We start from the raw sequence: 57,671 nt of genomic DNA, 5'->3' as shown, positions 1-57,671 counted from the left end.
CGCTTCAAGTGGGTCGTTCAAGCATTAGAGAAGCACTTAGAGCTTTAGAGCTTCTAGGTGTTATACATACAAGAAGAGGTGAAGGTACATTCTTAAGTGATATGTATCAACACCAACTTTTTGATTTAATTGGAAGTTTTCTAATACGAAATGATTCACAGTTAGATGAAATTAATGAAGTGAAATGGATGATTGAACATTATTGTGAAGAAAATAGTGATATAGAAACGAATTCTAAAGAAAGTCTAGTAACTTCAAACAATAATCAAATCATGTATATTATTTGGAAGATATTATCTCAGTATAGTGATAGATTTGAAAAAGGAACTTCTAAAGAAGGTTAAGGGGGTAGTGACATGTTTAAAGATTTATTTAATCGAAATCAAAAAAAGAAAAAATATGTAACTGTTCAAAATAGTAAAGATAACGATGTGCCTGAAGGTATTATGACTAAATGTCCTAAATGTAAGAAAATCATGTATACAAAGGAACTCGTTCAAAATTTAAATGTGTGTTTTAATTGTGATCACCATATTCCTTTAACTGCTCACGACAGAATTAGAGCAATTAGTGATGAAGGATCATTTAAAGAATTTGATGCTGGAATGACGGCATCGAACTCATTAAATTTTCCTGGCTATGAGGACAAGTTAGAAAAAGATAGAAAGAAAACTGGGTTAAATGATGCAGTTGTAACAGGAATTTCTAAAATTGAAGGTATTCCTTACGGAGTTTGTGTAATGGATTCTAGATTTAGAATGGGAAGTATGGGTGCAGTAGTAGGTGAAAAAATATGCCGTATTGTAGATTATTGTACTGAACATCATTTACCATTTGTGCTTTTTACGGCAAGTGGTGGTGCACGTATGCAAGAGGGTATTATTTCATTAATGCAAATGGCAAAAACGAGCGTATCTATTAAACGTCATAGTGATAAAGGATTACTGTTTATATCATACATGACACATCCAACAACAGGCGGTGTTTCTGCGAGTTTTGCTTCTGTTGGAGATTTGAATTTCGCTGAACCTAAAGCGTTAATTGGCTTTGCTGGTAGAAGAATAATAGAACAAACTATAAGCGAAAAGCTTCCAGACGATTTCCAAACTGCCGAATTTTTATTAGAGCATGGACAGTTAGATAAAGTAGTGCACAGAAAAGACATGTATCAAACACTGAGTACAGTCTTGAAAATGCATTATAATGAGGTGAAAAATAATGCTTGAATTTGAAAAACCTTTAGAAGAAATTAAAGAAAAAATAAAATCATTGAAAACATATCAAGAAAAACATGATGTAGATTTAACTGATGATATTGAAATGTTAGAAGCAACATTAGTTAAAGAAACTGAAAGAATATATGACAAATTAGAGCCTTGGGATAGAGTACAAGTTGCTAGATTACAAGAAAGGCCAACTACATTGGATTATATTCCATATATTTTCAATGACTTTATTGAGCTGCATGGTGATAGAAACTTTAGAGATGATCCTGCATTGATTGGTGGATTAGCTTATTTTGATGGACAACCTGTTACAGTAATCGGTCATCAAAGAGGAAAAGATACGAAAGATAATATATATCGTAACTTTGGCATGGCACATCCTGAAGGTTATAGAAAAGCGTTGAGACTTATGAAGCAAGCGGAGAAGTTCAATAGACCGATTGTAACATTTATTGATACTAAAGGCGCTTATCCAGGAAAAGCAGCTGAAGAACGTGGACAAAGTGAATCTATCGCTAAAAACTTAGTCGAAATGGCATCATTATCCGTTCCGGTTATATCAATTGTTATTGGTGAAGGTGGAAGTGGTGGTGCACTAGGATTAGGTGTTACCAATCGCTTGTTAATGTTGGAAAATAGTACATATTCAGTAATCTCTCCTGAAGGTGCTGCAGCATTATTATGGAAAGATTCAAGTTTAGCAAAAATGGCAGCCGAAACGATGAAAATAACAGCCCCTGATTTATTTGAGCTAGGCGTTGTAGATGAAGTTATTAAAGAACCGTTTGGTGGCGCACATAAAGATGTAGAAAATCAAGCTACTCTTATTAAGCAATCTTTAGAAAACCATATGAAGAGCTTAAAACAACTGACTGCTGAGGGATTAGTAGAAGATAGATTCAATAAATATAGAAATATCGGTAGTTATATAGATTAATAAATAAAAAGAAAAGTCTGAATTAAGGCTTTTCTTTTTGTTTATTATGAGTATATATGCATAATTAAATATAAGTTGATTCGATTTGTTAACTTAATTATGACAAATAGTCGAGACTTTGAAAAAGAAGACGTTTACATCTGTAAATCACGTTAGTTTTAATGGAATCACGCTATTATTTGTGTTATTTTTAAATTAACAATCATATAACAAGAGAGGTCTGTATATTTATGAAAAAAATTGCAGTGTTAACAAGTGGTGGAGATTCTCCAGGCATGAATGCAGCGATTCGTGCCGTTGTTCGTAAAGCTATATATCATGATATTGAAGTTTATGGTGTATATCAAGGCTATATGGGATTGATAAACGACAACATCAAAAAACTTGAACTAGGTTCAGTTGGTGACATCATTCAAAGAGGTGGAACATTTTTATATTCTGCAAGATGTCCAGAATTTAAAGAAAAAGAAGTTAGAGAAAAAGCAATCGAAAATCTTGAAAAACGAGGAATCGAAGGCTTAGTTGTAATAGGCGGTGACGGTAGTTACCGAGGTGCACAACGATTAAGTGAAGAAGCTAAAAATTTAAAAACAATTGGTGTCCCAGGTACAATAGATAACGATATAAATGGTACAGATTTCACAATTGGATTTGATACAGCACTCAATACGATACTAGATGCAGTAGATAAAATTAGAGATACAGCATCTAGCCATGAACGTACTTTTATTATAGAAGTAATGGGAAGAGATGCTGGAGACCTAGCTTTATGGTCGGGTCTAGCAGCAGGTGCTGAAACAATACTTGTTCCAGAAGGGACTTCAGACATTAAAGAAATTGCTGAGAAGATTCAACAAGGTATGGATCGCGGGAAAAAACATTCCATTATAGTGTGTGCAGAAGGCGTTATGACAGGACACCAATGTGGAGAAGAATTGAAGAAATATATTAACATTGATACTCGTGTTTCTTGCTTGGGTCACATCCAAAGAGGTGGTACACCAACAGGAATGGATAGAGTGTTAGCTTCACGATTAGGTGGGTATGCAGTTGAATTATTAATGCAAAATGAAAGTGCAAAAGCTGTTGGTATTAAACAAAATCAACTGACTTGCACACCATTTGACGATATATTCTCAGCTAAGCATAACTTTGATTTCAAAATGTATGAACTTGCAAATCAATTATCAATTTAAATAGAAATCTATGGAGGTTATTTTAATATGAGAAAGACAAAAATAGTATGTACAATAGGTCCAGCTTCTGAATCTGAAGAAATGTTAGAAAAGTTAATGATTGCTGGTATGAACGTTGCGAGATTAAACTTTTCTCATGGTGATCATGCGGAACATAAAGCACGTATCGATACAATTAGAAAAGTAAGTAATAAATTAAATAAAAATATTGGTATTTTATTAGATACAAAAGGTCCTGAAATTAGAACACATAACATGAAAAACGGTGTAATCGAACTTACTAAGGGAAGTAAGATTACAGTGAAAACGACTGAAATCGAAGGTACACCTGAAGCATTTTCAGTGACTTATGAAAAGTTAGCTGAAGATGTTACAGCTGGGTCAACTATTTTACTTGATGATGGTTTAATTGAGCTTACTGTAGAATCAGTAGATATAGCAAAAGGTGAAGTTTATTGTAGAGTTGATAACGCTGGAGAACTTAAAAATAAAAAAGGCGTTAACTTACCAGGTGTGAAAGTTAACCTTCCAGGTATTACAGATAAAGATGCAAGTGACATTCGTTTCGGTATTTCAGAAGGCGTAGATTTTATTGCTGCAAGTTTTGTCAGAAGACCTTCAGATGTATTAGATATTAGATCTATTTTAGAAGAAAACGATGTAACAACAATCAAAATTATCCCTAAAATTGAAAACGAAGAAGGTATCGACAACATTGATGAAATTCTTCAAGTTTCAGATGGTTTAATGGTTGCTCGTGGTGACATGGGTGTTGAAATTCCACCAGAATCCGTTCCAATGGTACAAAAACAACTTATTCAAAAATGTAATAAGTTAGGTAAACCAGTCATTACTGCAACACAAATGTTAGATTCTATGCAAAGAAACCCACGTTGTACGAGAGCAGAAGCAAGTGACGTAGCAAACGCAATTTATGATGGGTCAGATGCTGTAATGCTTTCTGGTGAAACTGCAGCAGGTTTATATCCTGAAGAAGCAGTTCGTACCATGCAAAATATTGCTGTAGCTGCTGAAGATGCTCAAGACTACAAAAAGTTACTATCAAATCGTTCAAAAATGATAGATACTAATTTAGTCAATGCTATCGGTGTTTCAGTTGCACACACTGCATTGAACTTAAATGTACAATCAATTGTGGCAGCTACTGAAAGTGGTTCAACAGCTCAAACAATTTCTAAATATAGACCACATTCACATATCATTGCTGTAACACCTTATGAAACGACTGCACGTCATATGTCATTAGTTTGGGGTGTATTACCAGTAGTTAAAAAAGGTAAACAAACAACAGATGAATTATTAAATAATGCAGTTTCAACTGCTGTTAATACTGGATTAGTAGATAATGGAGATTTAATCATCATTACTGCCGGTGTTCCAACTGGTGAAACGGGCACAACTAACTTAATGAAAATCCATTTAGTTGGTGATGAGTTAGCTAAAGGACAAGGTATTGGTCATAACTCAGCAGTAGGTAAAGCTGTTGTTGCAAACAACGCTGAAGATCTTAAAGGTAAAGACTTAAGTGAATCAATTGTTATCACACAATCAACAGATGCAGATATGGTTCCATATTTACAAAATGCAAAAGGAATCGTTACAGAAGAAGGTGGATTGACTTCACATGCTGCTGTAGTAGGACTGAATCTTGGTGTTGCGACTTTAGTAGGTGTAGAAAATGCTCGCCAAAAAATAGTTGACGGTACATTAATCACATTAGATCCGAAACAACATAAAGTATATGAAGGATATGCAAACGTATTATAAATAGCATAATAATATATATGTAAACAAAATAAGCTAGAAATGGGATTCGTTTCTGGCATGATCAAAACGAGAAAATCACGATAAAAAGTGATTTTCTCGTTTTTTTATGAGTGTAAATCTTAATGTATGAATTATGGTCCAACTTTTGGGAGATACAATAAGGTTATGGAATAACTCAGCAGTTAATCCACGAAATGGGCAAAGTCATGGAATAAGTCAGAAGTTAATCCAAGAAATGGGCGAAGTCATGGAATAACTCAGCAGTTAATCCAAGAAATGGGCAAAGTCATGGAATAAGTCGGAAGTTAATCCAAGAAATGGTGAAAGTTATGGAATAACTCAGCAGTTAATCCACGAAATGGGCAAAGTCATGGAATAAGTCAGAAGTTAATCCAAGAAATGGGCGAAGTCATGGAATAAGTCGGAAATTAATCCAAGAAATGGTGAAAGTTATGGAATAACTCAGCAGTTAATCCAAGAGATGACAATAAAAACTAAAAGCAGAAGAATTTCAGAATTGAATCTGATTTTCTTCTGCTTTTTAAGTTTGTGAGACTTTGTCTCAGAAATTATTTATTTAAATATTTTTCTCTTTTGGTTGAAATACATAACCGTTAAAAGTATAAACCAAATTGGTGTTATTAAAATCGCAATTAATGTTACTTTTTCTGTCATTAATAGTATGAATACAAAGATGAAGAATATTAATGTTATCCATGCCATTACGACACCACCTGGTAATTTAAATTTAGATGATTTATTAAGCTCAGGTGATATTTTACGGTATCTTATATAAGCTATCGTAATTAAGGACCATACAACTAAGAATAATACAGTTGAAACGGAAGTAACATATTTGAATACTTCTCCTGAATCTTTAATAACGTAATTCAAAATAACTGAAATCATAAGCAATGAACAACTAAACAATGTCGCCTTGTAAGGAACACCCCTTTTATTTGTTTGTCCAAAACCTTTATTTGCTTGATCATTTTGTGAAAGGCCATATAACATACGACTATTTGAGAATATACCACTGTTACAAGATGATGCCGCAGCAGTTAGTACAACAAAGTTAATTAAAGCTGCGGCAATTGGTATTCCAATCAGTCCAAATAATGTAACGAATGGACTTTCAGATGGATCAATTTTATTCCATGGTGTAATTGACATGATGATGATTAAAGAACCTACATAAAACAGCATTATACGAATAGGAACACTATTGATAGCTTTAGGTATTGTTGTATGTGGATCTTTAGTTTCACCAGCTGTTACACCTATAAGTTCAATTCCAACGAAAGCAAATGTTGCCATTTGGAATGATAGGAAGAACCCATTAATTCCATTCGGGAAAAATCCACCATGTGACCAAATATGTGTTATAGATGCTGTACCGTATGGTGTTTTATAAGCCATAACTAACATGATAATACCGACAACGATTAACGCAATAATTGTTGTAATCTTAATGATAGAAAACCAAAACTCTAGCTCCCCAAATAATTTAGCGGTCATTAAGTTCATTGTCATTAATACAAGAATTGTGAATAATGCAGTAATCCAAGTTGGTATATCAGGAAACCAAAAGTTTACGTATTTGGCAACGGCAGTAACTTCTGCCATTCCTGTAACAATCCAGCAGAACCAGTAAGTCCATCCTGTTATGTATCCAGCGTAGGGTCCAATATATGTATGTGTTACATCAGCAAACGAGTGAAAGTCTGTATTGGATAATAGAATTTCACCTAAAGCACGCATAAACATAAACAGTATGAAACCGATTATGATATACGTTAATAAAATGGAAGGACCGGCTGCATGAATCGTTTCACCAGCACCTAAGAATAAACCTGTTCCAATTGCACCCCCAATAGCAATCAGTTGAACATGCCTATTGCTTAACTCCCTTTGTAAATTGTTAGACATAAAAAATAAATCCCTCTTTCTTATTCAAAGTTTATGATTTTATTATGAGCTAACAGAAATAAAATAGCAATTAAAAATCAAATGAAATAATTGAAAAATATGGTAAAAGATAATGATTTATAATTTTTATCATATATAATAAATAAAATGAATGAATCATGATATGGGAGCAGATTTTTGTCTTGGTTATTTATGCGTAAAACCCTTATAAACACTATTGTAATCATGTTTATAAGGACGTGATAAAATATAAGCGCGTATATTATTTCACTATAATATTACACTTGTTTATTTTCATTCATGTATATTATTAAGCATTTTAAAAGTTTCAGAGGCCTTCGCATTCACAAATGATAGTAAATTATATATAATGGTATATGAAAGCCATTACATATATGGGCAATTATTAAGTAAGGGGGACAATAGTATGGCACAAGTAGCAAAAGGTTTAGAAGGAATCATCGCTTCTGAAACAGAAATAAGTACAATTATAGATAATCAATTAACTTATGCAGGTTATGAAATAGATGATCTAACTGAAAACGCATTATTCGAAGAGGTAATGTTCTTATTATGGAATTTAAGATTACCAAACGAAAAAGAACTTGAAGATTTAAATGAAAAATTATTTAGCTATATGACATTAAATCCTCGTATGTATAGTCACTTTGAAGATTATGCAACTGACAAAGTACATCCAATGACTGGTTTACGTACTTCTTTATCATACTTAGCGCATTTTGATCCTGATGCAGAAGTATTTGATGAAGAAACAAATTATGAGAGAGCAATTAGAATTCAAGCGAAAGTTTCTTCGCTCGTTGCAGCATTCTCTCGTGTTCGAAATGGTAAAGAGGTTATAAAACCTAAGAAAGATTTAAGTTATGCAGCTAACTTCTTATATATGTTAAGAGGTGAAGTACCTAGCAAAGTAGAAGAAGAAGGTTTTAATAAAGCTTTAATTCTACATGCAGATCATGAATTTAATGCATCTACATTTACAGCTAGAGTTGCAGTATCAACTTTATCTGATATGTATTCAGGTGTAACAGCAGCAGCTGGAGCATTAAAAGGTCCATTACATGGTGGCGCAAATGAACAAGTTATGAAAATGTTAACTGAAATTGGTACTGTTGATAATACAGATGCATTCATTAAACAAAAACTTGAAGAAAAAGCTAAAATTATGGGATTTGGTCATAGAGTATATAAAAACGGGGATCCAAGAGCTAAATATTTAAAAGAAATGAGTCGCCGTATTACTGATGAAACCGGACAAAAAGAACTTTTCGAAATTTCTTGTCGTATAGCAGAAATCATGAAAGAAGAAAAAGGCTTACTACCTAATGTGGATTTCTATAGTGCAACTGTTTATCATAGCATGGGTATAGAACATGATTTATTTACACCAATTTTTGCGATAAGTCGTATGTCTGGTTGGACAGCACATATACTTGAGCAATATAGAACAAACAGAATTATGAGACCAAGAGCTGAATATACTGGTGAACGTGATCGTAAATACGAACCAATTGAAAAACGATAGTATCAACATATAATTTAAATTAAGAATTTTAGATGGAGGAATTTAATCATGGCAGCAGAAAAAATTACAACAAATCAAGGTATATTAAATGTACCAAACAATCCAATCGTACCATTTATTATAGGTGATGGTATCGGACCTGATATTTGGAATGCGTCTAGTAGAGTAATAGATGCAGCAGTAGAAAAAGCATATAATGGTGAGAAAAAAATCGAATGGAAAGAAGTTTTAGCTGGGCAAAAAGCATTCGATGAAACGGGTGAATGGTTACCTAAAGAAACTTTAGAAACGATAAGAGAATACTTAATAGCTATTAAAGGACCATTAACTACACCAATCGGTGGCGGAATTCGTTCATTAAACGTTGCATTACGTCAAGAATTAGATTTATTTACTTGTTTACGTCCTGTACGTTGGTTTAAAGGTGTTCCATCTCCAGTTAAACGCCCTGAAGATACAGATATGGTTATCTTCCGTGAAAATACTGAAGATATTTATGCTGGTATTGAATTCCAAGAAGGAACTGATGAAGCGAAAAAAGTAATCGACTTCTTACAAAATGAAATGGGAGCAAAAAATATTAGATTCCCAGAAACTTCAGGTATTGGTATTAAACCAGTTTCTAAAGAAGGAACTGAAAGATTAGTAAGGGCTGCTATTAATTATGCGTTCGATAATAATCGTCGTAATGTAACATTAGTTCATAAGGGTAATATTATGAAATTTACTGAAGGCGCATTTAAAAAATGGGGTTATGATTTAGCTGAACGTGAATTCGGAGATCGTGTTTTCACTTGGCAACAATATGATAAAATTGTTGAAGCAGATGGTAAAGATGCAGCGAATAAAGCGCAATCTGACGCTGAAGCAGAAGGTAAATTAATCATTAAAGATTCAATTGCTGATATCTTCTTACAACAAATTTTAACACGCCCTGCAGAATTTGATGTTGTAGCAACTATGAACTTAAATGGTGACTATATTTCAGATGCATTAGCAGCACAAGTAGGTGGCATCGGTATTGCACCTGGAGCGAATATTAACTATGAAACTGGTCACGCAATATTTGAAGCAACTCATGGTACTGCTCCAAAATATGCTGGATTAGATAAAGTGAATCCATCATCAGTATTATTAAGTGGTGTATTATTATTAGAACATTTAGGTTGGCAAGAAGCTGCAGATAAGATTACGAAATCTGTAGAAGTAACAATTGCATCTAAAGTAGTAACATATGACTTTGCTCGTTTAATGGATGGCGCGACTGAAGTTAAATCTTCAGAGTTTGCCGATGAATTAATTAAAAATTTACCATAATAAGAGATTAAGTGAGGAAGGTTATTTATTAACCTTCCTTTTTATTATAAGGAGATGAATTTGATGACTAGGAAAAAAATATCAATCATAGGTGCTGGATTCACAGGAGCGACGGCTGCTTTCATAGCTGCTCAAAAAGAGTTAGGAGATATCGTGCTAGTCGATATTCCACAATCTGAAAATCCGACAAAAGGAAAAGCATTAGATATGGCTGAAAGCGCGCCAATATTAGGTTTTGATTCAAAAGTAATTGGTACTTCTCAATACGAAGATACTAAAAACTCTGATATTGTAATCATTACTGCAGGTATAGCCCGAAAACCAGGTATGTCCAGAGATGATTTAGTACAAACAAATCAAAAAGTAATGAAGTCAGTTACTGAAGAAATCGTAAAGTATTCTCCAAATACTGTTATTCTTGTCTTAACTAATCCTGTTGATGCTATGACTTACACAGTATATAAAGCATCAGGATTACCTAAAGAAAAAGTAATTGGACAATCTGGTGTGCTAGATACAGCAAGGTTTAGAACGTTTGTTGCAGAAGCATTAAACTTATCTGTGAAAGATGTGACAGGGTTTGTACTAGGTGGACATGGCGATACAATGGTTCCATTAATTAGATATTCTGCTGCTGGTGGCGTACCTTTAGATACATTACTAACGCATGAGCAAATTCAAGAAATTGTAGATAGAACAAGAACTGGTGGCGCAGAAATTGTTAATTTATTAGGAAATGGATCTGCATATTATGCGCCAGGTGCTGCGTTAATAGAAATGGCAGAGGCAATTTTGAAAGACCAAAAACGTGTGTTGCCTTCAATAGCATATTTAGAAGGTGAATATGGTTATGAAGGTATTTATTTAGGGGTTCCAACCGTATTAGGTGCGAATGGTATAGAAAAAATCATTGAACTAGAATTAACAAATGAAGAGAAAAAATTACTAGATGAATCTGCTGATTCAGTTAAAGCTGTGAAAGATATTTTGAATTAATAACGCACAAATAAATTGGTATTTTTGTTGAAGGGACAAACTATAGAATCACAAGATTTTATAAAGTTTGTCCCTTTTTCGAAAATGAATTGTTATTATATGGGATTTTCCTTAAATTTAGTAAAAAATATAGTTCTCAAAGTATAATATTGTTTAGCTAATATTAACTTTTTGTAAAGTTCTCTAATTATGCATTATTTTTTTTAAAATTTACGATATAATGATGTTAAATAGTTCAAGGAGGTTCTTACATGTCTCAAAAAGTTTTAGTAGTAGACGATGAGCAGTCTATCGTAACTTTACTCAAATATAATATAGAACAAGCAGGCTACCAAGTTATAGTAGCTTATGACGGTGTTCAAGCGTTAGAGAAAGTGAATGAAGAAAAACCTGATTTAGTTGTTTTAGATGTTATGTTACCTGAGATGGATGGTATTGAAGTTTGTAAGACAATACGTTCAAATAAAAATCAAGTACCCATCTTAATGCTTACTGCAAAAGATGATGAATTCGATAGAGTATTAGGTTTAGAATTAGGTGCTGATGATTACATGACAAAACCATTCTCACCTAGAGAAGTAGTTGCGCGTGTGAAAGCAATTTTAAGACGTGTAGGTTTAGTAGAAAGCAATCAATTAGACGATGAAGATATTGTGTTAGGTTCAATTAGAATTAGACCGGACTTTTTTGAGGTGTATAGAGACGATGAATTATTAGAGTTAACGCCGAAAGAATTTGAATTATTGCTTTATTTAATAGAAAGACAAGGTCGTGTTATAACACGTGAACATATGTTGAATTCTGTTTGGAATTATGAATTTGCAGGAGATTCAAGAATAGTAGATGTACATATTAGTCATTTAAGAGATAAACTTGAAGAAAATCCTAAACAACCACAATTTATAAAAACTGTAAGAGGGTTAGGATACAAATTAGAAAGACCGAAGAAAAATGATTAAATTTTATAACAAGTTATTATTGATACTTACAACGGTCACTGTTGTAAGTTTTCTTATATTAGGATTTTTTCTTCATAATTCCAGTTATGACTTAATCTCTAAACAACAAAAAAGCCTCTTAGAAAATAATACTCAGAAAATATACGAACTCGCAAAGAAGAACCCTCAAAATTTAAATGAATTTATGAAGGTATTCAATGAAGATATTTTGTTGAAAAAAAATAGTAAAATCGTATATCGAACATCTAATGCAGAAACAAAAATATTCAACAAAGAAAATGATAAAGTATTAACAGAAGCAAAAGCATATAATGAATCTTTTATAATAAGTAGAGATAAGAAAGAAATCATTTATGCTAAAAATTTTGGTGCTTATCAAGTTGCAATCGCTTCTAAATCTGATGCGATATCTATTATTCAACAAGACATTTGGAAATATTTGCTAATCGTGTTGTTCTTTACGTTACCACTTATTTATTTTGTGGTGAGATATATAAACACTTCTTATATTCATCCAATAAATGAAGTTACATATGCAACGAAACTACTAGCATCGGGTAAATATAGAGTAAGAGTTCCAGAAAGTAATGTCAAAGAAACGAAAGAATTATTTATAAATACGAATAATCTAGCCCGTACTTTAGACGATTTAAATAATGAACAAAAGTTACAAAGAAATAGATTGGAAACAACATTAGAAAATATTCCAAGTGCAACATTGATGATTGATAGAAATGGTGTGATTGTAATAGCGAATAAATCCTATCATGAAATTTTTGGTAGTGCTGGAAATGTTGAAGGAAATAAATTCCAAGATTTTATGCCTAATACAGAAATTAGCAATATGATGAATGAAGCGTTAAAGTTGGAAAAACCTTTATATGAACAAGTTGAATTATATATTAATAATGTTCATAATAAATTTTTTGAGGTTTCAGCTATTCCGGTTTTATCAAGAAAGAAACGAAATCTACTTGGTTTAGTTGTCGTTATGCATGATATTACGCAATTAAAAAAATTAGAACAAATGCGTAAAGACTTTGTTGCTAATGTGTCTCATGAACTAAGGACGCCAATCACGTCAATTAAAGGTTTTGCTGAAACATTAATTGATGGTGCTAAAGATGATCCAGATTCTTTAAATATGTTTTTAAACATTATCCTAGAAGAATCTAACAGAATCCAATCTCTTGTACAAGATTTGTTGGACTTATCCAAGATAGAACAAAATACAACATTACCAAAAGAACGAATATCATTAACAGAAATAGGTGGTTATGCAATAAATGCTGTATTAAATAGTGCAGAAAAGAAAGATATACACATCATTAATCAAATTGAAAATGATGTTTTTGCATATGGTGACAAAGATAAGATTACGCAAGTTTTAATTAATCTATTATCCAATGCTATTAGTTACTCTTCTTCTTCGAGTGAAGTCATACTTTCTATTAAAGATGAAGGAGATTCTCAAGTGATTTCTGTACAAGATAAAGGCCTAGGTATTGAAAAACATGAAATGAAGCGGATTTTTGAACGGTTTTATAGGGTTGATAAAGCAAGAAGTAGAGATTCAGGAGGAACAGGTTTAGGATTATCTATAACAAAGCATATTGTTGAAGCACATCATGGTCAAATAAATGTAGAGTCAACAGTTGGGGAAGGTTCTACTTTTACTGTGAGATTATTTAATGCGTAATCTTAATTAAAAATTTACATCCTTTTCATATTACCTTAATAGATGTTCGGTAATATGAATATAGACCCCTTCATTTTGATGATTTAGCAAGATACTACGGTATCTTGCTTTTTTTTATTATGCTAAACAATCTTAATATAATCTAAGATATGATAAAATAAAGTCAATATAATGATGGAGGTATCTCACATTGGAAAAATTGGTACTGATAGATGGAAACAGTTTATCATTTAGGGCATTTTTTGCTTTACCTTTATTAACAAATAAAGCGGGCGTTTATACAAATGCAATTTATGGTTTTACGATGATTTTAGATAAAATCATCAAAGAAGAAAATCCAACGCATTTTATGGTTGCATTTGATGCAGGCAAGACAACATTTAGAAATAATTTATATAGCGAATATAAAGGTGGACGTGAAAAAACACCTGATGAATTAAGAAGTCAATTACCATATATTAGACAATTAGTTGAAAGTTATCATATTAAACATTATGAACTTGAAAATTATGAAGCTGATGATATTATCGGTACGCTCTCTAAACAAGCTGACGAACAAAACTTAAAGACGATAATTATAACAGGGGACCGAGATTTAACGCAATTAGCAAGTGATAATGTAACGATTTATTACACCAAAAAAGGCGTAACAGATATTGATCATTACACTCCTGAATTTATAGCTGAAAAGTATGACGGACTTGTTCCAAATCAAATCATCGATATGAAAGGTCTTATGGGTGATAAGTCGGATAATATTCCAGGTGTTCCAGGAATAGGTGAGAAAACAGCCATAAAATTATTAAAACAATTCGAAACTGTTGAAGGTGTTTACGATAATATTGATGAATTAAAAAAATCAAAAATGAAAGACAAATTAATTGAAAATGAAGCAGATGCAAAAATGAGTAAAGTGCTTGCAACAATTGATAGAGAAAGTCCAATTGAAGTAAGTATAGATGATTTGAAACTTAATGAGTTTGATGATGCCGATAAAATTAAATTGTTTAAAACGTTAGAATTCAAACAATTATTAGATCAAATGGATGCAAGTAATGAAGGTACTGATGACCGTGTTATTGAATATCAAGATAATCTTGATGGATTTGATTTTGAAAACACTAAAGAAGCGTCTATTCATTTTGAAACGAATGAAATTAACTATTTAAAAGCAGATGTATTAGGATTTGCTATTCATAGTCAAGATAAAGTTTATGTTATTACTTTAGATGAATTTAAAGAGAATAAAGCATTGCATGCTTGGTTAGAGAACGAGCAAGTAAAATTCTCAGCATATGATGTCAAAAAGACCATTATTTTATGTAACAGAATGGGAATACAAATAAAGGGTGTCGCATTTGATACGATGCTTGCAAGCTATATATTAGATGCTTCTAAAACAATAGATGACGTATATTCTGTCGTTTCGGAGTTTGGCATTTTTTATGTTCCGAATGATGAAAGTATTTATGGTAAAGGAAAGAAATTGCATGTTCCAGAACGCTCTATATTATTTGAAGCGATTGCCAAAAAAGTTACTGCAATAGCTGAAACTAAAGAGAAAATGATTGCATTACTTAAAGAAAAAGAGCAGCTAGCATTGCATGATGATTTAGAATTACCGTTAGCGACAGTTTTAGCAGAAATGGAAACGATAGGTATAACGGTTGATAAATCAACGTTAGTTGAAATGCAAGAAAACTTGAAAGTTAGACTTGATAAACTCATAGAACAAATCCACAATCATGCGGGATCTGAATTTAATATCAATTCACCTAAACAACTTGGAGTTATATTATTTGAAGATTTAAAATTACCTATCATTAAAAAAACAAAGACAGGCTATTCAACAGCTGTTGATGTGTTAGAGCAATTAAGAAATGAACACCCGATTATAGAGGATATATTAGTTTATAGACAATTGTCTAAACTGCAATCTACTTATATTGAAGGCTTACAGAAGATGATTACACCTGAAGGTAAAATTCATACTCGTTTTAATCAAACATTAGCTCAAACTGGCCGATTAAGTTCAGTTGACCCGAATTTACAAAATATCCCGATTAGATTAGAGGAAGGTCGAAAAATTAGAAAAGCTTTTAAACCGAGCAAAGAAGATCATGTAATATTTGCAGCTGATTATTCACAAATTGAATTACGTGTATTAGCAGATATAACAGGCGATGAACATATGAAAGAAGCATTTACTGCAAATGAAGATATCCATACTAAGACAGCAATGCGCGTGTTTAACGTTAACAAAGATGAAGTTACTTCTAATATGAGACGACAAGCTAAGGCAGTTAACTTTGGGATAGTATATGGTATTAGTGACTATGGTTTAAGTCAAAGTTTAAGTATAACTCGAAAAGAAGCTAAAAAATTCATAGGTGATTATTTAGATAGTTTCCCTAAAGTGAAAGAATATATGGATACAATTGTTCAAGATGCTAAACAAAAAGGATATGTCGAAACATTACTGCATAGAAGAAGATATACGCCTGATATTACGAATCGTAATTTCAATTTAAGAAGTTTTGCTGAAAGAACTGCAATGAATACACCAATTCAAGGTAGTGCAGCAGATATTATCAAATTAGCGATGGTTCAGTTTAGAGAAAAAATGAAAAATAAAGATTTCAAAGCTAGATTGTTGCTACAAGTACACGATGAATTAATCTTTGAAGTGCCAAATGATGAAATAGAAAGCTTTAAACCTTTCGTAGAAGAAATTATGAATCATGCTCTTGAGCTATCAGTACCACTAAGTGTTGAATCCAGCTATGGTGAAACTTGGTATGATGCTAAATAATGAATAGAAAGAAGTTTGAATATGCCAGAATTACCTGAAGTAGAACACGTAAAAAGAGGAATTGCACCTAGAATACTAGGTGCAACAATAAAGAACATTGCTTTCTCTAATAAAGTGAAGCAAGGAAAAGAAAGCGGCAAAGAAACAATTATTAAAGGTACTACATTAGATGAATTTATCGCCCGAACTAAAGGATATAAAATAGAACATGTTTATAGAAGAAGTAAATATATATTTATAGAAATTGAAAATGAACAAGCACACCACATCTTGATGTGCCATTTCGGTATGACGGGCGCTTTCTTCACCGTCCCGGATTTATCAGATATTGCGATTGAAAATCATAAAAAACATTGGCATGTTATCTTTGAACTAGATAATGGACTCAAACTTATATATACAGATATAAGAAGATTTGGTGAGTTACGTGCATTAAGAGATTTAAATGAATATCCATCTGTTCTTAAAATTGCACCAGAACCATTTGTTGAAGAAGCATTTCAACATTATTCAGAAAAAATTAATGAAAGAAAATTTATTAATAAACCAATAAAAACGGCTATACTTGATCATTCTGTAATATCAGGATGTGGAAATATTTATGCATGCGAAGCTTTAATACGTGCAGGAATACTACCTATGAGAACGGTTAAAGAATTGAGTAAGGATGAGCGTAGGCATGTTTTTAATGAAGTGGTCAATGTACTACAAGAAGGTATAGATAATGGTGGTTCGAGCATTTCAGATTATTATAATGCTGATGGTGAAAAAGGATCAATGCAAGATAAACATATGGTCTATGGTAAAAAAGTATGTGTTAAATGTGGTAATCCAGTTGAACAACAAGTGATTGCTACAAGGAATACTTATTATTGTCCAAATTGTCAAAAGTAGGTGTATATATGACGAAAGTAATTGGTTTAACTGGAGGAATTGCAACAGGCAAATCAACGGTTTCTAATATTTTAAAAGAATATGGATTTCAAGTTGTTGACGCTGATTTAGCAAGCAGAAAAGCTGTTGAAAAAAACAGTAAAGGATTAGAACAAGTTAGAGCACTATTCGGTGAAGATGCAATTAAAGATGGTGAAATGGACAGGAAGTATGTTGGGTCCATTATATTTAATGATGAGGAAATGAGAAAAAAATTAAATCAAATTATTCATCCTATTGTAAGAGATATTATGGAAGACGAAAAACAGCAAGCTATTAAACAAGGTCGAAATGTCATTATGGACATTCCGTTATTATTTGAGAATAAATTACAAGATACAGTAGATGAAACGTGGCTAGTATATACGACAGCTGAAACTCAAGTTAAGCGATTGAAAGAACGTAACCAGCTTAGTGATGAGGATGCGAATGCAAGAATAAAATCACAAATGTCTATTTATGATAAAAAGAGATTAGCAGATGAAATTATAGATAATAATGGTTCGTTAGATTCATTGAAACTATTTATAGAGAACTTTTTGAAAGAAAAAGGTTATCATGTCTAAAATCTAAGTATATACGCATTAATATGTAATGTTCAGCTAATCAGTATGACACATTAACAAAGTGAAGTATTACGATAAAATAATAAAATCACAAACAGAAATTAAACACTATTAAACTTTTTGAAAAACATGATAGAAAACGTTTTCAACAAACTTTTAATGTGCTATACTAATCGTATTAAATAGTATATCACATTAAAAGGGGTTCTCAATTATGACGAAAAACATTGCAATAAATGGATTAGGTAGAATAGGAAGAATGGTATTAAGAGGTGCACTTAAATCAAACGAATTGAATATTGTAGCTATTAATGCATCTTATCCACCTGAAACAATTGCTCATTTAATAAAATATGATTCAACTCATGGTATTTTAGATGCTGACATTAAACCAGTTGAAGATGGTATTGTAATTGATAATCACAAAATTTTATTAGTATCTGAGAGAGACCCTAAATTGTTACCGTGGGGGACATTAAACATTGATATCGTAATTGAAGCGACTGGTAAATTCAATCATGGTGATAAAGCAGTTTCACATATTGATGCTGGTGCTAAAAAAGTTATCCTAACTGGACCTTCTAAAGGTGGTCAAGTTCAAACAATAGTGTGTGGTGTAAATGATAAAGAACTTGATATGAAAAAGTATGACATTATTTCAAATGCATCATGTACTACGAATTGTTTAAGTCCTGTAGCAAAAGTACTTAATGATAAATTTGGTATTGAAAATGGATTGATGACGACTGTACATGCATTTACAAATGATCAAAAAAATCTCGACAATCCGCATAAAGACTTAAGAAGAGCGCGTTCATGTACGGATAGTATTATTCCGACATCAACTGGAGCAGCAAAGGCGTTATCGTTAGTATTACCAGAATTAGAAGGAAAAATGCATGGAATGGCTTTAAGAGTGCCTACTTCTAATGTTTCGTTAGTCGATTTAGTTGTCGATTTGAAAACGGATGTCACGGTTGAAAGTGTAAATGATGCTTTTAGAAAAGCGAGCAAAGAAGAATTGCAAGGCGTATTAGCAGTAAGTGAAGAACCACTTGTCTCAATAGACTTTAAGACGAATCCTAATTCAGCAATCGTTGATGAGTTATCTACGATGGTAATGGGTTCCAACAAAGTTAAAGTACTAGCTTGGTACGATAATGAGTGGGGTTATTCAATGAGAGTCGTTGAGTTAGCAGAACAAGTTGCTGAAATATTGTCTGAAGTTCATGAACAAAAAATTTCATAAATTAAATTTAATTAAGAAGCAATGCATCCAACATGAGTGATGTGTTGCTTTTTATTGTGTGTATCACAACGATTCTATTATGATCACTTAAAAGTAGTCAGCATTTAAAAATATATAAAACTACTGTATAATCTATGTATGAAAATAAAAGTTAAGAAAGGGTGAAACGAATGAGATGTCCTAACTGTAAATATGAAAACTCTAAAGTTGTGGATTCTCGTCATGCGGATGATTTAACTGCTATACGACGTAGAAGAGAATGTGAATCTTGCCGATTTCGTTTTACTACCTTTGAAAGAATTGAATTAACGCCATTAATTGTCGTAAAAAAAGATGGCGCAAGACAAGCATTTAATCGTGATAAAATATTAAATGGTCTCGTTCGCTCATGTGAAAAGCGACCAGTAGCATATCAAAAATTAGAAGATATTACGAATGAAGTAGAAAGAGATTTAAGAGCAGAAGGAAATACGGAAGTTTCATCAAATGATATTGGTGAAAAAGTAATGGAACAATTAATGGATGTTGATCAAGTTTCATATGTAAGGTTTGCATCTGTGTATAGAGAGTTTAAAGATGTAGATCAACTACTAAAATCAATGCAAGGAATCTTGAAAGACCGAAAGTAAGGTGAGTATGAGTGGCGGAATATTTTAGTGGCATAAAACCGAGTGATGGATTTTATGTTAAGTCAAATTATAGTTATACGCATGTACATCAAGACATATTAATTAGTTTATATACGCCATTAATCGGAACGGATGCAATTGGTGTTTATTTATATTTATCACAGTTTAATTTTCATAACGAAAATGATGCTATGAATCATTATACGATTATGAACGACTTGAAAGTTAATTTATCAAATTTTAGGAACTCTTTAGATTTATTAGAAGGAATAGGTTTGATTAAAACATACTTTAAAACAAACGAAAGTGAACAAACATTTATATATGTATTAAAACAACCAGCCTCGACAGACCAATTTTTTAATGATCCATTGTTATCTGTATTTTTATATCAACAAATAGGAAATGCTAGATTTAAAGCTTTAAAAAATAGATATAAAGATAATGGTGTCTCAACTAAAGGGTTCAATGATGTCACAAAGAGTTTTACTGATGTATTTAAAACACCTAAATTATCTCAAATAAATCCTGAAGATGATATTCAAGTTATGCCTCAACAAAGGAATAACGGTTTAGATTTATCAGATGTAGGTTTTGATTTTGAAATGTTGGAAATGTTATTGAGCAACCATTTGATTTCTAAAGAAATATTAAATAAAAAAACAAAACAAGTCATTATACAAATAGCCACATTGTATGGCATTACACCTGTTGAAATGAAATCAATCATTTTGAAATCCATTACGGAAAATCAAACCATCTCTTTAGCAGATTTAAGAAAACATGCAAGGTCAATTTATCAAATTGAACATGAAGGTAATTTACCATCTTTAGAAACAAAACAACAAAGTAAACCAAATTCACAAATGTCATCCGATACTAACATAGACTCTCTAGAATCATGGTTTGAAATGTTAGAAGTAACGAGTCCAATTGAAATGCTTTATTCATTCAATGAAACAGAACCTACTATTAGTCAAAAACGTTTCATTGAAGATATCATTACACGAGAGAGATTGCCATTTGGTGTAATGAATATACTATTACAATATGTAATGTTTAAGAATAACAAACAGCTTCCGAGAGCTTATACTGAAGAAATAGCCTCAAATTGGAGTAAACTAAACATAAAAACTGCTAAAGAAGCCTATGAATATACTAAGGAATTTGATAACAAAGCGGCAGAATCTAAAAAAGAAAAAAATAATAAATCAGCACAAAATTCATATAAACTTAAATCTATTGAGAAAACACCAGAATGGCTTCTTAAACAGAAATCTAACGAATCTAATGAGAAGAAACCGAAAGAAACAAATAAAGAATTTGAAAAGAGAAAACAAGAGCTTCAAAAAGAAATGGAAGCTTTTTGGAAAGAAGGTGATCACTAATGGAACCGCTTGGACAACATCTTAAACAGAATAAAGATTTCCAAAAAAGACTAGAAAAAATAAAAAAAGAAACGTTATCACATAGTGAAGTCAAAACATTCTTGCGTGAGCACCAATCAGAATTAACAAATTCAATTATTGAAACCGACTTAGATCAACTTCAAGCATATAAAGATCAGTCTAAATGTTGCGAAAAATGTGAGAGTTATCAAAAGTGTATTAACTTTGTGAAAGGACATGTGCCTGAATTGTATGTTCAAAATGAACATATTAAGACGAGATATTTACCATGTCCAAATAAAATAGAATATGATGCTAATAAGTTTGAATCAAATTTAGTGACATCATTCCAAATGCCAGAAGAAACATTAAAAGCAACAATCAAAGATATTTATGTAGATAATGAAGCTAGAATGGTTATCATTAAAAAAGCAATGGAAATTTGCAACAAAATTGTAGCTGGTGAAGAAACGAAAGGATTGTATATACACGGTCCGTTTGGTACAGGTAAGTCTTATATATTAGGTGCGATATCGAATCAGCTTAAGATGAAGAAACAACCTTCTATGATTATATACTTACCTGAATTTATAAGAGTATTGAAAAATGGTTTTAAAGATGGTTCATTTAGTGATCGATTCGAATCTGCAAGAGAAGCGAAAGTATTAATGCTAGATGATATAGGTGCTGAAGAATTAACGCCGTGGGTAAGAGATGAAATATTAGGACCATTGCTACATTATAGAATGGTTCACAAGATGCCTACATTTTTTAGTTCGAATTTTAATTTTGAAGAACTTGAATTTCATTTAAGTAAGACGAGACAAGGTGCAGAAATTACAAAAGCAAGCCGTATTATGGAACGCATTAAAACAATTACCGAAGCTTATGAATTGGAAGGGAAAAATTACCGTTCATAATTTAAACTTGATATTTTAAAAGAGAGATGTATAATTAAATTAACTTAAATGAATATAAAAATTTAGAGGATATGACTTTTATAACATATTTGAAGAGAGTCTCATATTGCTGCGATTGAGATAATATTTTATAAACGGTTACTCCCTCATACATGATGTGCTAATCCACATTCGGCTCAAGACCGTTATCTTATGTAGAGTTATCGTATATTGATCTTAATGTACGTTAATGAGGGTGGTACCGCGAGAGATTTCGTCCCTTTGGATGAGGTCTCTTTTTTATGTTCATTAATACAATTAATTGAGGAGGAAGTCGTTATGAGTGAAATAAATGTAAAGTTTCCAGATGGCAACGTGAAAGGGTTTGAGAACGGAACAACAACTGAAGAAATAGCCCAATCAATTAGCCCTGGTTTAAGAAAAAAAGCAGTAGCTGGGAAATTTAACGGGCAATTAGTAGATCTTACTAGACCTTTAGAACAAGATGGAGAAATTGAAATCGTTACACCTGGTAGTGATGAAGCTTTAGAGGTGTTAAGACATTCTACAGCTCATTTAATGGCACAAGCTTTACAAAGATTATATGGGGATGTGAAGTTTGGAGTAGGTCCGGTTATCGAAGGCGGATTCTATTATGATGTAGATACAAACCACAAAATCTCTAGTGACGACTTTGAAACAATTGAGAAAGAAATGAAACAAATTGTAAATGAAAATTTCAAAATTGAACGTAAAGTTGTATCTAGAAATGAGGCTAAAGCATTTTTCAAAAATGATGAATATAAATTGGAATTAATTGATGCTATTCCTGAAGATGAAAATGTTACGTTATATTCACAAGGTGAATTTACTGATTTATGTAGAGGTGTTCATGTACCATCAACTGCAAAAATAAAAGAATTCAAACTTTTATCAACTGCCGGTGCATACTGGAGAGGTAATTCAGATAATAAGATGCTTCAACGTATTTATGGAACAGCTTTCTTTGATAAAAAAGATTTAAAAGCTTATTTAAAAGTATTAGAAGAAAGAAAAGAAAGAGATCACAGAAAAATAGGTAAAGACTTAGATATATTTGCTACAAATCAATTGATTGGTGCTGGACTTCCTTTATGGTTACCGAATGGTGCCACAATCAGAAGAGAAATAGAACGTTATATTGTAGATAAAGAAGTAAGTTTAGGTTATGACCACGTGTATACACCAGTTATGGCAAACGTTAACTTATATAAAACTTCAGGACACTGGGATCATTATCACGAAGATATGTTCCCTACAATGGATTTGGAAAACGAATCTCTTGTACTAAGGCCGATGAACTGTCCACATCATATGATGATTTATAAAAACAGTCGTCACTCATATAGAGAATTGCCAATTAGAATTGCGGAATTAGGTTTAATGCACAGATACGAAGCAAGTGGGGCTGTATCAGGATTGCAACGTGTTCGTGGGATGACATTAAATGATGCACATATATTTGTTAGACCTGACCAAATCAAATCAGAATTTAAACGTGTAGTAGAACTTATATTAGATGTATATAAAGACTTTGGATTTGAAGATTATAAATTTAGATTAAGTTATAGAGACCCAGAAGATAAAGAAAAATATTTCGATGATGATCAAATGTGGATAAAAGCAGAACAAATGCTTAAAGAAGTTATTGATGAAATGGGTCTCCCTTATGAAGAAGCTATTGGAGAAGCGGCATTTTACGGTCCGAAGTTAGATGTACAAGTTAAAACAGCTATGGGTAAAGAAGAAACTTTATCAACAGCGCAATTAGACTTCTTATTGCCAGAACGCTTTGATTTAAATTATATTGGTAAAGATGGCGAAGAGCATAGACCTGTTGTAATCCATAGAGGTGTAGTATCTACTATGGAAAGGTTCGTTGCATTTTTACTAGAAGAAACAAAAGGTGCATTACCAATTTGGTTAGCACCAAGACAAGTTGAGATTATACCTGTGAACCTTGACTTACATTATGATTATGCAAGAGCAATACATGATGAATTGAAATCACAAGGTGTTAGAGTTCATATTGATGATAGAAACGAAAAAATGGGTTACAAGATACGTGAAGCTCAAATGAATAAAATTCCTTACCAAATAGTTGTCGGTGATAAAGAATTAGAAAACCAAGAAGTAAACGTTAGACAATATGGTTCTAAAGATTCTAAAACTTTAGAAAAAGATGAATTTATTTGGAGTCTAGTTGACGAAATCAGACTTAAAAAATAACAAACTATTGAATTTTAATAAATCATCGGGTATAGTTTAAATAGTAAAATTTAATTAAATATTCCTCAGTAATGAGTTAGAGGTTGCAATGTTCAAGAGTAATCATTCAGAAATGTTATGGCATATATGTTGAAATGATAAAAGGGGACATTGCCGAAACGAAGCGTAACCATGATGCGCTTTGTTGGGTCAGTATTGAATAAATGCTGAACTGTCACACTAAGTGATGTGCTACCAATTTTTATGGAATGATCATATATGGTCGCATATCTAATCGGATATGCGACTTTTTTAGTGACTCGAGTCGGGAATGAAGAAAGGAAAGTACTATGGCACAAGAAAAATCAACAAATGATGTTCAAAGAAAGCTTAAAGATAGACACATATCAATGATCGCTATAGGTGGATGTATTGGTACAGGTTTATTTATGACTTCTGGGGGTGCAATTAGAGATGCTGGCCCTGGTGGTGCATTATTAGCATACGCAGTAGTAGGGTTGATGGTATTCTTCTTAATGACCTCATTAGGAGAAATGGCTACATATTTACCTGTTTCAGGTTCTTTTAGTACGTATGCTACACGTTTTGTGGACCCGTCATTAGGGTTTGCACTTGGATGGAACTATTGGTTTAACTGGGTAATTACAGTTGCTGCAGATATTACTATAGCTTCTCAAGTGATTAGCTATTGGCAACCAATGGAGATTATTCCGTCATGGGCATGGAGTATTATTTTTATGTTAATCATATTTGGGTTAAATTCATTATCTGTTAAAGTATATGGAGAAAGTGAATACTGGTTCGCATTTATTAAAGTTGCAACAGTTATTATTTTCATAGGTGTTGGACTGCTTACTATATTTGGGTTATTAGGTGGACAATATTTAGGGTTTGAAAATTTTGTTACTGGTGATGCACCATTCTTGGGTGATAACAACGTAAATACATTCTTACTCGTATTAGGTGTATTCTTAGTTGCGGGATTCTCTTTCCAAGGTACGGAATTAATCGGTATCACAGCCGGTGAATCTGAAAATCCAGAACGAGCAGTACCAAAAGCAATTAAACAAGTGTTCTGGAGAATATTATTGTTTTATATTTTAGCTATATTCGTAATTGGGATGATCATTCCTTATACAAATCCTAATTTAATGGGTGGAGATGAAGTTGCTAAATCACCGTTTACACTTGTATTTGAGAATGCAGGATTAGCATTTGCTGCTTCATTTATGAATGCTGTCATCTTAACTTCTGTATTATCTGCAGGTAACTCAGGTATGTATGCATCAGTTAGAATGTTGTTCTCGATGAGTAAAGATAAATTAGCAACACCTGTATTTTCTAAAACAAACAAATCAGGTGTGCCATATGTAGCATTATGTGCTACGGCGTTTGTCGTTATATTAATTTTTGGTATTGAACACATTAGTGGTGGTGCATATGAATATATTATCGCGGCATCAGGTATGACAGGTTTCATCGCTTGGTTAGGAATTGCAATAAGTCATTATAGATTTAGACGTGCATTCGATATACAAGATTACGATAAATCTAAACTGAAGTATAAAGCTAAGCTATTTCCATTCGGTCCTTTATTTGCATTTGCATTATGTGCAATAGTAATAGTGGGTCAAGATGTAGATTTTATTCAAACTGGTGAATTTGAACCGAGAAGATTCTTTATCACATACATGGGTATTCCTGTTTTCTTAGCATTCTATATCTTCCATAAAGTGAAGTATAAAACTAAGAAAATTCCATTAAGTGAAGTAGATTTAAGCCAGGATGTAGATATGCAAGAATTTGAAAAGAATATTAAATAACAATTGACATAACGGTTTATAGTTGGTATGATTAGTTCTGTTGAATACGAAACGGACCAAGTAGAAGCATACCCGCTTCTCACCTGTAGTGACGCGTTAAGCAGTTAGCAGGTAGAAATAAACCTTTATTGTTTATGGATTAGAGCGGGTGCCTTGTGCATTCGCTCTTTTTTTCTTGGACGACTTCGTAAAAATCTAGGAGGTGTCAACCATAGCTAAAGATCAAACTCAAATTAATGACAAAATTCGTGCGAAAGAACTTCGACTTATTGGACAAGATGGTGAACAAATCGGTGTCAAATCAAAACAAGAAGCACTTGAAATGGCTGAACGTGTAGATTTAGATGTTGTAATTGTAGCGCCAGGCGCAAAACCACCTGTTGCAAGAATTATGGATTATGGTAAATATAAATTCGAACAACAGAAAAAAGAAAAAGAAATGCGTAAAAAACAAAAAATAGTCAATGTTAAAGAAATTCGATTAAGTCCAACAATCGAAGAACACGACTTTGAAACAAAATTAAAGCATGCTCAAAAATTCTTATCTAAAGAAGATAAAGTTAAAGTTTCAATTAGATTTAGAGGTCGTGCTATTACGCATAAAGAAATTGGTCAACGTGTATTAGAACGCTTTGCAGATTCTTGTAAAGATATCGCAACAGTTGAACAAAGACCTAAAATGGAAGGGCGTTCTATGTTCTTAATGTTAGCGCCAATTACAAACGATAAATAAACCGAAATTATAGGAGGAAAACTCAATGCCTAAAATGAAAACTCACCGTGGAGCAGCAAAACGTGTTAAAAGAACTGGTTCTGGTCAATTAAAACGTTCTAGAGCGTTTACTTCACACTTATTCGCAAATAAATCAACTAAAGCAAAACGTAAATTACGTAAAGCATCTTTAGTATCTAAATCAGACAACAAACGCGTAAAACAAATGTTAACGTACGTAAAATAATAATTAATGTGGACTAATGGTCCAGTCTAAGGAGGAATTTACATGCCACGTGTTAAAGGTGGAACAGTGACGAGAGCTCGTCGTAAAAAAGTTTTAAAATTATCAAAAGGTTATTTTGGTTCAAAACATACATTATACAAAGTTGCTAAGCAACAAGTAATGAAGTCAGGTAACTATGCTTACCGTGACCGTCGTCAGAAAAAACGTGAATTCCGTAAATTATGGATCGCACGTATTAATGCTGCGGCTCGTCAAAATGATATTAGCTATAGCCGTTTAATGAATGGTCTTAAATTAGCTGAAATCGAAATCAACCGTAAAATGCTATCTGAAATTGCTATTTCAGATGAAAAAGCTTTCGCTGAATTAGCTGCTAAAGCTAAAGATGCATTAGCTAAATAATTACAATCCATAGACTAGTTAAGAATAAATCGAATGATTTTTTCTTAACTAGTCTTTTTTACTTGTAAGAATATACGTAAACGAATGAACAATGCATCTCCTTTACGCTTGTTCTACGCTTTGATAAAATGAAAGAGAATAAAGAATAAGGAGAATATTATGTCTAAATATGATGAAATGATTACTGTCGTTCCAAGAGCAACGATATTTAATAATGAAGCTTATCAATTTAATGGATTTAAATCTATCCAAGATGAAGAAACGAAATATATTTATGAAACAATTAAACAATATGAAGTGAAAAGACGTGGAGACATGGAAGAAGATCCAAGTTATAAACAACTTATTTCTTATTGTATTTTAGAGAATGAAAATAATGAAGTCCTCGTTTATGAAAGATTAAGTGGCGGCGGAGAAGGTCGTTTACATGGTCTTAGCTCAATAGGAGTTGGTGGCCATATGAATGATGTACCAAATGCAACAAATGTAGAAGAAGTAATAAATGAAAATGCTAAACGAGAACTTGAAGAAGAAGTTGGTTTGAACGAAGAAGCAGTCACAAACTTAGAATTAATCGGATTCATTAATGATGATGAAAATGACGTAGGCAAAGTTCATATTGGGTTAGTTTTTAAATTAAACGTAACAAAATCAAGTGTATCTGCAATAGAGACGGATACTTTAAAAATTGATTGGATAAGTAAAAACGATTTATCAAATGATAAAAATTATGAGACTTGGAGCGGTCTGATTATAGAAGGCTTATATAAAAGAGGTGTATAACCTTGAGTGAAATTATTCCATTTCCTAAATTAAGAAAACAATTAGTAAACGAGATAAACAAAAGTATGTCGGATGGCCAATTTGATAAGGCGTATGATGCTTTCGAAGTTTATGAACAACATTTCGAGATGAATGAAGATTTATCTATAAAGAAATGTGAAGTATTAAAGGAATGTGGGCATTATCTTGAATTAAGAGAAGAAGCGAGTATTTTATTAGGTCAAGGGCATGATCAATATGATCAAATTATAATTTACTTTGTGGAAAGTTTGTATTATTTAGAGCAACATCAAACAGTAGTTGAAATTATTAATCAAATCAATGATGAAGATATTGAACACAAAACGAGAATGAAATTATTGCCTATTCAAGATATGGCGCGTGACAAATTAGAACAACGAAAACGAAAAGCATCTGACATATTAAGTGCTTTTAAGGAAGAACAATTTGAAAATCAAATCCAATTATTGATTGATTTAATTGATAATCATTTAGGCATATTTAATTTGACGTTAGCTCAAATCATCGAAAATGAATCGCTACATCCTAATGTACAAAGTTTAATATTAGAGTATTTGAGATTAGGTGATTGGACAAATAAAGTTACATTTGCAAAGCTAGATGAAAATATAACAACTATACCAAGTGAATTAGATGGTATAGAAAGAACACACTTTAATAAAATAATAATTCCTAAAGTAATTGAACAACTTGAGATTGATAGTCCTTCATCTATAGAATTAGCGAACACATTATTAAATCAACATGCTATTGTAATGTATCCAATTGAGCACAAATCTTTAAAAGATGAAGATTTAATTGCATGTTACTTGAAACTTTTAGCAGAACGTTTTAATATAGACGCTAACTACAAATGTGTTAATCAAGAAGATTGGGAACAATTTTTTGATTTTATTCAAAAATTATAATGAATATAAACACTATAGTTGAAACATAGGAAAGCTATGTTATAATTAAAGAGTTGAAAATTAATAAATTAGGATAATCACGGAGGTTTTTATTCATGACAGCAACATGGGAAAAGAAAGAAGGCAACCAAGGTTTATTAACTGTTACGGTTCCTACAGAAGAAGTAGATAAAGGTTTAGACAAAGCATTCAAAAAAGTAGTTAAACAAATTAATGTACCAGGTTTCCGTAAAGGGAAAATGCCAAGACCATTATTTGAACAAAGATTTGGTGTTGAGTCATTATACCAAGATGCATTAGATTTCATCTTACCAGAAGCATATGGTAATGCAGTTGAAGAGGCAGGTATAAACCCTGTAGATCGTCCTGAAATTGACGTTACACAAATGGAAAAAGGTAAAGAACTTATTTTTGAAGCAACAGTTACTGTTGAGCCAGAAGTTGAGTTAGGTGACTATAAAGGTCTATCTATCGAGAAACAAGATCGTGAAGTAACTGATGAAGAATTTGAAAAAGCACTTGAAGATGCAGTTAGTCGCCAAGCTGAATTAGCAGTTAAAGATGGTGAAATTGCACAAGGTGATGTTGCAAACATTAACTTTGATGGTTATGTAGATGGAGAACCATTCGAAGGTGGATTAGCTGAAGGATATGATCTAGAAATTGGATCAGGTTCATTCATTCCTGGATTTGAAGAGCAATTAATCGGACTTAAAGCAAATGATGAGAAAGATGTTGTTGTAACATTCCCTGAAGAATACCATGCTGAAGAATTAGCTGGTAAAGAAGCTACTTTCAAATGTAAAATCAACGAAGTTAAAGCTAAAGAAGTTCCTGAATTAGACGATGAACTAGCTCAAGAATTAGATGAGTCTGTTAAAACAGTAGACGAATATAAAGAAAAATTACGTAAAGATTTAGAAGATGCTAAAGTTAATCAAGCAGACGCTACAGAGAAAGAAGAAGCAATCACTAAAGCTTCTGACAACGCAAAAGTTGAAATTCCTGAAGCTATGATTAACACTGAATTGGATCGTATGATGCAAGAATTTGAACAACGTATTTCACAACAAGGTTTAAATCTTGAACTATACTACCAATTCTCAGGACAATCAGAAGAAGAGCTTAAAGCACAAATGAAAGAAGACGCTGAAAAACGTGTCAAAACTAATTTAACTTTAAAAGCTATTGCTGATGCTGAAAATATCGAAGTATCTGACGAAGACGTTGATGCTGAATTAACAAAAATGAGCGAACAATTTGGTTTATCAGTTGATGATATTAAAGCAACATTAGGTAACAATGATATCTTAGTAAATGACCTTAAGATTCAAAAAGTTATAGATTTATTAGTTGCTGAATCAACAAAAGCATAATTGTTAATCAGTATTAAATACTTTATAGTAGCAGAATATTCTGCTACTATTCTTTTTTAATCAATTTATTTGAAAAACTAAAATTCTTTTAGTATAGTCTATAAGAAGAATAGGGGTGTAAAAATGTTTAAATTTAACGACGATGAAGAAAATTTAAAATGTTCTTTCTGTGGTAAAGAACAAGATCAAGTCAAAAAACTTGTTGCTGGTAGTGGCGTATATATTTGTAATGAATGTATAGAACTTTGCTCTGAAATTGTAGAAGAAGAGTTGAAGTCTCAAGAACCAGAACAATTTACAGATGTACCTACACCTAAAGAAATATTGGAACAATTAAATGACTACGTAATCGGTCAAGAAAATGCTAAACGAGCATTAGCCGTTGCTGTATATAATCACTATAAACGTGTTCAACAACCAACTGATAGTGAAGATGGAGTAGAATTACAAAAGAGTAATATAGCTTTAATTGGACCTACAGGTAGTGGTAAAACATTATTAGCTCAAACATTAGCGAAATCTTTAAACGTACCATTTGCAATTGCGGATGCTACAAGTTTAACTGAAGCAGGTTATGTTGGTGAAGATGTTGAAAATATATTATTAAGATTAATTCAAGCAGCAGATTTCGATGTAGAAAGTGCTGAAAAAGGCATTATTTATGTCGATGAAATTGATAAAATAGCACGTAAATCAGAAAACACTTCAATTACACGAGATGTTTCTGGTGAAGGTGTTCAACAAGCACTTCTCAAAATATTAGAAGGTACAACTGCAAGTGTACCGCCTCAAGGTGGAAGAAAACATCCTAATCAAGAATTTATACAAATTGATACGACAAACATCTTATTCATTCTTGGTGGTGCTTTTGATGGTATCGATGAAGTGATAAAACGTAGATTAGGTGAAAAAGTTATTGGATTTAGTAGTTCAGGCGAAGAAATCAGTGATGAAGAATCATTATTATCACAAATTCGTCCAGAAGATTTACAGTCTTATGGCTTAATTCCAGAATTTATTGGTCGTATTCCAATCGTAAGTAATCTTGAATCATTAGATGTAGATGCGTTGAAAAACATACTAACTCAACCTAAAAATGCATTGGTTAAACAATATTCTAAAATGCTAGAATTAGACAATGTAGAATTAGTGTTTGATGAAGATGCTTTAACTGCAATTAGTGAACTCGCGATTGAACGTAAAACTGGAGCACGTGGCTTACGTTCAATTATTGAAGAAGCACTAATCGACATCATGTTCGATATCCCTTCAAGTAATGATGTAAGTAAAGTTGTCATTACAGAAGAAACAATTAGAGATCACAAATCGCCAAACATGTATGATAGTGAAGGCAATTTATTAAATGATGAAAAAACATCTGCTTAAATAAAATATTGTAGACAAACCTGAAGATTCTTTTGAGTTTTCAGGTTTTTTTTGATAAATGGACTATATATTTTAAATTTTTACTTAGTTTAAATGAATAGCAAATTAAGATATAATGTAAGAAACGAACAATGTAGGAGATAACAATGAAAATTAATCCGAATAATGTAGATATAATAATAAGTGCAGTAGATAAGAAGCAATATCCAGAAACCGGTTTACCCGAAATAGCGTTGAGCGGTCGCTCAAATGTAGGTAAATCAACATTCATAAATACTTTAATTTCTAGAAAAAAAGTTGCGAGAACATCTTCAAAACCAGGTAAGACACAAACTTTAAATTTCTTTAATATCGATGATCAAGTTATATTTGTAGATGTACCTGGATATGGATATGCAAAGGTAAGTAAAAAACAAAGAGAACAGTTCGGCAAGATGATCGAACAATATTTAACTACTAGAGAATCACTTAAATGTGTCATTCAATTAGTAGATTTAAGACATAAACCAACGCAAGATGACATTTTAATGTATAACTATTTAAAACACTTTGAAATCCCAACAATTATAATCGCTACGAAAGAAGATAAAATTCCAAAGGGTAAAGTTCAAAAACATTTAAAGATTATACGTCAAACTTTAGAAATTGATTCTGATGATACGTTAATTAGTTATTCTTCGTTAAACAAAGATAAAACTGAGAAAATTTGGGCATTATTGTCACAATATATTTAAACAAAATCCTCACATTCCTAGATTAGAAATGTTATAATTTAGACATTGGACATAAATTAATGGGGGCGTTAGAAGTGCATGTAGTTGTAGTAAGCGTAAACTATAAGACTGCAGACGTTGCGATGCGCGAAAAATTAGCGTTTAAAGATAATGAAATTGAAAACGCGCTTGTAACTCTTAGTAACAAAAAATCAATATTAGAGTGTGTGATATTGTCGACTTGTAATAGAACTGAAGTTTATGCAGTAGTAGATCAATTGCATACAGGTAAATATTATATACAGTCATTCCTTGCTGATTGGTTTGAACAATCACTGGATACAATAAAAGAATATACAAATGTGCTAAATGAGAATGATGCAATTGAACATCTGTTTAAAGTGACTTCTGGCTTAGACTCAATGGTACTTGGAGAAACGCAAATATTAGGACAGATGAAAGATGCATTTCAAATTGCGCAAGAAGAAGTTACAACGGGTACAATGTTTAATCGCTTATTCAAACAAGCTATTACATTAGCGAAACGTGCACATCATGAAACAGATATCGCATCAAATGCAGTGTCTGTATCTTATGCTGCAGTTGAGTTATCTAAAAAAGTACTAGGAAGATTAGATAATAAGAAAGCACTTATTATTGGTGCAGGCGAGATGGCTGAATTAGCAGTAGCAAACTTAAATGGGAGTGGTGTTACTGACATCACTGTTATTAACCGTACTGCAGCTAAAGCTGAGTCATTAGCTATGCAATATAGTGGTGTTGCTAAAAGTATTAATGAATTACAATGTTCATTAATGGAAGCAGACATCGTGATTAGTTCAACAAGTGCTGATCAATATATTCTTACAAAAGAAATGATGAATGATGTTGAGCGCTTTAGAAGAAATAAACCATTAGTACTCATAGATATTGCTGTGCCACGAGATATTGATCCAGCAGTTAATGAATTAGAATTAATGTATAACTATGATGTTGATGATTTAAATGGGTTAGTAGATGCAAATTTAGGTGAACGTGAGAAAGCAGCACGAGAAATCGAATTACTTATTGCGAAAGAAATTGACAAACATGAAGAGTGGGTTAATATGCTTGGTGTCGTTCCTGTAATTTCGGCATTAAGAGATAAAGCATCACATATTCAGCAAGATACGATGGTTAGTATAGAAAGAAAATTACCTGATATGACAGATAGAGAACGTAAAGTTATATCTAAACATATGAAGAGTATAGTGAATCAACTACTTAAAGATCCTATTACACAAGCTAAAGAATTATCAACAGATAAAAAATCTAAAGAAAAATTGGAACTATTCCAAGAAATTTTTAATATAACTGAAGAAGTTGAAAGATTTAATGAAACTAAAAAAGAAAAGAATAAAGTTCAGTTGCAAGCTAGTACAATTGAACCTTAATTTAAAAAAATGGTGATGCTATGCAAGATTTAATTGCGGTACGTTTGCATGAAATTGTATTGGTCATATATATGTTTTGTTTAGGATGCTATTTTTATGACTTTATTCAAAAAAATGCTACGGTTAGAAGAGTTGGTTATTATACATTAGGGATTGTTTGGATTTTTCAAACAATCTTTTTATTGATATATATAATAGAAACTAAACAATTTCCTGTTTTAACTTTATTTGAAGGATTTTATTTTTATACTTGGATGATTATTACGGTTTCGCTAGTCTTAAATTATTTTAAGTCAACAGACTTAACAGTGTTTATTATCAACTTAATAGGTTTCGTCTTTCTTACTATCCATACATTTCGACCAGAACAATTTGATACTGACAACACCGCATCAAGTGTAATGAATGAATTATTGCTAATACATGTTTCATTGGCTATATTAAGCTATGTCATATTTGCATTAAGTACCTCTTACGCAATATTATATTTACTTCAAAGAAAAAACTTAAAAGAAAAAAAGTTCAACCAGAAGTTTTTTAGAATGGGAAGTTTAGAACAATTGGAGCAAAACATCTTTAAGTTCTCATTAGTTGGATTTTTAGTATTATTAATTAGTTTAATATTAGGAGTGCAATGGGGCATTATAATTATTGGTAGTGAAATTTGGTTTGATCCTAAAGTAATTGGATCATTAGTTGTCTTATTATTGTATGGCATATACTTATTTGTAAGAGTAGGAAATAGAATTAATACAAAAACATTAGTTTTAGCTAATATTATGATATTTTTAGTTTGTATGATCAATTATTTGATTGTATCTAAATTTTCAGGTTTTCATCAATGGCTTAACTAACCAATAATGGAGGAAATTATGCGTAAAATTATTGTAGGATCAAGAAAAAGTAAATTAGCTTTGACTCAAAGTCAGCAATTTATTGATAAATTAAAAGCAAAATATCCTGAACTAGATATTGAAATTAAAGAAATTGTTACAAAAGGTGATAAAATCGTTGATGTGCAATTGTCTAAAGTTGGTGGAAAAGGCCTATTTGTGAAAGAAATTCAAAAAGCGCTTTTTGATCATGAAATAGATTTTGCTATTCATTCGCTAAAGGATGTTCCAAGTGAATTGCCAAGTGCTTTAACTTTAGGGTGTATCCCGGAACGTGAAATACCATTTGATGCTTACATAGCAAATCATCATATAAAGTTAGCAGATTTGAAACCAGGAAGTATTGTTGGGACTAGTTCATTAAGACGCGGCGCGCAAATATTAGCTAAATATCCTCATTTAGAAATAAAATGGATTCGTGGCAATATCGATACACGAATTCAAAAACTTGAAACAGAAGAATTTGATGCCATTATCTTAGCAGCAGCGGGTTTGAAACGTATGGGCTGGAGCGACGATATTGTGACTGAATATTTACGTGAAGATACGATGCTTCCTGCAATAGGGCAAGGCGCATTAGGTATAGAATGTAGAAGTGATGATACAGAGCTGTTAGAAATATTAAAAACTGTTCACGATGAAGATGTTTATACATGTGTAACTTGTGAACGAACATTCTTAAATGAAATGGATGGAAGTTGTAAAGTACCAATAGCAGGTTACGCTACAAAAGACGGTGACCAAATATCATTCACAGGATTAATTATGTCTCCTGATGGTAAAGAACGATATGAATGCTCTAGAGTAGGAACTGATCCTGTGCAAATTGGTAAAGAAGTGTCTAATGAATTAAAAAATCAAGGTGCTTATGAAATAATTAAGAAATTAAATGAAGAAGCAGAATAAGGAGTCATAAAATGAAGCCAATTGTAGTGCTGACAAGTACAAGAACTGTTCAACGAGAAGACGTAGATATTAAACATTATCCATTTATAGATATTGTTCCTATCAAGTTTGACCAGTCCTGTTTAAAGTCGCACTATGATTGGCTTATTTTTACTTCTGTAAATGCCATTAAATTATTTGAGCCATACATGCACTTAGTTAATGCTAAACATGTCGCTGCGATAGGTAGTGAAACTAAGAAAATGGCAAATAAACTCAATATTCCTATTGATTTAGTACCAGAAACATACACACAAGAAGGATTATTATCTGAAATTAAAAGCAACTTACAACAACATTCAATCCTAATTCCTTGTAGTAAAAAAGCAAGAAATAAATTGTCGAATCAATTAGAATCATGGGGTAATGACGTTCACAAACTAGCTATTTATGAACCTAGAACAAATTTAGAAAATGTTCAAAAAGTGCATCAATTAATAAAGAACAAAGAAGTAACGCATGTAACATTTTCAAGTCCATCAGCTGTTTCAGGATACTTTGAAATATTTGGTAATATAACAGAGGTCTGCGTTTATGCAATTGGTAATATAACACAAGAAAAATTAAATACATACCATCAGTCAAGTCAATTAGCTAGAGTAGCTACTTTAGACGATATGATAAATACAATATTGAAAGAAGAGGTATAATAATGAAATTTGATAGACATAGAAGACTAAGAAGTTCACAAGCAATGAGAAACATGGTTAAAGAAACATATTTGCATAAAGAAGATTTAATTTATCCTATTTTTGTAATAGAAAAAGATGATATAAAAAAAGAAATCTCATCTATGCCTGGTATATACCAAATAAGTTTGAATTTACTTGAAGAAGAATTAAAAGAAGCATATGACTTAGGAATAAGAGGTGTCATGTTCTTTGGTATACCTAATGAAAAAGACGCTTGTGGAACTGGGGCATTTATTGATGATGGTATCATTCAAAAAGCTACAAAATTAGCGAAAAGTAAATATCCAGATTTATTAGTAGTTGCTGATACATGTTTATGTGAATATACAGATCATGGACATTGTGGTGTTATTGATGAAGAAACTAAAGATGTTGATAATGATAAATCATTACCTTTACTAATTAAAACCGCTATTTCTCAAGCTCGTGCAGGTGCAGATATTATAGCGCCAAGTAATATGATGGATGGATTTGTAGCTGAAATTAGAGAAGGTTTAGATGATGCCGGCTTTATAAACATTCCAATTATGAGCTATGGAATTAAATATGCTTCTAGTTTTTATGGTCCATTTAGAGAAGCAGCGGAAGGTGCACCATCATTTGGTGATAGAAAAACATATCAAATGGATCCAAGCAACCGATTAGAAGCTTTTCGCGAATTAGAAAGTGATCTAAACGAAGGTTGTGACATGATGATTGTTAAACCAGCATTAAGTTATTTAGATATTATCCGAGATGTACGTAATAACACGAATATTCCAGTAGTTGCGTATAACGTAAGTGGAGAATATAGTATGACAAAGGCAGCTGCATTAAATGGCTGGATAGATGAAGAAAAAATCGTTATGGAACAAATGATATCTATGAAACGTGCAGGAGCGGATATGATTATAACTTATTTCTCTAAAGATATTTGTAGATACTTAGACAAAGGAGCTTATTAATATGACTTATGAAAAATCAATTAAAGCATTTGAAGAAGCGGTAAATTTAATGCCAGGTGGCGTTAACAGTCCAGTAAGGGCGTTTAAATCAGTAGACACACCAGCAATCTTTATGGATCATGGAAAAGGATCAAAAATTTACGACATTGATGGTAATGAATATATAGATTACGTATTAAGTTGGGGGCCATTAATTCTAGGTCATTCACATGAAAAAGTAAAACGTGCATTACATGAAGCAGTTGATAAAGGTACATCATTTGGTGCTTCTACTGAACTTGAAAATAAAATGGCTCAATTAGTTATTGATAGAGTACCGTCAATCGAAATGGTTAGAATGGTGTCTTCAGGAACAGAAGCTACATTAGCTGCTTTAAGGTTAGCTAGAGGATTTACAGGACGCAATAAAATTTTGAAATTTGAAGGTTGTTATCATGGACATAGTGATTCACTTCTTATTAAAGCTGGATCTGGTGTTGCGACATTAGGTTTACCCGATTCACCAGGAGTGCCAGAAGGTACAGCTAAAAATACAATTACTGTTCCATATAATGATATAGAGGCCATTAAAGTAGCGTTCGAACATTTTGGTGATGATATAGCTGCCGTAATTGTTGAACCTGTTGCTGGTAACATGGGTGTTGTGCCTCCAGTAGCTGGATTTTTAGAAGGATTACGTGAAATAACTAAATCTTATGGTTCTTTATTAATCTTTGATGAAGTTATGACTGGATTTAGAGTTGGTTATAATTGTGCTCAAGGCTATTATGGTGTAACGCCAGATATAACATGTTTAGGTAAAGTAATAGGAGGAGGATTACCAGTAGGTGCATTTGGTGGTAGAAAAGATATCATGGAAGAAATTGCACCTGTAGGTAATGTGTATCAAGCAGGTACGCTGTCAGGTAATCCTCTTGCTATGACGAGTGGATTTGCTACATTATCAGAGTTAACTGAAGAAAGTTACGAATACTTTAATGAATTAGGTGATTTGTTAGAGTCTGGTCTTAAAGAAGTATTTAGTAAACACGGTGTGCCTATCACAGTTAATCGTGCAGGATCAATGATTGGCTACTTCTTAAATGAAGGTCCAGTTACAAACTTTGATCAAGCGAATCAATCAGATTTAGAAGTATTTAGTAACATGTACCGTGAAATGGCAAAAGAAGGTATCTTCTTACCACCATCACAATTTGAAGGTACATTCTTATCGACAGAACATACGAAAGAAGACATAGAGAAAACAATTAACGCATTCGATGTTTCTTTATCTAGAATCGTAAAATAAATCAAATGTAAAAGCAGTAAAAATTCTTGATTAATTAAGGATTTTTACTGCTTTTTTTTATTGATATTGTCTTCAATTCTAATATACATATGATATTTATATTTCAATAATGATTGACTTTTACAAAATTTTACTTATAATTAGAATATCAAATCGTAAAGGTTACGATTTGTAGAGGGTTTGTTTGTCTCTACATGTTATAACAATTAAATATATATATATCACGAGGAGGAATCCATGTATTCAGACATCATACATTATTCAAAATTTAATCCAACTAATAATATGACAGTTCTTGTTCATTCTAAACATCATCAAGATGAATATGGGCGGATTGCAAAGGCATTGATGAGTGAAAATCATGTTTGTTGTGAACAGGTAGGATTTATTGATTTAGATGAAGAAACTGGAGAACATAAACTCATCATGAGTGGTTATGAATTCTGTGGTAATGCAGCGATGTCATATGTTCACTTCCTTGCTTCACAAAACTTATTAACGGCTTCACAAATATTACTTAAAGTTTCCGGTATTGATACACGTGTTAAGTGTCAGATACATAAAGACAACAGTTATGAAGTACAAATGCCTCAGTTAGCTTATTCAGTTAAACCATTTAAATTGAATTTAGGTTTTGCAGATTATGACGTCTTTAAATTACATTTTGGTACATATGTTCATTATGTAATACCACTTGAAACAAAGGTAACGAGTGAATTATGTAAACATTGTGAACAGTTTCTAAAAAGTAGAGATGTTGATAACTCAGTAAAAACGATAGGCATGATGTTGTTTGAAGTAAATGAACAAAATCTAATACCACTCATTTATGTTCCAGAAATTGATAGTTTAATATGGGAGAGCGGTTGTGGTTCGGGAACCGCTACAATTGGTAATTATTTAGCTTACCAACAAAATGTTTCAAATATAGAAGCAACAATCAATCAGCCAGGCGGACAAATTAAAGTGTATGTGAAATTAAACAAGTATGGTAAATATGAAACCTCAATAAGAGGGAACGTATCGACAGTTTCGACAGGTATTGCATATATAGAAAAGGAGTAAGTTATGAAAGTAGATATTAGAAAAAAACAAGATATTGAAATCAAATTGAATGATTACATAATGCGTTTTGAATGTTTTATTAATGACATAGACATACACAAGAAAGAATCTATCATAACATTAGAAAAGTTAATAGATGATTATAGTGCATTTATACTATGCAGTGAAAGGCAACAGCAATTTAAAAGTTGGGTGGAAATCAATCCAATAACAGCCGAATCAATAACTAAACAGTTACAAGAATTAACAGCACAATGCGTAAAATTAATTGAAAATGCCCGTGCGAAATCTCTCATTGAAGGTAATTATATAAAAACAAATTATTTCGATAATATAGAGCATTGTATCTATAAAGAATTTGGACAATTTTCAATAAATTCAAATGATACAGTATTATTAATTGGTTCAGGGGCATATCCCATGACTTTGATACAGGTTGTGAAAGAAACAGGTGCATCTGTGATAGGAATAGATGTAGATGACAATGCATTGAAATATGGGAAGAAGGTTGTCGATTTTCTAGCACCAGAAGCTCAAATTGAAATTACCGATCAGACAGTAAATGAACTTCGTAATATTAGTGATGTAACACATATTATTTTCAGTTCTACTGTACCAATTAAATATGAAATTCTAGATGAACTATATGCAATAACAAACGAGAAAGTAATCGTTTCGATGAGGTTTGGAAACCACATGAAATCGTTATTTAATTATCCGAAAGAAGATGTAAATCCCAATAAGTGGGAATGTGTAGAAACAATCCTTCAAACAGATCAAATCTTTGATATTGCAATTTACAAAAAATCTACTAAAAGAAGTGAAATACATGATTAAAGACGTATTAATCGCAGGTACTGGTCCAACTGCCGTTCAATATGCAGTGATACTACAAAAATATATCAATGCAAATATTTCAATATGTGGACGTGCAAGTATTTCGAAACGTGCTAAAGCTTTTTATGAAGCTGCTAATTCTGAAAATAAAGTAGAAGTAAACGTACAAAATAGTAGTCATTTAAATGTAGAAGGCGAAGCGACATTAACATATTTATATAAAGATTATAACGAAGTTAATCATGTGTTTGACACATTGGTATTAGCAGTTACCGCGGATGCATATCGAAGTGTAATACAGTCATTACCATTAAAAGTGATAGAAAATATTCGGCAAGTCATACTCGTTTCTCCAACATTTGGATCACATTTAATTGTTAAAGGACAAATTGAGCAATTGAATTCTCATAGTGAGATAGAAGTAATTAGTTTTTCAACATATTTAGGAGATACGAGACATATAGAAGATGAAAAAACGTCGATTGTACTTACGACAGGTATTAAAACACATCTATATATAGGGTCTACAAATAAATCGTCACCTACAATGAATATACTTATATCACTTTTTAAACAAATTGGACTATCTTTGACAGTGACAAATAATCCATTAATGGCTGAATCACGAAATAGCTCATTATATGTACATCCAGCGCTGTTCATGAATAGTATTGCCTTAAATGCGATTTTTGAGCCAACATCCATTCCTATATATGTGTATAAGTTATTTCCTGAAGGACCCATTACAATGCAATTAATTCGAGAAATGCGATTAATGTGGCAAGAAATGAATACAATATTAGAACATTTAAATATTACAGAATTAAATTTACTTCAGTTTATGACTGAAGAGAACTATCCAATTCGTGAAGAAACTATGGATAAAGCAGATATTCATCATTTTGAATCTTTGCCAGCTATTCATCAAGAATATCTTCTATACGTACGTTATACGGCTATTTTAATTGATCCTTTTTCAGAGCCAGACGAATCTGGAAGATACTTTGATTTCTCTGGTGTACCCTTTAAAACAATATTTCGTAAAGATGATGGGAAACTGGAAGTTCCTAGAATGCCTAGTGAAGACTACTATCGCACTAAAATTATTCAAGGAATCGGACATAGTTTACAGATTGAAACACCTATGATTAATCGATTTATAGACCGATATGAACAACAAGTTAAAAACTATCGAGAAACACATAGAAACGAACAATTTTCACAATCATTCTATAAACAAGATTTCGCAGAAGATATTACTTTTATACAAAAATATTTAAAAATAAAAACGGAAGTCAGAAAGGTAGACATCAATGAATAAATTAACAAAATTAATAACCTTACTCATTTCGATTACATTCGTAATGGCAGCATGTGGTAATTCTAAAGAATTAGAAGAGAAACGAAACGATAAAAATTTAACATACGCTACTGTAAAAGACATAGGAGATATGAATCCTCATTTATATGGTGGATCTATGTCAGCACAAGGTATGGTTTATGAGTCACTTGTAGATAATACGCAAGAAGGGATTAAACCTTTACTTGCTAAATCTTGGGATATTTCGAAAGATGGTAAGACGTATACGTTCCGTTTGCGTGAAGATGTTAGTTTTCATGATGGAACAAAATTTAATGCAGAAGCAGTTAAGAAAAATTTTGATGCAATTCAATCAAATAGTAAGTTACACTCATGGATCAAATTATCAACTGTCATAGATTCTACAAAAGCAATAGATGATTACACGTTCGAAATGAGGTTAAAAGAACCTTATTATCCAACGCTTGCTGAATTAGCGATGACAAGACCATATGTCTTTGTTTCACCAAAATCATTTAAACATGGCAACACAAAAGAAGGATTAACTTCATATATCGGTACAGGTCCTTATAAATTAAAAGAACACAAAAAAGACATCTCTGCAAAATTTACGAGAAATGATCAATACTGGGGGGGCATGCCTAAATTAAAATCAATCGTAGCTAAAGTATTACCAGCAGGTGAGACATCATTTTTAGCATTAAAAAAAGGTGAAGTAAACTTTGCTTTTACAGATGATCGAGGAACAGATAATTTAGATAATGAAGCAATAGAAAAGTTAACAGAATCAAATGATTATCAATTAAAACGTAGTAAGCCTATGAATACGAAAATGATTGTCGCAAATTCAAGTCAAAAAGATCATGCAATTTCGGACAAAGCAGTAAGACAAGCAATTTGGCATGCAGTTGATCAAGAAAAAATCGCGAAGAAAATTTTGAACAATACTGAGAAGCCAGCGCACAAGCTTTTTTCTGAAAATATACCATATGCAAAAGTTGATTTACCAGAACGTCGATACGATTTAGAAAAATCTAAAGCGTTATTAGATGAGGCAGGATGGACAATGAAAGGTAAAGAAAAATTACGTGAAAAAGATGGTAAACCATTACAACTAACAGTTTATTATGATAATCATTCAAGTAGTCAAAAACAAGAAGCTGAATTTATCCAAGCTAAATTAAAAGATATAGGAATTGAATTGAAAATAGTAGGCGAAACGTCAGATGCTATTGCTGAACGTAGAACAACAGGTAACTATGATTTATTATTCAATCAAACTTGGGGCATACAATATGATCCTCAAAGTACAGTATCGGCTTTTAAAAGTGATACTGGGTATAAAGCAGCAACTTCAGGAATTAAAAATAAAAATGAATTATATCAAAACATAGATAATGTATTCAAGACAACTGATAAAGCTAAACGACAAACGTTGTACGATGAGATTTTGAAAACTGTACATGAAGAAGCGGTATTTATTCCGATTTCTTATGGTGGAATGACAGTGATTGCACCGGAAGATTTAACAGGTATTAAGTTTAAGCAATCACAATATGAGTTGCCATTTGAAAAAATGGATTATCGCTAAGGAATATTTTTATGACCTTGTATATTATGAAACGTTTAGCTTTAATGCTACCTATGTTATTGATTATTAGTTTTTTAACATTTGTGTTAACACATTTATCTAAAGAAGATCCGGCAGTCATTATTTTACATGCAAAAGAAGTCCCAACAATAACAGATCAACTATTAGTTGAAACTAGAGTTAAATATGGTCTAGATCAACCATTTCTAATGCAATATTGGCATTGGCTAACTGACGCTTTACAATTCAATTTTGGGCATAGTTATGTAACAGACGAATCTGTTGGAGATAGGATATTGCCAGCATTTTGGAATACACTTAAATTAACGCTCGTTTCGAGTATATTCATTATTATTCTTTCAGTTATATTAGGTGTATTTACAGCAATATATAGAGGTACATTCTTTGACCGCTCTATACGTATCATTGCCTTTATCTTAACAGCAATACCATCTTATTTAATGGCATCGATATTTATTATATTCATATCAGTCAAGTTAAATATACTACCGACATCTGGACTAACAAGTGCAATGAGTTATGTGTTACCTGTTACGGTCATAGTTATCGGCTATGTTGGTATTTATTTTAGAAATGTTCGCAGTTCAATGATTCATCAATTGAATCAAGATTATGTATTATATGCACGTGCAAGTGGTATTAAACAAAAGCATATCATTATGCACGTGTTAAGAAATGCGATGCAAGTAGCAATATCTATATTCTGTATGTCGATACCGATTATATTAGGTGGAACGGTCGTGATAGAGAATATATTTGCATGGCCAGGGTTAGGACAATTAAGTGTTAAGGCCATATTAGAAAGAGATTTTCCATTTATACAAGCTTATGTCTTAATTATTTCAGTGCTTTTCGTATTGTTTAATACTTTAGCAGATGTAATCAATGCTTATTTGAACCCCAAGTTAAGGGGGGGATCTTAATATGTTTATTGTATTACGTTTGTTTCAAAATAAAGGTGCAATTATTTCAATTTTAATTATATTGCTATATATATTATTAGGTGTTTTCGCACCATATGTTGCACCATATCCTCCTAATGAAGTAGCTATTGAAGACAAATTTGATAGTATCAGTCTGGATCACTGGCTAGGTACTGATCATTTAGGACGAGATGTATTATCTAGATTGATTTTTGCTATTCGTCCAAGTTTGTTGATGGTTTTGATTGCATTAATTATCTCAGTCGGAATTGGGAGTGTGTTAGGTTTTATTGCTGGATATTTTAAAGGAATAGTTGATTCAATTATTATGCGAATTTGTGATGTTATGTTGTCATTCCCAAGTTATGTAATGACACTTGCATTAATAGGTATATTAGGAATTGGCTTAGAAAATATACTGATTGCTTTTATCATGACACGTTGGGCATGGTTTTCAAGGATTATAAGAACGAGTGTTATGCAATATGTTGAGATGGATGATGTGAAATTTGCACGAACAATTGGGATATCACATTTTAATATTATTGTGAAACATATCGTACCGTTAACTTTAGCTGATATCGCTGTGATATCAAGTAGTGCCATCTCATCTATGATTTTACAAATTTCAGGATTTTCATTTTTAGGATTAGGCGTAAAAGCCCCGACCGCTGAATGGGGAATGATGTTAAATGAAGCACGTAAAGTTATGTTTAGTCATCCTGAAATGATTATTGCACCTGGCGCTGCGATTATTATAATCGTGTTAGCATTTAATTTTTTAAGTGATGCACTACAAATTGCTGTTGATCCAAGGTTTTCAACACATATGAAGAAAAAACAAGTGAAACGAGGGATTATGACATGATGGAATCTCCAATATTGAGTGTGAACCAACTATCTATAATTGACTCGGATACGAATGATGTTTTAATACATCATTGTGATTTCAATGTTTTTCGTGGAAGAACCTTAGCTATCATCGGTGAAAGCGGCAGTGGGAAATCGATTACAAGTAAGGCACTTTTATGTTTAAATGACAGTAATTTAGTTGCAACTGGTCAAGTCATGTTTGATGGAATAAATTTGTTAGAAGCTCCTTTTTCGTATATACGAAAAATCAGAGGTAAGAAAATAGCAATGATTATGCAACAAGGTGCGACGGCATTTGATCCATCAAGCGTAATATGGCGACAACTTTATGAGACAATGCATGTGCATACTTCGATGTCAAAATACAAAATTAGAGAAGTATTATTGAGGAAAATGACTCAATTATCACTAAATGAACCTGAACGTATTCTAAATGCATATCCTCATGAGTTATCAGGAGGTATGTTGCAAAGAGTAATGATTGCTTTAGCTCTCGCTTTAGAACCAGATATTATAATTGCAGATGAACCAACTACAGCGCTCGATACGTTGACACAATATGATGTACTTGAACAATTCAATGAAATTCAGGCTTTATCAAATGTTGGTGTAATATTTATTTCGCATGATTTAGCAGTTGTAAAAAAAGTCGCCGATGATATTGTTGTCATGAAAGATGGAGATATTATTGAAACGGGTACAGTGAATGAAGTATTACAAAACCCTAAACATGACTATACGCGTTATTTAATTTCTTCAAGAGCACAAATTACAGAACAATTTCAACATATAATACGAGGTGAAGATGATGTTGAACATTAATCGCGTTAAAAAATCATATGGTCGTGGCAAATTAAAACAAAAGCGTCCAATTGTGAAAGGTGTATCCTTTAATTGTGAATCAGGAAAAAGTATTGGCATTATAGGTGAGAGTGGGAGTGGGAAATCTACGCTTGGCCGTATGATTGTTGGAATTGAAAAACCTGATTCTGGCATTGTTACGTTAGATGGTAAGCCAGTCTACAATAAAAGTGTCCGAAAAGGACGTGTGAGCGCAGTTTTTCAAAATTATAAATCATCTATTCATCCATATTTTAAGGTGGAAGACGTTATTAAAGAACCTTTAAAGGTAATACATAACGCTAAATCTAAAAGTGAAATTGACAAAGAAATTGTAGAAATATTAAAAGCAGTTGGTTTAGATGAAAGTTATTTAAATTTATATCCACATATGTTATCAGGTGGAGAAGCTCAACGTGTTGCTATAGCTCGTGCAATGATTATGAAACCAGATTATGTATTATTAGATGAAGCTATTAGTTCATTAGATATGTCGATACAAACACAAATTTTAAACTTGTTAATAGAATTGCGTGCATTGTATGGTGTAAGTTATATCTTTATAACACATGATATACAAGCTGCTACATATATTTGCGAAGATTTAATTATTTTTAAAGATGGTTTAATACAAGAGTCACTACATATATCAAATTTGAAAGACTCAACACATCCTTACACAAACGCACTATTAGAAAAACAATTGATAACATAAGGAGGATAACATAAATGAAAGGTGCATTAACGTGGCCTTTTTTGAGGTTGTATATTTTAGCATTATTCTTCTTTAGTGCTAACGCTATTTTAAATGTTATGATTCCATTGCGAGGTCATGATTTAGGAGCTAATAATACTACAATTGGTATAATTATGGGCGCATATATGTTAACGGCTATGGTGTTTAGACCATGGGCTGGGCAGCTTATTTCACAAATAGGGCCATTGAAAATATTGCGCATCATTCTCGTTATCAATGGTATAGCTTTGGTAATTTATAGTTTTACAGAATTAGAAGGATACTTTATAGCACGTATTATGCAAGGTATATGTACAGCATTTTTCTCGATGTCTTTGCAAATTGGTATCATTGATGCATTGCCTGAAAAGGATAGATCACAAGGCATTTCCTTATATTCATTGTTTTCGTATATGCCAGGTATTATAGGGCCGATAATAGCCGTGAACATTTGGCATACAAATGATATGAGCTACTTTATGATTATCATGATTGCAATAGCGCTCATAACTGCTGTATTCGGTTTTAGTGCAACAATGGATAGTGAAGAGAGACAAACAGAGCCAAATTTGGAGAAAACACCATATGGACCAGTATCCGTATTTATGCAATTTTTTAAAAATCCACATTTACTTAAATCTGGAATCATTATGTTAGTTGCTTCAATAGGTTTTGGTGCTGTGACAACTTTCATACCGTTATTTACACTCCAAACAAAGATGGGAAATGCTGGTACATTCTTAATGTTACAGGCGATAACTGTAGTGTTATCTCGCTTTTATTTAAGAAAAATCATACCATCTGATGGAAAGTGGCATGTGAAATTTATGATGAGTATATTGTGTGTGTTGATGGTTTCAACAGGATTAATAGGACTTTCACCATATATAGGTGTTGTAGCACTTTATGTAGGGGCAGTGCTTGTTGGTATTTCACAAGCAATGATTTATCCTACTTTAACATCATTTTTAAGCTTTGTTTTGCCAAAGGCAGGGAGAAATATGTTAATCGGGTTATTTATTGCTACTGCAGATTTAGGTGTATCACTTGGTGGGGTTTTAATGGGTCCAATTGCAGATTTAACAAGTTATCATATGATGTATTTAATATGTACATTATTCATTGCCAGCATTATGTTCTATAGTTATGAGAAGAGACCAAGTTTTATTGAGGGAGCAGTAAAAACAGATTAGTTCGAAATATAATTTAGTTTTAAGGGAACGGGTTAATATTTATAGATTAAGTATTAAAGTTGGGAATGCTTTAATACATCGAAACTGATAAATCTTGTGAATGGATATATTCATTAAGATTTATCAGTTTTTTTACGTCTATAAATTCATCTGTTTCTATTATATAAATTGTGTTGTTGGGTAAAATATAATCCATATTAGTGATATAATTTATATGAGGTGTTAAGTTATGAACCAAAATAAATGGAGTATATTAATTGTTAGTGTTCTAGCGATTGCCCTTGGGTTAATTCTTCAAAGTATCCATATGATATTACCATGGTTATTCGGTCCGATATTGGCTAGTTTAATTGTTATCAAACTACTGAAAAAGAAAGTTATATGGCCAGTATGGTTAGGGAATTTAGGGTTATTAATTTTAGGTGTACAGATGGGTTCTACATTTACACCAGTAGTATTAAATGATATTAAACAAGAGTGGTTACAGATTGTTTTGATGTCTGTTTTTATTTTGATTATTGCATTATTAGTGTCAGTGATATTTAAAAAAATCGCAGGTGTCACATTTGAAACAGCACTACTAAGTGCAATACCAGGCGCATTAAGTCAAATGGTTGTTATGGCAGAAGAGAATAAGAAAGCAGACTTACTCATAGTAACTTTAACGCAAACATCAAGAATCATGTTTGTTGTCATACTCGTACCGATTATTTCTGCAATATTCAGTGATAAAAGTGATAAAGCAGAACAAATAACCAAAGCTCCCTCTATATTCCATGTACTTAATATACAAGGCTTACTCATAATCTTAATTGGGATTATAGTCCTGTTTATCATATTTAATAGGCTCCGCATACCTGTTCCACAATTGCTTGCTCCAATTTTTATCTTATTAACTTGGAATTTATCAACTGGACAAGTGTTTACACTTAATTATGAATTTATTATATTTGCACAAATTTTATTTGGTATAAGGATAGGTGTACAAATTGCAGATTTAATAAATAATTTAAATAAGAAAACAATTTTTGCGATTGCATTTCAAAATATTTCACTTATTGTTGGTGCATTTTTGCTAGTATTTCTATTTCAGTTATTTATCAATGATAATATCAATGATTTATTTTTAAGTGCTGCACCTGGTGGAATGGCACAAATCATAGTTGTAGCTCTAGAAACAGGTGGGGATGTAGCGATGATTTCTAGTTATCATATATTTAGGATATTCTTTATTTTATTGATCATTGCACCATTAATAAAAATATTTTTAACAAAACGCACTAGATAAATATGGAAATAAATTTGAATCAATATTGACTTATATAGTAACAACTTATATTATTAAGTTAATTAAATATTTATCAAGGAAGAGTAGGTCATTGACTATTTATAGAGAGTGCATGGTTGGTGTGAATGCATAGTATTCATGATTGAAGGTAGCCTTAATGAGAACGTTAATTGAAACAAAGTAGGTTAATGCGTGTGCGAGCGATAATCGTTAGAGTGCAATATAATGATTTATATTGAATTTAGGTGGTACCACGGTCTTATCCGTCCTATGTTTATAGGGCGGATTTTTTATATTTTAAAGGAGTGATTTAAATGGAAATGGAATCTAAATATAATCCGAAGAAAGTTGAAGAAGGTCGTTATCAAAAATGGTTAGATAATGATTACTTCAAACCAAGTGAAGATAAAGATAAAGAAACGTATACAATTGTTATTCCACCTCCAAATGTAACTGGGAAATTACATTTAGGTCATGCATGGGATACAACGTTACAAGATATTTTGACAAGAATGAAGAGAATGCAAGGTTATGACACTTTGTATTTACCTGGTATGGACCATGCAGGTATAGCAACTCAAGCTAAAGTAGAAGCTAGACTTAATGAACAAGGTATTACAAGACATGATATTGGACGAGAAAAATTCTTAGAACATGCATGGAATTGGAAAGAAGAATATGCAGATTTCATTAGAGCACAATGGGCTAAATTAGGTTTAGGTTTAGATTATAGCCGTGAAAGATTTACGTTAGATGAAGGTCTTTCTCAAGCAGTAAAAAAAGTCTTTGTTGATATGTACAATAAAGGTTTAATTTATCGTGGTGAAAGAATTATAAACTGGGATCCACAAACTAAGACTGCAATATCAGACATCGAAGTTATACATGAAGATATTACAGGTCATTTTTATCATATTGAATATCCATTTAGTAATGGTGAAGGTTCCATTGAAATAGCTACTACTCGTCCAGAAACAATGTTGGGTGACACTGCAATTGTGGTAAATCCAGATGATGAGCGTTATAAAAATTTAATAGGCAAAACAGTTATGTTACCTATAATTGAAAGAGAATTACCTATCATTGCAGATGATTATGTAGACATGGAATTTGGTAGTGGTGCAATGAAAGTTACACCAGCACATGATCCTAATGACTTTGAAATAGGAGAAAGACATCAATTAGAGAAAATTAATGTTATGAATGAAGATGGCACTATGAATGAATTTGCCGGTAAATATGCAGGACTTGATCGATTCGAATGTCGTAAACAATTAGTTGAAGACTTAAAGAATTCAGGTGAATTAGTTAAGATAGAAGAACATGTACATTCAGTAGGTCATTCAGAACGTAGTGGTGCAGTTGTAGAACCGTATTTATCAACACAATGGTTCGTTAAAATGGAACCTTTAGCTAAACAAGCATTAGCAAATCAAGAAACAGATAATCGCATTAATTTTGTACCGGATCGTTTTGAAGGTACATTTAATAGATGGATGGAGAATATTCGTGATTGGACAATCTCTCGTCAATTATGGTGGGGACATCAAATACCTGCATGGTATCATAATGAAACTGGTGAAATTTATGTTGGAGAAGAACCACCAAGTGACAGTGCTAATTGGACTCAAGATGAGGATGTATTAGACACATGGTTTAGTTCAGCTTTATGGCCATTTTCAACTTTAGGTTGGCCAGATGAAAACAGTGAAGATTTTAAACGTTATTACCCTACGAATTCATTGGTTACAGGATATGATATTATATTCTTCTGGGTATCAAGAATGATATTCCAAGGCTTAGAATTTACTGATCAAAAACCATTCAACGATGTTTTATTACACGGTTTAGTGAGAGCAGAAGATGGTAGAAAAATGAGTAAGTCATTAGGAAACGGCGTAGACCCGATGGACGTGATAGAAGAGTATGGTGCTGATAGTTTAAGATATTTCTTGGCTACTGGATCATCTCCAGGACATGACCTTCGTTACTCAACAGAAAAAGTCGAAGCGGTTTGGAACTTTATAAATAAAATTTGGAATGCCTCTAGATTTAGTATAATGAATATTGGAGACAAATTTAAATATGAAAATATCAACCTTTCTGGTGAAAAATCTGTTGCAGACGAATGGATATTAACACGTTTAAATGAAACGATTGCTAATGTTACGGAATTAAGTGATAAATATGAATTTGGTGAAGTTGGTCGCGCATTATACAACTTTATTTGGGATGAATTCTGTGATTGGTATATCGAAATGAGTAAGATACCAATGAACGGAGATGACGAAGATAAGAAACAAATGACACGATCAGTTTTAGCATATACATTAGATCAAATAATGCGTATGTTACATCCATTCATGCCATTTGTTACGGAACATATTTGGCAATCATTACCACATGAAGGAGAAACAATTATTCAAGCTTCATGGCCAGAAGTAAGACCAGAACTTTCAAATGAAAATAGTAAAGTTTCAATGCAATTATTAGTTGAAATCATTAAATCAGTGAGACAAGCAAGAAGAGAAGTTAATACACCAATGTCTAAAGAAGTACCAATTCATATCGAAGCTAAAGATGAAGAAGTTAAATCACAATTATTAAATAATAAAGATTACTTAACACGTTTTTGTAATCCAAGTGAATTAATAATTGAAACAAAAATAGATATTCCTGAAAAAGCAATGACTGAAGTCGTATTTGGTGCAACTGTCATTTTACCGCTTGAAGGATTAATCGATATGGATAAAGAAATCGAAAGACTTGAACAAGAATTAAATAAATGGCAAAAAGAATTAGATCGCGTAAACAAAAAGCTAAGCAATGAAAAATTTGTATCTAAAGCACCTGAAAAAATCATCAATGAAGAAAAAGAAAAGAAAAAGACATACCAAGAAAGATATGATGGTGTACTAACAAGAATCGAACAATTGAAAGGCTAGGAAAGCTAATGAATTATTTAGATAGTTTAAATTGGATACATGAGCGCACTAAATTTGGAATTAAACCAGGTGTTAAAAGAATGGAATGGATGCTCAATCAATTAAATAATCCACAGGATAAAATTGAAGGCATTCATGTCGTAGGAACGAATGGTAAAGGCTCTACTGTAAGTTATTTACGCGACGCATTAATGGCAAATAACTATGAAGTTGGGACTTTTACTTCTCCTTATATTATTACTTTTAATGAAAGAATAAGCTTAAATGGCAACCCAATAGATGACGAGGAATTGATTCATTTAGTTGATATTGTTAAGTCAGTTACAGAAAGACTAGATAATGAAACAGAATTAGGCCCTGCAACTGAATTTGAAGTTATTACATTAATGATGTTTGTATACTTTGGAACTGTTCATCCAGTTGACTTTGTAGTTGTAGAAGCTGGCTTAGGTGCTTTAAATGATTCTACAAATGTATTTCAACCTATTATTACAGTGTTGACGAGTATTGGACTAGATCACACCAATATATTAGGTGACACTTATATGGATATAGCAAGAGAAAAAGCTGGTGTCATTAAACCTAGTGTTCCATTAGTTTATGCAGTTAAACCTAAAGACGCACTTCATTTTGTTAGAGATAGAATAGAAAGCCATCATAATAAAGGTCTAGAACTAGATAGAGATATCAATTTAGTTTCTGATAATGATGAGTTCACATATCGATATGAAAATTATGAACTTGAAAACATTCAGTTAAAAATGATTGGCAAACATCAGCATGAAAATGCATCATTAGCGATAACGGCATTAATAGAAATGTATCATAGAGGTTTAATTCAATTAGACTTTAATAAAATGATAGATGCGATAGAAAACGTTACTTGGAAAGGTCGTATCGAAAGAGTAAATGAAAATCCGGTAATATATGTAGATGGTGCACATAACAAAGAAAGCATCGATGCACTTGTAGATACAATTAGAGAATATTATCCAAACAAACAAGTTGATATACTCTTTGCTGCAATAGATGGTAAACCAATCGGTAAGATGTTAAACAGTTTAGAAGAAATTACAAATCGTTTTTATGTTACGACTTTTGATTTTCCTAAGGCTTTGTCTATAGAAACGTTATATCAAAATATAGAACATCCTAATGTCGTAAAAGTAGAAGATTATAACACGTTCATAAATGAATATGACGGTGAATTACTTTTCGTAACAGGTAGTTTATATTTTATTAGTGAAGTAAGAAAATTGTTTTCAAATATATAAAGTAAAATCCATTCTATAATTAGATGATATGTCTAATTTATAGGATGGATTTTTTATGATGATGACACATTTATAAGCGAAAATTTTTGCCCTCAAAATAGAAATATCTGATTTATTGTCAATATTTTCTGAAAAATAGTGTAATATTAATATATAGGGGGTTGTAATATGACAACTAAAAATAAATACAAAATTAGATTTAAAAATCCGCATACATATGCTATTTTGATTTTTATAATAGCGATTAGTTGTTTATTAACTTATGTTATACCATCAGGAGAATTTGATCGAAAAACTATTAACGATAGAGAAGAGGTCGTTTCAGGTACATTTCACTTTGTAGCAAGTGAACCTTCTGGATTTTTAGAAATTTTTAGATCTATTCCTGCTGGTTTAATAAGTGGAGCAGATATTATTTTTTACATATTTCTAGTTGGTGGTGCTTTTGGTATTATTCACGAAACGGGGGCCATAACAAATGGTGTCAACGCCGCTATGCATCGTTTAGGTAAAAATGGTAAGTTGATGATTCCATTAACGATGTTTATATTCTCTCTGTTAGGATTTTCAATTGGACTAGCGGAAGAAACGATAATATTTGTGCCTATCGGTATCGCAATTGCAAGGGCAGTTGGTTATGATGCGATGACTGGTGCAGCAATGATTATAATGGGAGCAGCCGCAGGATTTCTAGGTGGCATGTTAAATCCATTTACCGTTGGAATTGCACAAAAAATCGCTGAAATTCCTCTGTTTTCTGGTTGGGAATTCAGAACGATTATATATATTTGTATTTTAATTGTTGGCATCATTTATGTCATGATGTACGGTCGGAAAATCAAACAAGATCCAACTAAAAGCTTAGTTTATGATTTAGAACAAGAAGCACGTCATATTTCTAAAAATGAAGATGAAATAGGCAGATTTACAAAGAGACAGTTGATTTGTCTTGTACTTTTAATCTCTGCAATTTGTTTTAATGTGTATGGTATTTTTAAATTTGGATGGTCATTCAATGAGATGAGTGCCAATTTTTTATTGGCTGGTCTTTTTGCTGGATTTATAGGTGGGTTAGGATTTAATGGAACTTTTGATGCACTTATTGATGGTATGAAATCAATTTTATTTGGTGCACTGATTGTTGGGTTTGCTAAAGGTATCGTAGTCGTTCTTGAAAATGGAAAGATAATCGACACAATTGTTTATTATCTCACAAATACAATTCAGGATTTACCGGCAAGTATAACAGTAGGTACGATGTTTATCATTCAGATGATATTAAACTTCTTTATCCCTTCAGGATCAGGTCAGGCCATGACTACCATGCCTTTAATGGTTCCTATATCTGATATTTTAAGTATTAATCGTCAAATGGCAGTTTTAGCCTTTCAATATGGTGATGCAGTGAGTAATAGTATATTTCCTACTTCAGCATCTTTAATGGGGGGATTAGCAGTTGCCGGTATTTCATATATTCAATGGGTAAAATTTATTTGGAAATTATTGTTGATATGGGTAGTCATTTGCTTAGTGGGTATATTTATCGCACTGGCGCTTGGATATTGATAATAATATTATGAGCATTATTGCAATAAAAATGAGTTGAGATATTTGGATTCATCTCAACCTTACTTTATAGTGCTAAACTGAAATAAGCTTTAAATAAAGGTTTTAAATTCTAATTAGTTTTTCTGAAGTGGGCAAGCGGAATCTTTTCGATAAAATTCGATTTCTGCTTGCTTTTTTGAACTACAAATATTTCATTTAGCCTATGTATACTTTTCTCAGAAGCCCCAATATATTCAATATATATGTAAAATCAAAAATGACTCAATACGTATATATTTATTCTGAATTTCTGTTTAGGATGATGTGATTTATAGAATTTTAACATGTTTTATTTGAAATTATGTAATTAGGCCATTTATATGACTTTTGCTATATTGATATATATAAATGAAAGGGATGAATCCTCATGCTGATTTTGTTTGTATTGGGTATTTGTATGGCGAGCTTCATGTACCATTTTGTTTGCATATCAAATATTAATTTTTCAGTTTTAACTAAACGTTCAAAGTGTATGACTTGTGAACATAAATTAAAATTTCTTGATTTAATACCTATAGCAAGTTTTCTATATTTAAATGGAAGGTGTCGCTATTGTCATGCGAAGATACCACGGGATTTGTTGATTGTTGAAATACTTTTAGGATTGTTATTTTTATTGCCTGTTTTTTCACCTTTATTGGATGAAACAAAATTATATTACCTGTTAATGATATTTTTAATACCGCTTTCATTCTACGATATTAAATGTTTAGTTATACCTAACCATATGCTATTTGTTATGTTGATCGTTGAAATTGTAATGTTCGCACATTCACAAATTCATTTCCAAAGTTCATGTTACATCATATTTATGCTACATGTGTTGTATTTTATATCAAATAAAGGGATTGGTTATGGAGATATTAAATTATTGTCTATCATGTCACTGATAATGGATTGGTATCAGTTTTTACTTATTTTCACGTTTACGTTTTTTGCTGCTGGCTTATATGTGCTAATTCATATGTTAATGCGCAAAACAAGGTTGAAATGTGTACCTTTAGTACCTTTTATTGCAACAGCAACTATAGTAGTTTTCAATATTAAAAATCAAATATTTTTATGTTTTTAGGAGGGTATTATGTCGATTAAGATTAGAGATTTGCAAGAAGAAGATAAGCCGAGAGAACGTCTTAAATTATATGGACCAGATAAGCTTTCAAATAGAGAGTTATTAGCAATTATTATTAACTCTGGTAGTAAACAGTTTTCAAGTTTAGAGTGTGCAAATCATGTCCTGAATTTAGTTCATAACATGAGAGAGTTAAGATTTTTAACTTTAGCGGAATTACAATCAGTGAATGGAATTGGTGAGAAGAAAGCATTAACTATTCTGGCTGTAATAGAATTTGCTAAAAGAATGCACATGAATACGATACTCGATAAATATGAAATTAATGAACCGAAAGATGTGGCTAATTACTTAATGGAGAAGTTAAGATATTTGAAACAAGAACATTTTGTGGCATTATTACTCAACACTAAGAATCAAATCATACATGAGCAATCTATATTCATTGGATCACTCGATATGGCAGTTGTTCATCCAAGAGATTTATTGAGAGAAGCAATCAAACATTCAGCAGCTTCTATTGTTATTGTACATAATCATCCGAGTGGCGATCCCACACCATCATTAGAAGATATTAAAACAACGAAGCGGCTTTTATATTGTTGTAACTTAATGGGAATAAATTTGTTAGACCACATCATAATAGGTGATGGTAAATTTGTCAGTATTTTTGAAGAAGAGTATATATCAAATGAAGAAATTGATTTAGATTTAAATGAACCAATTCCTTAATTGAATGGTATAATATAAGTAAAATATTGACAGGAGTTTTGAAGTTGCAAATTATTACATTTATTTTAGTGATTTTGCCAGTACTTTATATTATTTCGATTTTCCAAAGAAAAAGTAAACAGAAGATTAACAGGAAAGACTTTATAATATTATTTGCATTGAGCATTTTGGGAATGACTTTTGCTTCCATTATCAATACTTTAACAAGTAAGCATGATGGTTTAAGTTTTATGTTTGTAATTGCTTCAATTGGAGCAAGTGTAGTATGGGGAATATTGGTTTCATTAACAATATTATTTTTACAAAAATTATTAAACAAATAGATAATGTTGGAATTTTTTGAAAATTGTGTTGACTTTAATAAGATATCATAATATGATTAATTTAAATTTATAAAGAAAGGAGGTAGTGACAATGAGAAACTATAGACAGAATAACAAGTATACAAT

At 32.0% G+C, this 57,671-nt stretch carries 50 protein-coding genes, 1 riboswitch and 2 other annotated features (1 of these 53 running past the window's edge); of the genes, 49 read left to right on the top strand and 1 reads right to left on the bottom strand.

Annotated features, from left to right (window positions below):
* The 5 genes from CD111_RS02390 to pyk all read left to right on the top strand — a co-directional run.
* On the top strand, positions 1–344 hold the 3' portion of the coding sequence (locus tag CD111_RS02390) for a FadR/GntR family transcriptional regulator (protein ID WP_095087471.1). It extends 118 nt beyond the left edge of the window; only the last 344 of its 462 coding nucleotides appear in the window; the start codon falls outside the window, past its left edge; it ends in the stop codon at positions 342–344.
* Positions 345–356: 12 nt separating this feature from the next.
* A complete protein-coding gene (accD, locus tag CD111_RS02385) occupies positions 357–1,226 on the top strand; it encodes an acetyl-CoA carboxylase, carboxyltransferase subunit beta (RefSeq protein WP_095087473.1) in 870 nt (289 codons plus the stop codon).
* On the top strand, positions 1,219–2,163 hold the full coding sequence (locus tag CD111_RS02380) for an acetyl-CoA carboxylase carboxyltransferase subunit alpha (RefSeq protein WP_095087475.1): 945 nt from the start codon (positions 1,219–1,221) through the stop codon (positions 2,161–2,163). The genes accD and CD111_RS02380 overlap by 8 nt, the downstream gene beginning before the upstream one ends.
* 230 nt (positions 2,164–2,393) lie before the next feature.
* Positions 2,394–3,359 (top strand): 6-phosphofructokinase, encoded by a 966-nt coding sequence (pfkA, locus tag CD111_RS02375; RefSeq protein ID WP_095087477.1) that lies wholly within the window; start codon positions 2,394–2,396, stop codon positions 3,357–3,359.
* A gap of 27 nt (positions 3,360–3,386) precedes the next feature.
* On the top strand, positions 3,387–5,147 hold the full coding sequence (pyk, locus tag CD111_RS02370; RefSeq protein WP_095087479.1) for a pyruvate kinase: 1,761 nt from the start codon (positions 3,387–3,389) through the stop codon (positions 5,145–5,147).
* Positions 5,148–5,720: 573 nt separating this feature from the next.
* Here the strand turns inward: pyk and CD111_RS02365 are convergent.
* Complete coding sequence (locus CD111_RS02365) at positions 5,721–7,076, bottom strand: amino acid permease (protein WP_095087482.1); 1,356 nt, start codon at positions 7,074–7,076, stop codon at positions 5,721–5,723.
* Between the two features lie 427 nt (positions 7,077–7,503).
* On the opposite strand from CD111_RS02365, the gene CD111_RS02360 reads away from it, so the two are divergent.
* The 44 genes from CD111_RS02360 (at position 7,504) to CD111_RS02145 (ending at position 57,545) form a co-directional block, all read left to right on the top strand.
* On the top strand, positions 7,504–8,622 hold the full coding sequence (locus tag CD111_RS02360; protein WP_095087484.1) for a citrate synthase: 1,119 nt from the start codon (positions 7,504–7,506) through the stop codon (positions 8,620–8,622).
* Between the two features lie 48 nt (positions 8,623–8,670).
* Entirely contained in the window at positions 8,671–9,939 is a 1,269-nt protein-coding gene (gene icd, locus CD111_RS02355) for an NADP-dependent isocitrate dehydrogenase (protein WP_095087486.1), read from the top strand.
* A gap of 63 nt (positions 9,940–10,002) precedes the next feature.
* Positions 10,003–10,935 carry a malate dehydrogenase gene (gene mdh / locus CD111_RS02350; RefSeq protein ID WP_095087488.1) on the top strand — a complete coding sequence of 311 codons (933 nt, stop codon included), beginning with the start codon at positions 10,003–10,005 and terminating at the stop codon, positions 10,933–10,935.
* Between the two features lie 251 nt (positions 10,936–11,186).
* Positions 11,187–11,894 carry a response regulator transcription factor gene (locus CD111_RS02345; protein WP_095087490.1) on the top strand — a complete coding sequence of 236 codons (708 nt, stop codon included), beginning with the start codon at positions 11,187–11,189 and terminating at the stop codon, positions 11,892–11,894.
* Positions 11,887–13,593, top strand: coding sequence for a two-component system histidine kinase PnpS (gene pnpS / locus CD111_RS02340; RefSeq protein WP_095087492.1), 1,707 nt, complete (start codon positions 11,887–11,889; stop codon positions 13,591–13,593). The genes CD111_RS02345 and pnpS overlap by 8 nt, the downstream gene beginning before the upstream one ends.
* A gap of 190 nt (positions 13,594–13,783) precedes the next feature.
* Positions 13,784–16,405, top strand: a complete 2,622-nt coding sequence (gene polA / locus CD111_RS02335; RefSeq protein WP_095087494.1) for a DNA polymerase I — start codon at positions 13,784–13,786, stop codon at positions 16,403–16,405.
* A gap of 21 nt (positions 16,406–16,426) precedes the next feature.
* The gene (mutM, locus tag CD111_RS02330; protein ID WP_095087496.1) at positions 16,427–17,299 is read left to right on the top strand and encodes a bifunctional DNA-formamidopyrimidine glycosylase/DNA-(apurinic or apyrimidinic site) lyase; all 873 of its coding nucleotides are present in this window, start codon (positions 16,427–16,429) and stop codon (positions 17,297–17,299) included.
* Positions 17,300–17,307: 8 nt separating this feature from the next.
* Entirely contained in the window at positions 17,308–17,904 is a 597-nt protein-coding gene (coaE, locus tag CD111_RS02325; protein WP_095087498.1) for a dephospho-CoA kinase, read from the top strand.
* A gap of 214 nt (positions 17,905–18,118) precedes the next feature.
* Positions 18,119–19,153: a glyceraldehyde-3-phosphate dehydrogenase gene (locus tag CD111_RS02320; protein ID WP_095087500.1), complete on the top strand. Its 1,035-nt coding sequence runs from the start codon at positions 18,119–18,121 to the stop codon at positions 19,151–19,153.
* A gap of 170 nt (positions 19,154–19,323) precedes the next feature.
* A complete protein-coding gene (nrdR, locus tag CD111_RS02315) occupies positions 19,324–19,782 on the top strand; it encodes a transcriptional regulator NrdR (protein ID WP_095087502.1) in 459 nt (152 codons plus the stop codon).
* Between the two features lie 11 nt (positions 19,783–19,793).
* Complete coding sequence (locus tag CD111_RS02310) at positions 19,794–21,170, top strand: replication initiation and membrane attachment family protein (protein ID WP_095087504.1); 1,377 nt, start codon at positions 19,794–19,796, stop codon at positions 21,168–21,170.
* Positions 21,170–22,090: a primosomal protein DnaI gene (gene dnaI, locus CD111_RS02305; protein ID WP_095087505.1), complete on the top strand. Its 921-nt coding sequence runs from the start codon at positions 21,170–21,172 to the stop codon at positions 22,088–22,090. Before CD111_RS02310 ends, dnaI begins: the two co-directional genes overlap by 1 nt.
* 318 nt (positions 22,091–22,408) lie before the next feature.
* Positions 22,409–24,337, top strand: a complete 1,929-nt coding sequence (thrS, locus tag CD111_RS02300) for a threonine--tRNA ligase (protein WP_095087506.1) — start codon at positions 22,409–22,411, stop codon at positions 24,335–24,337.
* Positions 24,338–24,406: 69 nt separating this feature from the next.
* Positions 24,407–24,579: riboswitch (Lysine riboswitch) on the top strand.
* An 87-nt stretch (positions 24,580–24,666) separates the two neighbouring features.
* Positions 24,667–26,160 (top strand): amino acid permease, encoded by a 1,494-nt coding sequence (locus CD111_RS02295; RefSeq protein ID WP_095087508.1) that lies wholly within the window; start codon positions 24,667–24,669, stop codon positions 26,158–26,160.
* A 52-nt stretch (positions 26,161–26,212) separates the two neighbouring features.
* Positions 26,213–26,339: a sequence feature (ribosomal protein L20 leader region), on the top strand.
* A 23-nt stretch (positions 26,340–26,362) separates the two neighbouring features.
* The gene (infC, locus tag CD111_RS02290; RefSeq protein ID WP_095087509.1) at positions 26,363–26,893 is read left to right on the top strand and encodes a translation initiation factor IF-3; all 531 of its coding nucleotides are present in this window, start codon (positions 26,363–26,365) and stop codon (positions 26,891–26,893) included.
* A 25-nt stretch (positions 26,894–26,918) separates the two neighbouring features.
* Positions 26,919–27,119 (top strand): 50S ribosomal protein L35, encoded by a 201-nt coding sequence (gene rpmI / locus CD111_RS02285; RefSeq protein WP_095087511.1) that lies wholly within the window; start codon positions 26,919–26,921, stop codon positions 27,117–27,119.
* A 42-nt stretch (positions 27,120–27,161) separates the two neighbouring features.
* The gene (gene rplT / locus CD111_RS02280) at positions 27,162–27,521 is read left to right on the top strand and encodes a 50S ribosomal protein L20 (RefSeq protein WP_095087513.1); all 360 of its coding nucleotides are present in this window, start codon (positions 27,162–27,164) and stop codon (positions 27,519–27,521) included.
* 159 nt (positions 27,522–27,680) lie between these two features.
* Entirely contained in the window at positions 27,681–28,304 is a 624-nt protein-coding gene (locus tag CD111_RS02275; protein WP_095087515.1) for an NUDIX domain-containing protein, read from the top strand.
* Positions 28,305–28,306: 2 nt separating this feature from the next.
* On the top strand, positions 28,307–29,233 hold the full coding sequence (locus tag CD111_RS02270) for a hypothetical protein (protein WP_095087517.1): 927 nt from the start codon (positions 28,307–28,309) through the stop codon (positions 29,231–29,233).
* Between the two features lie 95 nt (positions 29,234–29,328).
* Positions 29,329–30,609 (top strand): trigger factor, encoded by a 1,281-nt coding sequence (tig, locus tag CD111_RS02265; RefSeq protein WP_095087519.1) that lies wholly within the window; start codon positions 29,329–29,331, stop codon positions 30,607–30,609.
* Between the two features lie 123 nt (positions 30,610–30,732).
* Positions 30,733–31,995, top strand: a complete 1,263-nt coding sequence (gene clpX / locus CD111_RS02260) for an ATP-dependent Clp protease ATP-binding subunit ClpX (protein ID WP_095087521.1) — start codon at positions 30,733–30,735, stop codon at positions 31,993–31,995.
* A gap of 146 nt (positions 31,996–32,141) precedes the next feature.
* Positions 32,142–32,729 (top strand): ribosome biogenesis GTP-binding protein YihA/YsxC, encoded by a 588-nt coding sequence (yihA, locus tag CD111_RS02255; RefSeq protein WP_095087523.1) that lies wholly within the window; start codon positions 32,142–32,144, stop codon positions 32,727–32,729.
* A gap of 74 nt (positions 32,730–32,803) precedes the next feature.
* Positions 32,804–34,141, top strand: a complete 1,338-nt coding sequence (gene hemA, locus CD111_RS02250; RefSeq protein WP_095087525.1) for a glutamyl-tRNA reductase — start codon at positions 32,804–32,806, stop codon at positions 34,139–34,141.
* A gap of 20 nt (positions 34,142–34,161) precedes the next feature.
* Positions 34,162–34,995 (top strand): cytochrome C assembly family protein, encoded by an 834-nt coding sequence (locus CD111_RS02245; protein ID WP_095087527.1) that lies wholly within the window; start codon positions 34,162–34,164, stop codon positions 34,993–34,995.
* An 18-nt stretch (positions 34,996–35,013) separates the two neighbouring features.
* On the top strand, positions 35,014–35,940 hold the full coding sequence (gene hemC, locus CD111_RS02240; protein ID WP_095087529.1) for a hydroxymethylbilane synthase: 927 nt from the start codon (positions 35,014–35,016) through the stop codon (positions 35,938–35,940).
* An 11-nt stretch (positions 35,941–35,951) separates the two neighbouring features.
* The gene (locus CD111_RS02235; RefSeq protein ID WP_095087531.1) at positions 35,952–36,629 is read left to right on the top strand and encodes a uroporphyrinogen-III synthase; all 678 of its coding nucleotides are present in this window, start codon (positions 35,952–35,954) and stop codon (positions 36,627–36,629) included.
* A 2-nt stretch (positions 36,630–36,631) separates the two neighbouring features.
* On the top strand, positions 36,632–37,615 hold the full coding sequence (hemB, locus tag CD111_RS02230) for a porphobilinogen synthase (protein WP_095087533.1): 984 nt from the start codon (positions 36,632–36,634) through the stop codon (positions 37,613–37,615).
* Position 37,616: 1 nt separating this feature from the next.
* A complete protein-coding gene (gene hemL / locus CD111_RS02225; protein ID WP_095087535.1) occupies positions 37,617–38,903 on the top strand; it encodes a glutamate-1-semialdehyde 2,1-aminomutase in 1,287 nt (428 codons plus the stop codon).
* A 237-nt stretch (positions 38,904–39,140) separates the two neighbouring features.
* Complete coding sequence (gene cntK / locus CD111_RS02220; protein WP_095087537.1) at positions 39,141–39,968, top strand: histidine racemase CntK; 828 nt, start codon at positions 39,141–39,143, stop codon at positions 39,966–39,968.
* A gap of 3 nt (positions 39,969–39,971) precedes the next feature.
* Positions 39,972–40,805 carry a staphylopine biosynthesis enzyme CntL gene (gene cntL / locus CD111_RS02215; RefSeq protein ID WP_095087540.1) on the top strand — a complete coding sequence of 278 codons (834 nt, stop codon included), beginning with the start codon at positions 39,972–39,974 and terminating at the stop codon, positions 40,803–40,805.
* Positions 40,801–42,126 (top strand): staphylopine biosynthesis dehydrogenase, encoded by a 1,326-nt coding sequence (cntM, locus tag CD111_RS02210; protein ID WP_371868718.1) that lies wholly within the window; start codon positions 40,801–40,803, stop codon positions 42,124–42,126. The genes cntL and cntM overlap by 5 nt, the downstream gene beginning before the upstream one ends.
* Positions 42,119–43,717 carry a staphylopine-dependent metal ABC transporter substrate-binding lipoprotein gene (cntA, locus tag CD111_RS02205; protein ID WP_095087544.1) on the top strand — a complete coding sequence of 533 codons (1,599 nt, stop codon included), beginning with the start codon at positions 42,119–42,121 and terminating at the stop codon, positions 43,715–43,717. The genes cntM and cntA overlap by 8 nt, the downstream gene beginning before the upstream one ends.
* An 11-nt stretch (positions 43,718–43,728) precedes the next feature.
* On the top strand, positions 43,729–44,661 hold the full coding sequence (opp1B, locus tag CD111_RS02200; RefSeq protein ID WP_095087546.1) for a nickel/cobalt ABC transporter permease: 933 nt from the start codon (positions 43,729–43,731) through the stop codon (positions 44,659–44,661).
* 1 nt (position 44,662) lies between these two features.
* On the top strand, positions 44,663–45,529 hold the full coding sequence (gene cntC, locus CD111_RS02195; protein ID WP_095087548.1) for a staphylopine uptake ABC transporter permease subunit CntC: 867 nt from the start codon (positions 44,663–44,665) through the stop codon (positions 45,527–45,529).
* Positions 45,529–46,356, top strand: a complete 828-nt coding sequence (gene cntD, locus CD111_RS02190; protein WP_095090108.1) for a staphylopine uptake ABC transporter ATP-binding protein CntD — start codon at positions 45,529–45,531, stop codon at positions 46,354–46,356. The genes cntC and cntD overlap by 1 nt, the downstream gene beginning before the upstream one ends.
* Complete coding sequence (locus tag CD111_RS02185) at positions 46,343–47,089, top strand: ABC transporter ATP-binding protein (RefSeq protein WP_095087550.1); 747 nt, start codon at positions 46,343–46,345, stop codon at positions 47,087–47,089. The genes cntD and CD111_RS02185 overlap by 14 nt, the downstream gene beginning before the upstream one ends.
* A 14-nt stretch (positions 47,090–47,103) precedes the next feature.
* Positions 47,104–48,303, top strand: coding sequence for a staphylopine family metallophore export MFS transporter CntE (gene cntE, locus CD111_RS02180; protein WP_095087552.1), 1,200 nt, complete (start codon positions 47,104–47,106; stop codon positions 48,301–48,303).
* A 229-nt stretch (positions 48,304–48,532) separates the two neighbouring features.
* Entirely contained in the window at positions 48,533–49,591 is a 1,059-nt protein-coding gene (locus CD111_RS02175; RefSeq protein ID WP_095087554.1) for an AbrB family transcriptional regulator, read from the top strand.
* Between the two features lie 67 nt (positions 49,592–49,658).
* Positions 49,659–49,865: a binding site (T-box leader), on the top strand.
* A 40-nt stretch (positions 49,866–49,905) separates the two neighbouring features.
* Positions 49,906–52,536, top strand: a complete 2,631-nt coding sequence (locus CD111_RS02170) for a valine--tRNA ligase (protein ID WP_095087557.1) — start codon at positions 49,906–49,908, stop codon at positions 52,534–52,536.
* Positions 52,537–52,544: 8 nt separating this feature from the next.
* Positions 52,545–53,810 carry a bifunctional folylpolyglutamate synthase/dihydrofolate synthase gene (locus CD111_RS02165; RefSeq protein WP_095087560.1) on the top strand — a complete coding sequence of 422 codons (1,266 nt, stop codon included), beginning with the start codon at positions 52,545–52,547 and terminating at the stop codon, positions 53,808–53,810.
* A 168-nt stretch (positions 53,811–53,978) separates the two neighbouring features.
* Positions 53,979–55,376 carry a YfcC family protein gene (locus CD111_RS02160; protein ID WP_095087563.1) on the top strand — a complete coding sequence of 466 codons (1,398 nt, stop codon included), beginning with the start codon at positions 53,979–53,981 and terminating at the stop codon, positions 55,374–55,376.
* 409 nt (positions 55,377–55,785) lie between these two features.
* The gene (locus CD111_RS12910; protein ID WP_095087566.1) at positions 55,786–56,490 is read left to right on the top strand and encodes a prepilin peptidase; all 705 of its coding nucleotides are present in this window, start codon (positions 55,786–55,788) and stop codon (positions 56,488–56,490) included.
* A 9-nt stretch (positions 56,491–56,499) separates the two neighbouring features.
* Positions 56,500–57,222 (top strand): RadC family protein, encoded by a 723-nt coding sequence (radC, locus tag CD111_RS02150; protein WP_095087569.1) that lies wholly within the window; start codon positions 56,500–56,502, stop codon positions 57,220–57,222.
* Positions 57,223–57,266: 44 nt separating this feature from the next.
* Entirely contained in the window at positions 57,267–57,545 is a 279-nt protein-coding gene (locus tag CD111_RS02145; RefSeq protein WP_095087572.1) for a hypothetical protein, read from the top strand.
* The last annotated feature ends 126 nt before the right edge of the window (positions 57,546–57,671 follow it).

The organism is Mammaliicoccus stepanovicii, from assembly GCF_002902525.1.
Lineage (GTDB): Bacteria > Bacillota > Bacilli > Staphylococcales > Staphylococcaceae > Mammaliicoccus > Mammaliicoccus stepanovicii.
Note: the sequence above shows the minus strand (reverse complement) of the source record. Positions and strands in the feature narration are given on the sequence as shown.

What these genes read in the sequence shown, in the direction of transcription:
- accD (WP_095087473.1), top strand. Translation starts at nt 357, where the DNA reads ATGTTTAAAGATTTATTTAATCGAAATCAAAAAAAGAAAAAATATGTA.
- CD111_RS02380 (WP_095087475.1), top strand. Translation starts at nt 1,219, where the DNA reads ATGCTTGAATTTGAAAAACCTTTAGAAGAAATTAAAGAAAAAATAAAA.
- pfkA (WP_095087477.1), top strand. Translation starts at nt 2,394, where the DNA reads ATGAAAAAAATTGCAGTGTTAACAAGTGGTGGAGATTCTCCAGGCATG.
- pyk (WP_095087479.1), top strand. Translation starts at nt 3,387, where the DNA reads ATGAGAAAGACAAAAATAGTATGTACAATAGGTCCAGCTTCTGAATCT.
- CD111_RS02365 (WP_095087482.1), bottom strand. Translation starts at nt 7,076, where the DNA reads ATGTCTAACAATTTACAAAGGGAGTTAAGCAATAGGCATGTTCAACTG.
- CD111_RS02360 (WP_095087484.1), top strand. Translation starts at nt 7,504, where the DNA reads ATGGCACAAGTAGCAAAAGGTTTAGAAGGAATCATCGCTTCTGAAACA.
- icd (WP_095087486.1), top strand. Translation starts at nt 8,671, where the DNA reads ATGGCAGCAGAAAAAATTACAACAAATCAAGGTATATTAAATGTACCA.
- mdh (WP_095087488.1), top strand. Translation starts at nt 10,003, where the DNA reads ATGACTAGGAAAAAAATATCAATCATAGGTGCTGGATTCACAGGAGCG.
- CD111_RS02345 (WP_095087490.1), top strand. Translation starts at nt 11,187, where the DNA reads ATGTCTCAAAAAGTTTTAGTAGTAGACGATGAGCAGTCTATCGTAACT.
- pnpS (WP_095087492.1), top strand. Translation starts at nt 11,887, where the DNA reads ATGATTAAATTTTATAACAAGTTATTATTGATACTTACAACGGTCACT.
- mutM (WP_095087496.1), top strand. Translation starts at nt 16,427, where the DNA reads ATGCCAGAATTACCTGAAGTAGAACACGTAAAAAGAGGAATTGCACCT.
- coaE (WP_095087498.1), top strand. Translation starts at nt 17,308, where the DNA reads ATGACGAAAGTAATTGGTTTAACTGGAGGAATTGCAACAGGCAAATCA.
- CD111_RS02320 (WP_095087500.1), top strand. Translation starts at nt 18,119, where the DNA reads ATGACGAAAAACATTGCAATAAATGGATTAGGTAGAATAGGAAGAATG.
- nrdR (WP_095087502.1), top strand. Translation starts at nt 19,324, where the DNA reads ATGAGATGTCCTAACTGTAAATATGAAAACTCTAAAGTTGTGGATTCT.
- dnaI (WP_095087505.1), top strand. Translation starts at nt 21,170, where the DNA reads ATGGAACCGCTTGGACAACATCTTAAACAGAATAAAGATTTCCAAAAA.
- thrS (WP_095087506.1), top strand. Translation starts at nt 22,409, where the DNA reads ATGAGTGAAATAAATGTAAAGTTTCCAGATGGCAACGTGAAAGGGTTT.
- CD111_RS02295 (WP_095087508.1), top strand. Translation starts at nt 24,667, where the DNA reads ATGGCACAAGAAAAATCAACAAATGATGTTCAAAGAAAGCTTAAAGAT.
- rpmI (WP_095087511.1), top strand. Translation starts at nt 26,919, where the DNA reads ATGCCTAAAATGAAAACTCACCGTGGAGCAGCAAAACGTGTTAAAAGA.
- rplT (WP_095087513.1), top strand. Translation starts at nt 27,162, where the DNA reads ATGCCACGTGTTAAAGGTGGAACAGTGACGAGAGCTCGTCGTAAAAAA.
- CD111_RS02275 (WP_095087515.1), top strand. Translation starts at nt 27,681, where the DNA reads ATGTCTAAATATGATGAAATGATTACTGTCGTTCCAAGAGCAACGATA.
- tig (WP_095087519.1), top strand. Translation starts at nt 29,329, where the DNA reads ATGACAGCAACATGGGAAAAGAAAGAAGGCAACCAAGGTTTATTAACT.
- clpX (WP_095087521.1), top strand. Translation starts at nt 30,733, where the DNA reads ATGTTTAAATTTAACGACGATGAAGAAAATTTAAAATGTTCTTTCTGT.
- yihA (WP_095087523.1), top strand. Translation starts at nt 32,142, where the DNA reads ATGAAAATTAATCCGAATAATGTAGATATAATAATAAGTGCAGTAGAT.
- CD111_RS02245 (WP_095087527.1), top strand. Translation starts at nt 34,162, where the DNA reads ATGCAAGATTTAATTGCGGTACGTTTGCATGAAATTGTATTGGTCATA.
- hemC (WP_095087529.1), top strand. Translation starts at nt 35,014, where the DNA reads ATGCGTAAAATTATTGTAGGATCAAGAAAAAGTAAATTAGCTTTGACT.
- CD111_RS02235 (WP_095087531.1), top strand. Translation starts at nt 35,952, where the DNA reads ATGAAGCCAATTGTAGTGCTGACAAGTACAAGAACTGTTCAACGAGAA.
- hemB (WP_095087533.1), top strand. Translation starts at nt 36,632, where the DNA reads ATGAAATTTGATAGACATAGAAGACTAAGAAGTTCACAAGCAATGAGA.
- hemL (WP_095087535.1), top strand. Translation starts at nt 37,617, where the DNA reads ATGACTTATGAAAAATCAATTAAAGCATTTGAAGAAGCGGTAAATTTA.
- cntK (WP_095087537.1), top strand. Translation starts at nt 39,141, where the DNA reads ATGTATTCAGACATCATACATTATTCAAAATTTAATCCAACTAATAAT.
- cntL (WP_095087540.1), top strand. Translation starts at nt 39,972, where the DNA reads ATGAAAGTAGATATTAGAAAAAAACAAGATATTGAAATCAAATTGAAT.
- cntA (WP_095087544.1), top strand. Translation starts at nt 42,119, where the DNA reads ATGAATAAATTAACAAAATTAATAACCTTACTCATTTCGATTACATTC.
- opp1B (WP_095087546.1), top strand. Translation starts at nt 43,729, where the DNA reads ATGACCTTGTATATTATGAAACGTTTAGCTTTAATGCTACCTATGTTA.
- cntC (WP_095087548.1), top strand. Translation starts at nt 44,663, where the DNA reads ATGTTTATTGTATTACGTTTGTTTCAAAATAAAGGTGCAATTATTTCA.
- cntD (WP_095090108.1), top strand. Translation starts at nt 45,529, where the DNA reads ATGGAATCTCCAATATTGAGTGTGAACCAACTATCTATAATTGACTCG.
- CD111_RS02185 (WP_095087550.1), top strand. Translation starts at nt 46,343, where the DNA reads ATGTTGAACATTAATCGCGTTAAAAAATCATATGGTCGTGGCAAATTA.
- cntE (WP_095087552.1), top strand. Translation starts at nt 47,104, where the DNA reads ATGAAAGGTGCATTAACGTGGCCTTTTTTGAGGTTGTATATTTTAGCA.
- CD111_RS02175 (WP_095087554.1), top strand. Translation starts at nt 48,533, where the DNA reads ATGAACCAAAATAAATGGAGTATATTAATTGTTAGTGTTCTAGCGATT.
- CD111_RS02170 (WP_095087557.1), top strand. Translation starts at nt 49,906, where the DNA reads ATGGAAATGGAATCTAAATATAATCCGAAGAAAGTTGAAGAAGGTCGT.
- CD111_RS02165 (WP_095087560.1), top strand. Translation starts at nt 52,545, where the DNA reads ATGAATTATTTAGATAGTTTAAATTGGATACATGAGCGCACTAAATTT.
- CD111_RS02160 (WP_095087563.1), top strand. Translation starts at nt 53,979, where the DNA reads ATGACAACTAAAAATAAATACAAAATTAGATTTAAAAATCCGCATACA.
- CD111_RS12910 (WP_095087566.1), top strand. Translation starts at nt 55,786, where the DNA reads ATGCTGATTTTGTTTGTATTGGGTATTTGTATGGCGAGCTTCATGTAC.
- radC (WP_095087569.1), top strand. Translation starts at nt 56,500, where the DNA reads ATGTCGATTAAGATTAGAGATTTGCAAGAAGAAGATAAGCCGAGAGAA.